The 57,671-nt window shown below is 34.8% G+C and carries 44 protein-coding genes and 1 pseudogene (1 of these 45 running past the window's edge); 17 read left to right on the top strand and 28 right to left on the bottom strand.

Features of this window, described 5'->3' with window-relative positions:
* Both YW9_RS0109660 and YW9_RS0109655 read left to right on the top strand, forming a co-directional pair.
* Window positions 1–157, top strand: partial view of a ribonucleotide-diphosphate reductase subunit beta gene (locus tag YW9_RS0109660; protein WP_018279967.1) — the 3' end only. Its footprint begins 803 nt before the window's first position; the window shows 157 of its 960 coding nt (coding positions 804–960); its start codon lies off the left edge, out of view; its stop codon occupies window positions 155–157.
* Between the two features lie 29 nt (window positions 158–186).
* Window positions 187–474 (top strand): hypothetical protein, encoded by a 288-nt coding sequence (locus YW9_RS0109655; RefSeq protein WP_018279966.1) that lies wholly within the window; start codon window positions 187–189, stop codon window positions 472–474.
* A gap of 57 nt (window positions 475–531) precedes the next feature.
* Here YW9_RS0109655 and YW9_RS0109650 read toward each other — a convergent pair whose 3' ends face one another.
* From YW9_RS0109650 to YW9_RS12790, 7 genes are all read right to left on the bottom strand, one after another.
* The gene (locus YW9_RS0109650; RefSeq protein WP_018279965.1) at window positions 532–1,410 is read right to left on the bottom strand and encodes a DMT family transporter; all 879 of its coding nucleotides are present in this window, start codon (window positions 1,408–1,410) and stop codon (window positions 532–534) included.
* Window positions 1,411–1,475: 65 nt separating this feature from the next.
* The gene (locus tag YW9_RS0109645; protein WP_018279964.1) at window positions 1,476–2,234 is read right to left on the bottom strand and encodes a response regulator transcription factor; all 759 of its coding nucleotides are present in this window, start codon (window positions 2,232–2,234) and stop codon (window positions 1,476–1,478) included.
* Window positions 2,235–2,319: 85 nt separating this feature from the next.
* Window positions 2,320–3,891 (bottom strand): sensor histidine kinase, encoded by a 1,572-nt coding sequence (locus YW9_RS0109640; protein ID WP_018279963.1) that lies wholly within the window; start codon window positions 3,889–3,891, stop codon window positions 2,320–2,322.
* 71 nt (window positions 3,892–3,962) lie between these two features.
* Window positions 3,963–4,556 carry a dephospho-CoA kinase gene (gene coaE / locus YW9_RS0109635; protein WP_018279962.1) on the bottom strand — a complete coding sequence of 198 codons (594 nt, stop codon included), beginning with the start codon at window positions 4,554–4,556 and terminating at the stop codon, window positions 3,963–3,965.
* Window positions 4,553–5,443, bottom strand: coding sequence for a YbbR-like domain-containing protein (locus YW9_RS0109630; RefSeq protein WP_041996855.1), 891 nt, complete (start codon window positions 5,441–5,443; stop codon window positions 4,553–4,555). Before YW9_RS0109630 ends, coaE begins: the two co-directional genes overlap by 4 nt.
* A gap of 260 nt (window positions 5,444–5,703) precedes the next feature.
* Window positions 5,704–7,863: a S9 family peptidase gene (locus YW9_RS0109625; protein ID WP_018279960.1), complete on the bottom strand. Its 2,160-nt coding sequence runs from the start codon at window positions 7,861–7,863 to the stop codon at window positions 5,704–5,706.
* Between the two features lie 104 nt (window positions 7,864–7,967).
* The gene (locus tag YW9_RS12790) at window positions 7,968–19,961 is read right to left on the bottom strand and encodes a T9SS type B sorting domain-containing protein (protein ID WP_018279959.1); all 11,994 of its coding nucleotides are present in this window, start codon (window positions 19,959–19,961) and stop codon (window positions 7,968–7,970) included.
* Between the two features lie 377 nt (window positions 19,962–20,338).
* Here YW9_RS12790 and pncB point away from each other — a divergent pair, with 377 nt between their 5' ends.
* Genes pncB through YW9_RS0109605 form a run of 3 tightly spaced genes read left to right on the top strand, consistent with a single transcriptional unit; the run spans window position 20,339 to window position 22,340 of the window.
* Window positions 20,339–21,526 carry a nicotinate phosphoribosyltransferase gene (gene pncB, locus YW9_RS0109615; protein ID WP_018279958.1) on the top strand — a complete coding sequence of 396 codons (1,188 nt, stop codon included), beginning with the start codon at window positions 20,339–20,341 and terminating at the stop codon, window positions 21,524–21,526.
* Window positions 21,527–21,530: 4 nt separating this feature from the next.
* Window positions 21,531–21,755: a hypothetical protein gene (locus YW9_RS0109610; protein ID WP_018279957.1), complete on the top strand. Its 225-nt coding sequence runs from the start codon at window positions 21,531–21,533 to the stop codon at window positions 21,753–21,755.
* A 48-nt stretch (window positions 21,756–21,803) separates the two neighbouring features.
* Window positions 21,804–22,340: a Smr/MutS family protein gene (locus YW9_RS0109605; protein WP_018279956.1), complete on the top strand. Its 537-nt coding sequence runs from the start codon at window positions 21,804–21,806 to the stop codon at window positions 22,338–22,340.
* A gap of 71 nt (window positions 22,341–22,411) precedes the next feature.
* Here the strand turns inward: YW9_RS0109605 and YW9_RS0109600 are convergent, their stop codons facing one another.
* Window positions 22,412–22,786: a DUF1573 domain-containing protein gene (locus YW9_RS0109600; protein WP_018279955.1), complete on the bottom strand. Its 375-nt coding sequence runs from the start codon at window positions 22,784–22,786 to the stop codon at window positions 22,412–22,414.
* A 224-nt stretch (window positions 22,787–23,010) separates the two neighbouring features.
* On the opposite strand from YW9_RS0109600, the gene YW9_RS0109595 reads away from it, so the two are divergent.
* The 6 genes from YW9_RS0109595 (at window position 23,011) to YW9_RS0109560 (ending at window position 30,350) form a co-directional block, all read left to right on the top strand.
* Window positions 23,011–25,644 (top strand): valine--tRNA ligase, encoded by a 2,634-nt coding sequence (locus YW9_RS0109595; protein ID WP_018279954.1) that lies wholly within the window; start codon window positions 23,011–23,013, stop codon window positions 25,642–25,644.
* 250 nt (window positions 25,645–25,894) lie between these two features.
* Window positions 25,895–26,476, top strand: coding sequence for a Crp/Fnr family transcriptional regulator (locus tag YW9_RS0109590; RefSeq protein ID WP_026193948.1), 582 nt, complete (start codon window positions 25,895–25,897; stop codon window positions 26,474–26,476).
* Window positions 26,477–26,540: 64 nt separating this feature from the next.
* The gene (locus YW9_RS0109585) at window positions 26,541–27,329 is read left to right on the top strand and encodes an SDR family NAD(P)-dependent oxidoreductase (RefSeq protein WP_018279952.1); all 789 of its coding nucleotides are present in this window, start codon (window positions 26,541–26,543) and stop codon (window positions 27,327–27,329) included.
* An 877-nt stretch (window positions 27,330–28,206) separates the two neighbouring features.
* The gene (locus tag YW9_RS0109570; protein ID WP_018279949.1) at window positions 28,207–28,932 is read left to right on the top strand and encodes a DUF6261 family protein; all 726 of its coding nucleotides are present in this window, start codon (window positions 28,207–28,209) and stop codon (window positions 28,930–28,932) included.
* Window positions 28,933–28,974: 42 nt separating this feature from the next.
* Window positions 28,975–29,655, top strand: coding sequence for a hypothetical protein (locus tag YW9_RS0109565; protein ID WP_018279948.1), 681 nt, complete (start codon window positions 28,975–28,977; stop codon window positions 29,653–29,655).
* 251 nt (window positions 29,656–29,906) lie between these two features.
* Window positions 29,907–30,350 (top strand): hypothetical protein, encoded by a 444-nt coding sequence (locus YW9_RS0109560; protein WP_018279947.1) that lies wholly within the window; start codon window positions 29,907–29,909, stop codon window positions 30,348–30,350.
* 6 nt (window positions 30,351–30,356) lie between these two features.
* On the opposite strand, the gene smpB is transcribed toward YW9_RS0109560, so the two are convergent.
* Window positions 30,357–30,812: an SsrA-binding protein SmpB gene (gene smpB, locus YW9_RS0109555; RefSeq protein WP_018279946.1), complete on the bottom strand. Its 456-nt coding sequence runs from the start codon at window positions 30,810–30,812 to the stop codon at window positions 30,357–30,359.
* A gap of 230 nt (window positions 30,813–31,042) precedes the next feature.
* Between smpB and YW9_RS0109550 the strand changes: the two genes are divergently transcribed.
* Together YW9_RS0109550 and YW9_RS0109545 are read left to right on the top strand one after the other, a co-directional pair.
* Entirely contained in the window at window positions 31,043–32,020 is a 978-nt protein-coding gene (locus YW9_RS0109550; RefSeq protein ID WP_018279945.1) for a pyruvate dehydrogenase complex E1 component subunit beta, read from the top strand.
* 385 nt (window positions 32,021–32,405) lie between these two features.
* A complete protein-coding gene (locus YW9_RS0109545; RefSeq protein ID WP_018279944.1) occupies window positions 32,406–33,023 on the top strand; it encodes a 4'-phosphopantetheinyl transferase family protein in 618 nt (205 codons plus the stop codon).
* Between the two features lie 67 nt (window positions 33,024–33,090).
* Here the strand turns inward: YW9_RS0109545 and gyrB are convergent, their stop codons facing one another.
* The 6 genes from gyrB to YW9_RS0109515 form a co-directional block, all read right to left on the bottom strand.
* Entirely contained in the window at window positions 33,091–35,043 is a 1,953-nt protein-coding gene (gyrB, locus tag YW9_RS0109540; protein WP_018279943.1) for a DNA topoisomerase (ATP-hydrolyzing) subunit B, read from the bottom strand.
* A 173-nt stretch (window positions 35,044–35,216) separates the two neighbouring features.
* Window positions 35,217–38,063 carry an aminomethyl-transferring glycine dehydrogenase gene (gene gcvP / locus YW9_RS0109535; protein WP_018279942.1) on the bottom strand — a complete coding sequence of 949 codons (2,847 nt, stop codon included), beginning with the start codon at window positions 38,061–38,063 and terminating at the stop codon, window positions 35,217–35,219.
* Between the two features lie 121 nt (window positions 38,064–38,184).
* Complete coding sequence (locus YW9_RS0109530) at window positions 38,185–38,571, bottom strand: pyrophosphohydrolase domain-containing protein (protein ID WP_018279941.1); 387 nt, start codon at window positions 38,569–38,571, stop codon at window positions 38,185–38,187.
* Window positions 38,572–38,650: 79 nt separating this feature from the next.
* Entirely contained in the window at window positions 38,651–39,109 is a 459-nt protein-coding gene (locus tag YW9_RS0109525) for a lipocalin-like domain-containing protein (protein WP_018279940.1), read from the bottom strand.
* Between the two features lie 128 nt (window positions 39,110–39,237).
* Window positions 39,238–40,146, bottom strand: coding sequence for a bifunctional metallophosphatase/5'-nucleotidase (locus tag YW9_RS0109520; RefSeq protein WP_018279939.1), 909 nt, complete (start codon window positions 40,144–40,146; stop codon window positions 39,238–39,240).
* A gap of 21 nt (window positions 40,147–40,167) precedes the next feature.
* Window positions 40,168–40,956, bottom strand: coding sequence for a 5'-nucleotidase C-terminal domain-containing protein (locus YW9_RS0109515; RefSeq protein ID WP_026193947.1), 789 nt, complete (start codon window positions 40,954–40,956; stop codon window positions 40,168–40,170).
* A 64-nt stretch (window positions 40,957–41,020) separates the two neighbouring features.
* On the opposite strand from YW9_RS0109515, the gene YW9_RS0109510 reads away from it, so the two are divergent.
* Window positions 41,021–41,536, top strand: coding sequence for a DUF6913 domain-containing protein (locus tag YW9_RS0109510; RefSeq protein ID WP_018279937.1), 516 nt, complete (start codon window positions 41,021–41,023; stop codon window positions 41,534–41,536).
* A gap of 20 nt (window positions 41,537–41,556) precedes the next feature.
* Entirely contained in the window at window positions 41,557–42,441 is an 885-nt protein-coding gene (gene dapA / locus YW9_RS0109505) for a 4-hydroxy-tetrahydrodipicolinate synthase (protein ID WP_018279936.1), read from the top strand.
* A gap of 26 nt (window positions 42,442–42,467) precedes the next feature.
* On the opposite strand, the gene YW9_RS0109500 is transcribed toward dapA, so the two are convergent.
* The 3 genes and pseudogenes from YW9_RS0109500 to YW9_RS0109485 form a co-directional block, all read right to left on the bottom strand.
* Window positions 42,468–43,685 (bottom strand): metallophosphoesterase, encoded by a 1,218-nt coding sequence (locus tag YW9_RS0109500; protein ID WP_018279935.1) that lies wholly within the window; start codon window positions 43,683–43,685, stop codon window positions 42,468–42,470.
* Between the two features lie 81 nt (window positions 43,686–43,766).
* Window positions 43,767–44,549, bottom strand: a pseudogene (locus tag YW9_RS12785) (glycoside hydrolase family 16 protein).
* A gap of 126 nt (window positions 44,550–44,675) precedes the next feature.
* On the bottom strand, window positions 44,676–45,398 hold the full coding sequence (locus tag YW9_RS0109485; RefSeq protein WP_018279932.1) for a copper homeostasis protein CutC: 723 nt from the start codon (window positions 45,396–45,398) through the stop codon (window positions 44,676–44,678).
* A gap of 147 nt (window positions 45,399–45,545) precedes the next feature.
* Between YW9_RS0109485 and cdd the strand changes: the two genes are divergently transcribed.
* The gene (gene cdd / locus YW9_RS0109480) at window positions 45,546–46,022 is read left to right on the top strand and encodes a cytidine deaminase (RefSeq protein WP_018279931.1); all 477 of its coding nucleotides are present in this window, start codon (window positions 45,546–45,548) and stop codon (window positions 46,020–46,022) included.
* Between the two features lie 50 nt (window positions 46,023–46,072).
* On the opposite strand, the gene YW9_RS0109475 is transcribed toward cdd, so the two are convergent.
* The 10 genes from YW9_RS0109475 to YW9_RS0109425 all read right to left on the bottom strand — a co-directional run bounded on the left by YW9_RS0109475 (window position 46,073) and on the right by YW9_RS0109425 (window position 56,892).
* Complete coding sequence (locus YW9_RS0109475) at window positions 46,073–48,478, bottom strand: 3-hydroxyacyl-CoA dehydrogenase/enoyl-CoA hydratase family protein (RefSeq protein WP_018279930.1); 2,406 nt, start codon at window positions 48,476–48,478, stop codon at window positions 46,073–46,075.
* Between the two features lie 187 nt (window positions 48,479–48,665).
* Window positions 48,666–49,325: a PAS domain-containing protein gene (locus YW9_RS0109470; protein ID WP_018279929.1), complete on the bottom strand. Its 660-nt coding sequence runs from the start codon at window positions 49,323–49,325 to the stop codon at window positions 48,666–48,668.
* 36 nt (window positions 49,326–49,361) lie between these two features.
* Window positions 49,362–50,048 carry a PAS domain-containing protein gene (locus YW9_RS0109465; RefSeq protein WP_018279928.1) on the bottom strand — a complete coding sequence of 229 codons (687 nt, stop codon included), beginning with the start codon at window positions 50,046–50,048 and terminating at the stop codon, window positions 49,362–49,364.
* Window positions 50,049–50,303: 255 nt separating this feature from the next.
* Window positions 50,304–50,822, bottom strand: a complete 519-nt coding sequence (locus tag YW9_RS0109460) for a GNAT family N-acetyltransferase (RefSeq protein ID WP_018279927.1) — start codon at window positions 50,820–50,822, stop codon at window positions 50,304–50,306.
* A 14-nt stretch (window positions 50,823–50,836) separates the two neighbouring features.
* Complete coding sequence (dapF, locus tag YW9_RS0109455) at window positions 50,837–51,628, bottom strand: diaminopimelate epimerase (protein ID WP_018279926.1); 792 nt, start codon at window positions 51,626–51,628, stop codon at window positions 50,837–50,839.
* 15 nt (window positions 51,629–51,643) lie between these two features.
* Window positions 51,644–52,462 carry a phosphatidate cytidylyltransferase gene (locus YW9_RS0109450; protein ID WP_026193946.1) on the bottom strand — a complete coding sequence of 273 codons (819 nt, stop codon included), beginning with the start codon at window positions 52,460–52,462 and terminating at the stop codon, window positions 51,644–51,646.
* A gap of 19 nt (window positions 52,463–52,481) precedes the next feature.
* Window positions 52,482–53,081 (bottom strand): LUD domain-containing protein, encoded by a 600-nt coding sequence (locus YW9_RS0109445; protein ID WP_018279924.1) that lies wholly within the window; start codon window positions 53,079–53,081, stop codon window positions 52,482–52,484.
* A 114-nt stretch (window positions 53,082–53,195) separates the two neighbouring features.
* Window positions 53,196–55,178 carry an ATP-dependent zinc metalloprotease FtsH gene (ftsH, locus tag YW9_RS0109440; RefSeq protein WP_018279923.1) on the bottom strand — a complete coding sequence of 661 codons (1,983 nt, stop codon included), beginning with the start codon at window positions 55,176–55,178 and terminating at the stop codon, window positions 53,196–53,198.
* Between the two features lie 4 nt (window positions 55,179–55,182).
* Complete coding sequence (gene rsfS, locus YW9_RS0109435) at window positions 55,183–55,560, bottom strand: ribosome silencing factor (protein ID WP_018279922.1); 378 nt, start codon at window positions 55,558–55,560, stop codon at window positions 55,183–55,185.
* Between the two features lie 321 nt (window positions 55,561–55,881).
* A complete protein-coding gene (locus YW9_RS0109425) occupies window positions 55,882–56,892 on the bottom strand; it encodes an META domain-containing protein (RefSeq protein ID WP_018279920.1) in 1,011 nt (336 codons plus the stop codon).
* 495 nt (window positions 56,893–57,387) lie between these two features.
* Here YW9_RS0109425 and YW9_RS12780 point away from each other — a divergent pair.
* A partial coding sequence (locus tag YW9_RS12780) for an Arm DNA-binding domain-containing protein (protein WP_040354086.1) occupies window positions 57,388–57,671 on the top strand: 284 nt, incomplete at its 3' end.

Here is a 57,671-nt window from a genome sequence, read left to right as displayed (position 1 = left end):
CTTAGGCAAACCCTTTGGTATAACAAATGAACAGGCAAAACCTATGTTATGGTTTGAAGAAGAAGTATTTAGCAATGAATTAGACGACTTCTTTGCCAAAAGACCAACCGCTTATACAAAACACGATAAAAGCATCAGCGAACACGATTTATTCTAAACAAATAAATTTAAAAAATTAATCTTTTTATGAAGTTTCATCAGAAAGAAATTCTCATCGGCTTTCTCGTTGGGCTTATTGCCAATGGGTTAGGGATTTTGTCGTACATTCTTATTTTTTCAAAATATGGCATTGAAACTACCCTGCAAGATGCTTATCAAAAAGGATATTTGGGTTCTCTGATTGGTCTGGGAGGCATTCTTGACTTACTCTCATTTTTCCTTTTCCTACGTTTAGGACGTGATGAAAGGGCAAAAGGAGTACTAATGGCTTCGTTTGTTTTGGCATTAGTCATATTAGTTTTACAATTCACATAGAATAGTATTTCTTTTAGATAAAAAAGCAGGATTATTTATGATAGTCCTGCTTTTATATTATTTATCTTTTTGTCCAAAAACAATGTCTATTAATACTCCTATGATAATCAGCACCACACCAACTATTAATGTTACTGTAAGTTCTTCTGCAAATAATCCAACACTAATTCCCACAGCAATAACAGGTTCAATCGCTCCCATAATTGCCGTTGGTGTAGACCCTATGTAACGGATAGCGTAAATCAAGGTTGTAAGAGATAACACTGTTGTAATCAATGAGAAAATTGTAAAATGAAAGAACATTGTTACCTCTGGAATAGGAATTTTAGATTCCAAAATTAATGATTTTACCAAAAAATAAACACTTGAAAAAAGCATTGAATAAAACGCAATCTTAATTCCTGAAGCAGAAAGGTGCGTTTCATTGACCACTACCATATACACTCCATAAACAAATGCTCCCATAAATGCTACAAACAAACCAAAATAGTCAATTGAAAAAGAAGAAATATTTTTAACACTTAGGATAAATATCCCCACAATAACTATTAATAAAGAAAGAATCGTTGGTAATGAAATTTTCCCTTTAAAGAAAGTTCCTAAAATAACCGCAACAATTACAGGATACATAAAAAAGATGGTAGAAGCTATTCCTGGACTCAAATAATCGTAAGCAGCAAATAAAAATTCAGATGAAAGAGCATACAAAAGTCCCAAAAAGGCAAATGTGCATAATTCTCTTAGAGTAATTTTTAAACTCTCCTTAGTATACAACAAATATCCTAAAATGAAAACACTTGCTATCAGAAAACGATAAAGCAATGCTCCGTCCAAAGAAAAATCACTTTTCTTAATGGGTATCATAAATAACGGAATCATTCCGTAGGTTGCTGCAGATATAAATGCAAGTATATATCCTTTTAATTTTAACTTCATAAATTAGAAAAGGCTACTCAGAAAAGTAGCCTTAAAAATTAATATTATAAAAAATGTAATTCCTTCTAAACAAAACTATCTTCCTCCCTATTGGTAGTCAATCGGAAACCTTCTCCGTGTATGTTAAGAATTTCAACTTTTTCATCTTTTTTAAGATACTTTCTTAATTTAGCAATGTAAACATCCATACTTCGTGAAGTAAAGTAATTGTCATCTTTCCATATTTTAGACAAAGCTAACTCTCTAGGCATCAAGTCATTTTCGTGCAAAGCCAACAAACGAAGTAATTCATTTTCTTTAGGAGAAAGTTTTACAGGTTCTTCATCTTTGTACTTCAAAAATCTCAATTTTGAATTCAAGAAAAACTCACCAATTTCAAACTCAAATTTTTTGCTATCAGCCACTGTTTCAATAGATTTTCTTTGTAACATTGACCTAATTTTCATCAAAAGAATTTCAGAGTCAAACGGCTTGTTCAGATAATCATCAGCTCCTACTTTATATCCTTTTAACACATCTTCACGCATTGTTCGTGCAGTTAGGAAAATGATTGGTATCTTTTCATTTTTCTCACGAATTTCTTTTGCTAACGTAAATCCGTCTTTATAAGGCATCATAACGTCAAGTATGCAAAGATCGAAGGGCTCTTTTCTGAATCTGTCAAAACCTTCCATTCCATTTTTGGCAAGAGCGACATCAAAACCACTCATTACCAAATAATCTCTCAGAACGGTTCCAAAGTTGGGGTCGTCTTCAACCAAAAGAATTTTTTTGTTAGTTGTTGTTGTTTTCATATCATACGAATTTTCACTTACACTCATCATTTTATTTATTTTTTTAAAGTTACGCTCTATTTTTCAAGAAGCCAGTAGTAAAGTTAGTAATATTTATAGTTTAGTATTTACATTTTTAAATAACAGAAAGCTGTATAAAGAAAGTACTTCCTTTCCCTTTTTCGCTTTCTACATATATTGTTCCGTTATGGTCTTCCACTATGCTTTTTACGTAGGCAAGTCCTAGTCCGTGTCCTTTAACGTTGTGTAAATCACCCGTATGTTCACGATAGAATTTATGAAAAACCTGTCGCACAGCCTGTTTGCTCATTCCTTGCCCTTGGTCTTTTACCCGAATGAGAATTTTGTTATTCTTGATATTTTCCGTATAGATATCAATTTCAGGAGCTTCAGGCGAATATTTTATTGCATTTTCAATTACATTTATCAGAACATTTGTGAAATGTGACTCATTTGCCGATATATCAGCGTTTTCTGCCATCAAATGTGTGCGAATTACCCCATTTCTTTCATTCAACATCATTTGCACGTGTCCGATAGCCATTTCTATCAATATATGGACATCTAAAGGTTCTTTTTCAATATTTAGTTCCCTTTTTTCAAGTCGAGAAATTTGTAAAATATTTTCCACTTGTGAATGCATTCTCTTATTTTCATCTTTTAACATATTAACATACGTTAAAATTTTATCAGGATTACTGATTGTCATCGGATTTTTGATTGCATCAAGAACTAAACTTGTAGTTGCAATTGGTGTTTTAAATTCGTGCGTGATATTATTGATGAAATCCGTTTTAATTTGAGATATCCGCCTGTGGGTAACCATTTGGTTTAGAGTAATTGTGAAAACACCTATAATAATAATCATAAAAACAACTGATAATGAAGCTATTCCGATTACTGATGAAAACACAAACCGCTCACGTTGCGGAAATATCAAAGCCAATTCATACATTAAATCCCCAGAACTATCCGTAAATAAAGGAGCTCGATATTCATTCATCTCATTAGGGTCAAAATACTTCGAACGAATATTCGTTAATATGTTCCGATTATATATTGCAAATTCAAAATCAATATCCAACCCCCGATTTTTCATTTCTCTATTGACAAGATAGCTAATCTGCTGATGAGAAACTCTGTCAATAATAGGTAATTTTTCAATAATATTCTTGAAAGATTCCTGTATCATTAACCGTTCTATTTCTGGCAAACGACTAAACTTTTCGTAAGTTTCTACGCTTGGAGTAACTTTATTGTCTATGTTCTTTCCAAAACTAATTCGTTGCTCTGATTGCCTACTAATATAATTTTTGATTGACAGCGAATCTGCTATTCCTGAACTGGTTGGCAAACTATAATCCTCTTCTAAAACACCATGTTTGTAAATGAACGTTTCCTTTGTATTTTTATTTTCTTGAACATACATAAACTCCCTGAGGGAAGATTCTTTCAAGACTAATGTAGTATCTTTCTCCTTTAAATCAACAATTTGAGCAACATATTTGCTTATCTCGGTCTGCTCCAAATCGTTAATCACAGAATTCAACACTTGCTGGACAGAATGCATAAAGGCTTCCTCCCTATCATCAATGGCAGACTTAATCCAATACCCCTGAATGATGATAATTCCTAACAAAGAAATACTCATCAAAACAATAACTATTGTACTTAGCTTACCTTTCATTGTACAAAACTAATACAAAAATTTTCTTAATTTTATTTTTTAACTAAATTTTAACTTAAATAAATTCCAAATTATTGTTTTCTCAATTTTTTAATTAATTTAGAATGTATTTCTTGTACTTTTAACGAAGAGATTTCAATATTTATATTATTTATAACTTCGTTCGACAGACTTATTCTTTTTTCATCTGTCCATTGATTTTTTATCCGTTCTCTTACAGATTTTTCGCTAACTCCATCTCTTTCAACTACTCTACGAATTCGTTCTTGCTCAGGAGCTATAACAGTAATGATATAATCACAACTTTGATAAGCCCCACTCTCAAATAAAATTGCACTCTCCTTGATTACATAAGGTGAATTTTGCTTAGTTTTCCACTCTGAAAAATGTTTTGCTACCTCAGGATGAACTATCTCATTGATTATAGATAATTTATCTTTGTTTTTAAAAACAATTTCTGCTATATATTTTCTGTTGTATTTACCATTGATATAAGCCAATTCTCCAAATGAAGACTTTATTCTATTTTTAATATTTTCATCACTTTCTATCAATTTCTGAGCTTCTTGATCTGATATATAAACAGAAATTCCTAATTTCTCAAACATTTTAGCAATTGTAGTTTTTCCACTACCAATTCCTCCAGTCAGCCCCACTACCATCATATCTTACGAATTAAAAAATCAACTTTGTTTTCATTCAAAAATGATAATTTCACACGTTTTAACTTTGTCCGAATCGTTAAGGGTAAATATTTGTTATTTTGAACATTGTTATAATCTGCTATTACAGTTATTTCATCTGAAGTTATTTTTTTAAGTATATTCAAATCACCTGAACATAAAATAGTTACCTCTGTAGGAAAAATTTTAATTTGGCTTCCTTCAGGTATATTAAGCAATTGTACAGGTATTTTGATGAGTTGCTCGCTCATCTTATCAACAATTGCTTTAACGATTATTTTATTCTTGTCAAATTTTACGCAATCTGTATTTTTCAAATGATAAGACTTTTCAAATGAAGATTTTACATTTTTTTGAAGAGGAAAAGATATTGAGATAGTTTTCAATGTATCTATAACAGGTTTTGCCCCCGAAACTATTACCGAATCTGGCTGAACAATCATTTCTGTAAGCTGGTATTCTCTCTGAAAATCAGCATTCAAATCAACTTCTACAGGTATTTTTTTTGTATATTTTTTTTGTAAATCGACGTAAATAGTATCTGAATATGTGTTTTGTATTTTTAGTTCCGATGAATATGAAGAATTTAACTTATTTGCGATATTTGTAGAAAGTTTATATTTTTTTCCTTCAATGTGTTCTAAATCATTAAAATCTACACTTAATTCTTGAATACCAGAATAGTACTTAAATAAAGCATATCCTTTTCCTTCTGCAAGAATTTTAATTTGGTGGGTTTGAGATGATTTCAAAAACATATTTTCAGGAACATTCGTAATCGAAATATCAACAGAAAATTCTCTTTGTAAATTTTTCGACAACCGAATGAGCACCCACAAAAGTACAGATAAAAGAATACAAATCAGCATCTTAAATGTTCTTCTATTTATTAGAAGTATTCGTATTTCATTTTTTGTTGAACGTATCACAGAATAAAAATTTTTTAATTCTTTCCCAAATCTAAAACTTATTTTATGAAATAAAAACTTTCTGTTAATATTTTTTACACCACAGAAAATATTTTTACAAATTTACTCAAAATATTTTCTTTATGAAATTTTATTTACATAAAAAAAGAAAAGTCTCATTTTTTACAAAATGAGACTTTTTAATATACATCTTACTACTTCTACTTAGTTATTCCTTCCAAATCCAGCATAAATGCGTATTCTTTGGCGGTTTCTTTCAGAGCTTCAAAACGACCAGAGGCTCCGCCGTGTCCTGCATCCATATTCGTGTCGAGGAACAGCAATTTATTATTGGTTTTCATCTGACGCAATTTAGCTACCCATTTAGCTGGTTCCCAGTACTGTACTTGCGAGTCGTGCAATCCCGTAGAAACATACATATTAGGGTAATTTTGTGCTTTTACTTGGTCATAAGGCGAATAAGAAAGCATATAATCATAATACTCTTTTTCATTCGGATTTCCCCACTCGTCATACTCTCCTGTCGTTAAAGGAATGGTATCATCAAGCATTGTAGTTATCACATCAACAAACGGAACTGCAGCAATCACACCGTTGTAAAGCTCCGGAGCCATATTAACGACAGCTCCCATCAATAAACCTCCTGCTGAACCTCCTTCGGCATACAAATGTTCGTTTGAAGTATATTTTTCAGCTATCAAATGTTTAGAACAATCAACAAAATCGGTAAATGTATTCTTTTTGTGTAGCATTTTGCCGTTTTCATACCATTTTCTGCCCAAATATTGCCCTCCACGAATGTGAGCAATCACATAAATGAAACCTCTATCAAGCAAACTCAATCGAGAAGAGGAGAAATACGGACTTACCGTATGCCCATATGAACCATAAGCGTACAACAACAACGGATTTTTACCATCTTTTTTCATTCCCTTGCGATAAACCATCGACATTGGAATTTTTGTTCCATCTTGTGCCGTTGCCCAAATTCGTTCTTCTACGTAATTATTTTTGTCAAATTTTCCACCCAAAACTTGTTGCTCCTTTAGCACCGTTTTTGCTTTGGTAACCATATTAAAGTCAATTACCGAAGCAGGTGTCGCCATCGACTGATATCCGTAGCGCAATACATCTGTATCAAAATCAACATTTTGTGTAGTGTATGCCGTGTAAGTTTCACTTTCGAAAGGCAAATAATACGACTGCCCACCACTCCAAGGACGAATTTCAATTCTATTTAAACCATTGAACGTTTCTTCCACCACTAAGAAATTCTTGAAAATTTCGATTCCTTCCAAAAACACGTCCTCACGATGCGGAATAAGTTCTTTCCAATTCTCGGAAGAAGTCGCATTTTCAGCGGTTTTCATCAACTTGAAGTTCGTTGCATTGTCTTTATTGGTAACGATGTAGAAAGCATCGCCGTAGTGTGAAATATCGTACTCCAAACCTCGTGTACGTTTCTGAAATACTTTAAAATCGCCCTTTGGATTGTCCGCTTTTAGGATTTGATATTCCGATGTAAGCGTACTTCCTGAACCGATAACGATGTATTTTCTTGATTTTTCACGATATACATACGTGTAGAAAGTATCGTCTTTTTCGTGGAAAATAAGTACATCTTTTTTGGTATCTGTACCCAATTCGTGACGATAAATTTTATCAGAACGAAGGGTTTGTGGGTCCTTTTGGGTATAAAATAGCGTTTTGTTATCACTTGCCCAAGCTGCTGAACCTGTGGTGTTTTCAATTTTTTGAGAAAGAATTTCACCTGTTTCTAAGTTTTTGATTTGCAACACGTATTGGCGACGAGAAACAGTGTCCACACCAAAAACAGCCCATTTATTATCATCACTTACAGAAATTCCCGCAAGTTGGAAATAGGCGTGTCCTTTTGCCATCTCGTTACAATCGAACATAATTTCTTCGGGAGCGTCCAAAGTTCCTTTTTTACGCGCATAAATAGGGTAATCTTTTCCCGTTTCGTAGCGAGTAATGTACCAATATCCGTTTCGGAAATACGGTACGGACGAATCATCTTCTTTAATTCGGGATTTCATTTCCTCGAAAAGCGAGTTTTGAAAATCCTTAGTGTGAGCCGTCATTTTTTGGTAATACTCATTTTCGGCGTTCAGATAGTCGATAACTTCTTGGTTTTCACGTTGATTCAACCAAAAATAATCATCGGTACGTACATCACCAAATTTTTCCAATTTGTGAGGAACTTTCTTCGCCACAGGTGGCTGAATATCTGGATATTCTGTCTTTTTCATCGTTTCAGTATTATTTTTACAAGAAGTTGCAAAAATAACAGAAACGGCAGCAATAGTAAACCTTTTTAATGTTATTTTTTTAGGCATAATTATAAAATTTTAGTTTGACCTCCCAAAGGTATGAAAAAAATGGAAAGTTCAAGAAAAACTTCTCTAACTTTCCATTTTTTATTCTGCTGATTTGCTACTGTTTATCGGTATAACGTAAAGTTTCCATTGAATTTACGTGAATCAATATTGCTATTCAAATCAATGATATACCAATAATCACCACTTGGAAGGGCTCTGTTTTCATAGGTTCCGTCCCAACCTTCGCCTTGAGAAAGAGTTTTAATTTTTCTTCCATATCTGTCGTAAATATAAACTCTCATATAAGGATAATCCTCAGCATATTTAGGTTTCCAAGTGTCATTTACACCATCTCCATCAGGAGTGAAGAAATTCGGAATCTCAATATCAAAATATTCTTCTTTTATAACCTTTGTACTTGAACAACCAGCTGAATCATATACAATTACATTGATAACTTTATATCTTTTTCCGTTGATGACTTCCTCTGGGTCGGTAAATCTTAGTTGATATACACCATTTTCTCCTTGATTTTGACCATTAAACACATACGTATATGGCTGAACTCCATCTTTCCCTTTAACTTCGATGGTGTTTATCTTAGTATTAGGAACCACCTGGACTTCACCTAATTGCAATGTTTTTTCAATAAGTATAGGTTCTGTTAGAGCGTATACGCATTCCACAGGAAGTCTGGTTTCTACATCAACATCATTGTAGAAAATAGTTAGCGTTTGTGTACCTGTTAAGTTTTCAAACACATTTTCATCAATATAACCAATATTGTCGGTATGTCTGGAGAATGCCCTCTTAGGACCTGCTCCCAACTGATAACTCAACTTATCAAAATTGACATTAGTTCTGAATTTCACTTCAATCCAAGTTTTATAAACATTGGACTCACAAGTTCCCTCTTGAGTTGCTTTTGAAGTAAGGTCTGGAACCTCTTTTACCTCAAATTTGTAAGTTGGCGACAACGTACAACCTCTGGCATCTGTGATTCTTATTTCGTACTCACCAACTCCCAACATTGCTGGTACTCGGAAGTTAGGGTCTGCTGCAGTAACATTCTGTGTATGTATGCTCACAACAGCATCAGTTCTTAGAAGTTCTGCTACATAAGGAGCTGTTCCTCCCTGAATTTCCACGTTAATCCAAGCTGTTTTTTCTGCATAACAAACAGTTAATTCCGCACCTGTTCTTGTCAAGGTCATTGGAGTTGCATCAACAATAGTTAATGTTCCTACCGTAACATCGCAATCCCAAGCATCAGTTACAATTACTGTGTATGTATCTGGTGGTAAGTTCGTAAATACTGTTGATGATTGCGTAATTGATGTTTTTGTACCTTGCAGAACATAGTTGTAAGTTCCTGCTCCTGAACCTCCTAACACGTTACTTATTGTAATAATCGCATCATTTGCCCCCGGACAAGTTATTTCCTGAGTAATGGTAGCCGTAGCCGTAACAGGAATGGGATGCACAAGTGTTATTGTTGTTATATCCGGTTGAACGCAACCTGAGGCATCTGTAACCGAAACATTGTAAACTAATGAACCAGAAACTGGATCAGATTTCAAACCAATAAACAAGAATTGCCCGCCATTGTCAGTAACGTTTCTTCCTGTTTTGGTTTGATTTACTGAACCATCAACAGACGTTAAAGTTACTTGGTATGGAGCTTTTCCTCCATTAACAGTCACCATAACTTCTCCTCTATTGTTCAAGCAAGTAACCCCATAGGTTTCAGTTGCTGTAGCAGAAATAGGATATTCGCTTTGTGTAATTTCAAACGAAGCAATAGCTGTACAACCATTTTTAATAGAAGTTGCTGTTACTTGGTACTTACCAGCTAATAATCCAGTAATGGTTTCTGTTTTTCGACCATTAACTGTTCCATTTTTAGTTGAACCTGCCGATGGAGCTATCGGATTTATCACATAAGTGAACCCGTCTGTTGCTTGATCACCATCTGTAAGTCTTGTATCGGTAAATGTTAGTGTGATTTCACCATCTGAACCATTATGGCATTTCACATTTACCGGATTTGTTGCAGTAAGTATGAATGTCTCTGGAGAATGAACATCGTATGATGTTTTTACCTCACAATCCGTATCCCTATTAAGTGCTACAATAGTATAGTTTCCTACAGGCAAACTGAATGTTTCTGTCAATGAATTTGAGGTTTTCGTTGTATGGAGAGTCTCACTACCATCTTGATTTCGTTTTACTATATTATAAACAATCGCCTCATTATTATATGGTGTTCCTGTTGTCAACTCTACTGTAATATCTTGCAAGTTTGTACTACAATCTATCAATTTGTCGGTTGTAATTGATACTCTATTCAATATCAACGCAGGTTGAATGGTTATATTTGAGGAAACTTCCGAACATCCGTTTGCATCGTATACTTTTACGTTATATGACTTTTGAGTAGTCAAATGCTGTGATAATCCATAAGTGTAAATCGTTTTACCTGTTGTTACCACCTGTGTACTCAAAGCTGTTGCTACTCCCACTTCATAAAATTCTATACGGCTATAGGCTTGTGTTCCTCCATTAACTTTACCCAAATCAAAACTTAGAATAGGATACGTTGGTAAATTCGTGTTAGCTACACATTGATATTTATCAGCTTTCAGAGCATCAGGTGCTATGGTCACTGCACTTGGCGAAATGATTGTTGCTGTCGTTGTTATAGTACAATTTTTAGCAGATGTAGCTTCTATAGTGTAAACAATTCCTGTGTCACTACTTGGTAGATTATCAAATGTTGCATAATCATTTCCTGAAGTAGTCGCTACAATTGGTGTTGCTATCGCAGGATTGCTTGTAGCTATAATTTTGAATGTGAATGGTGCTTCCGTGTTTGGTTTGGCTTGTACTCGCAGTGAGCCATTTCCAGCAAAACAAATTGGATTAGTAACATTAACTACTTCTATTTGAGGCTGAACTGGTTCATCAACTTTGATTTCTTTCGTGATATAACATTTCTTATTCGCTGAATCATATAGTCGTACTCTGTACTTACCTGCACCATTGTTTATTGGTATTACTTTTGTCCCTACTGAAGCCAATCCTGCTGTAACTATCGGAACTACATACTCATTTCCTTGGTCATCTATATCATATACTTTATCTAATTTGTATTCGTAGTTACCAGAACCTCCTTTTATGTCAGAAAGAATTATTTTAACTTCATCTGTACCACAAGCCATTGGTGACGAACTTAACTTATATTCCATTGGCAAAGGTATATTTATCGTACCCGTAACTTCACAACCATTTCCATCTTTCAATTCAATGGTATAAGTATTTCCTGCAGCCAAACGAATTGGTAAAGAGAATGAGGTAATTCCTGAAGCTATGGAAATATCTGTCCAAGTTGATATTACTGATGTTCCCATAAGTACTCGATAACTATGTTGCCCTACTCCTACTTGTGAAAGATTCAATCGTACTGCAAAAGTTGTGGTGTTCGCACAAGGGTCTTCAACTTCGATTGAATTTATAGCAGGTTCCGCGTCCTTTCCAACTGTGATTGGAGGCGTAGCTTTAATACATCCTGAAGCATCTCTTACGAATACAATCCATTGTCCTGCATCAACTTTTTTAGATGAAGTATCGGTTGATGCATCTAATTGAGTTGTTAAAGCTGTAGAACCAATTATCGGAGCTGGAGTTGCCAGATTATGATAATAGTATTTGTATGGAGCTTGACCATCACGTACCTCTACTGAAATTTGCCCATTGCCTCCTTTACAATTATCATTGCTCGTTGTTGGATTTTCAACAACTAATTCTGTTAATGATTTCTCGATAACAAACGGCTCTGATGCCTTTTTACAACCCGTTCCATTCTCAGTAAATACTACATAGTATTTATTGGCTGGTAAGTCCTCAATTTCTATATTCATAGGCGTTGCCACTGGTACAGAACCTCTGAAAGTTGTTGGTCTGTTATCTGAATATGTATAAACTTCATATTCAATACTTGTAGTTGAGGCATCCCAATCTGACAATGTAAAGCGTACTTTCCCGTCATTAGCACTATTACAAGTAGTTGATGTAGTTGTAAGAGCAGAAATCTTCAGATTTGATTGAGCTGGAGGAACTTCACCAGCCTCTTCTATAATATAACATTTTGTTGTATTGTCATACACTATAAATCTGTATTTTGCCCCTGGTATCAAATCACGTAATGTAGCAGTTGCTCCATCTACAAGATTTCCTGAGTGATCGGTTACTTTCACTTTGGATCCTCTATACCAAGTTGTTCCACCTACAACCCAAGTATCTCCAGTAGCAGGAGGCGTTCCTGTAGGAGGTGTCAATCCAAGTGTGTACACAGCAAACCAGTGAGAACCATCTGCAATAGATTGTCCTCCCGCATTGTATGCAGATACTGTAATTGACCCTGTGGCACAACCTGCCACAATTCCTGTTACAGAAGCTATAATCCTGTCAGATGTTGCTGCAACACTAAATGTTCCTTCTGTTTTACATCCGTTAGCATCTGTAATTACGTATGTATAATCGTGTGGAATTAATCCCGCTTTTCTAACGACTGACCCTATTGTCAAATTAGTTTCTGTATGAACTGGAGCTGCGTGAACTACATCTTTATATCTCATTTCAATACTGAATGGTGCTGTTCCTCCGCTGACAAGCTCTATTTCAACAGACCCTAAATCCATTCCTTGTCCTGCGTTACAATGAACTTCTTTTGTTTTATAAGAAACTTTTAATGCTGGATTTTCAGTAATAGTTACAGAAGCTGGTTCAGAGAAACATCCTCCTGCATCTTTAATAGTAAGGGTATAATTTCCTGCTTTCAACCCTGTTATACTTCCAACTGAATGGGTCGTTGTGGTAGTTCCATCAAACAATAACAATTCGTAAGGACTTTGTCCTCCTTCAATATTACTTGCTGACACGTCTATTCTTCCTGAAGCAACTCCTCCACAAGTTATATTTGTAGAAGGAATTGTTCCTTTGAATTTTGGCTTAACTATCTTAACTTCTCGTTTCAAACTGGTTGCCATACAATAGTTACCTGCCTCATACTCATATCTCACTCTGAAATAATAAGTTCCTTCCTCAGTAGTTGAAAAAACAGCAGAATCGCCCGTTGTAACAATGTTAACCCCTGTAGTATTTCCACTATTGAAAGTGGTTCCGTCGTTACTCCATAAGAATTCTTTTACCTTAGTTGGATCGCCACCAGTAGCTTTCAAGCTATAAACAGCTTTACTTGTTTGATGACAAGTTAAATGCTCTGTTGGTCCTTCCACATTCAATCGTAATGGTTCATAAATTACGGCTGAAATTTGTTGTTTACAATTCAATCCATCTATCACTGTAAATATGTGAGTTCCTACGGATAGATTTTCAAACACATAGTAAGCTCCGTTCGCAAAAGGACTCGCATAGAAATCTACACCATTTTGGCTAAATCTGTAATTTCCATTACCATTTGTTACACTTATCTGAATTCTTCCTGTGTCTCCTCCAGCGGAACAAGGTTCGAGATTTTCAACCTCCAATGTTAAAGGCAATTTATCAGCTATTTCCAATGTTGAAGTTGCAATACAGCCATTTGCGTCGGTTACTTCCACTTCATACGTTCCTGCTGGTAATGTATTAAATGTTGCCTCATTATTTATCGCTGGTTGAGTAGTTGTCCCTATTTTGAAAGTTTGATAAGGTTTTGTACCTCCAGTTGCTGTCACCCTTACTTCAGCATTAGCATTATCACAACTAACTCCTCTGAGTAACGTTGTTGCAACTGAAATCGTTTCAGGAGCATTGATTACATAATTAACCTCTGCAACACAACTATGGTCATTATCCTTTCTTATATAAACAATACCATTCGTTGTTGCTGGTAAATTATCAATAACAGCAGAACCTTCCGATGTAGAAATTGGTGTAACGATTAAAGCCGTCCAATTCACGTTATCTGTTGAATATGAGATATTCGCTCCATTTAAGTTTTCTATCTTCAGATTGACTTTTCCTAAGTTACCACATTTTGCATCTTCAGCAGTTCCCGTAACTTTGAAAGCTTTATTTTCTTCAACTGAAACTGATTGACTTTCAAGTCGGACATTACAAAGTTTAGTATCTTGCCAGATTACAATATCATCAACTGCCAAATCACTACCTACTTGAGCTGAGGCTGCTTCTTTGTTACGAATTTCGAAAACCAATTCACTTGTTGTGATAAGAGCCGCATTGAAAATCACTGATTTTGACTCCCAATTTCCTGTTGCTAAAATTTGTCCTAAGCCAATTCTCTGAATTTCAGCTCCTCCTATGGCATTTAAGATTACTAAATCAATATTTGGATTTTTACCTCCTGAATAAGTAGGAGACAACAAATTATGTAATTTCAAACTTACTTTAAGGTCAGTACCCTGAATTACGTCTTTGATTTCTTTTCTATAGATAATTCCTAAATTACCTTGATTAGAGTTTGCATTTACAGCCAAATAACGACCATTTGCCACTGCAGAAGCATCTGTTGGTGTGGGGCTTACCCATTCAGTTTTTCCTTGTACACGACTTGTGATTACATACTGATTACTCTCAAGAGCCTCATTAGGTTTACAAGTCATATAAGTTACTGAATTATCGCACGTATCTTCTCCCACTCCAAAATCTTCTTTAAATAGATAGTTAGGTGTAGTAGCTAATGAGCTTCCTGGTCTGTAATGAACAAAAACTGAATAATTTCCAACAGGAAGTGTGAAAACATTTGTTTTCTTTCTCTCATTAACACCATTCCCTACCACTTCATATTCATAATCACCTGCAGGTGTAGCCGTTATAGTAAACGTTCCTTGTCCGCTACAAGTGTATTCTACATTGCTTACTGAAATTGTTGGTGGCATCAAAGGAGTAATATTTACGTCGATTTCAAGCGGACAACCATTACTATCTTTTACATAAACCTTACCAGAAGCACTCAAATACAACACGTTTGATGTTCCGTAATCAACTCCATTAGAACTATATACATATCCCGTTCCTGAACCTCCAGTTACGTTATTAACGTGTACTTTGTATTTTCTTGGAGTATTTACATTGTCACAAGATTCATCCTCAACTACTCCTGCAAAGGCTTTCAGAGTATTCTCATTTTCACGTATTTCAATTGGATTAATGTACTTACATATCTTTATTCCACTCTTTTTGATACTTATCTCCAATTCATATTTTCCTGCCGTTAATCCATCATAGAAACCTGTTGCATTTGGCGTATATGTTTCTGCTCTATTTCCTGCTGCATCTAACTTATAAAGTTCAGTAATGATGTTTTGCAACCTTGAATTAAAGTTAACTGAAATCTGTCCAGAATTGGCAGCAAATCCACAAATAATATCTTTAGTATCAATTGTATAACCATCAATTCCTTCTGGATAAATATCTACTTTTGGAGTTTCAGCATACGCTCCATTAGCATCTTTCGTAACAAAAATATATTCACCTGGTTGTGTGATGGTTATCTCTTTTTCAATAAAGCTTTGACCATCTGGGATAGTAGCTATGTTGAACTCAGATGCAGGAATAGAAGCATAATCTGGGTATTTTTGAACTCCATTGATTTTCCATATTGCAAATTCGTACGGAGATTTTCCTCCCTGAACTTCAAACAAAACATTTAGTTTATTACAATCTGTCCAAGCTTTCGGGGTTGCTGTTGCGGTCAACTCAGTTTGCTTTTCTATTTTTGCTGTCAGAATTGTTGAACAGTTTGCCAAATTTGGAGAAGTAACTTCAACCGTGTAAGTACCTGGTTCTGAAATCCCTGTAATTCTGTAATCGTGAGAACCTGTGGCTTTGTTAATTCCGTTGATTATCTGTCCTGTAGCATTTTTCAGCGTATACTGGTACGTTATTCCTTCAGTCATCATTCTGATAGTGAAATTACCTGGCTGATAATTAGTTATGTGCCCTACTGGCTGAACAATTTCTCCTGCCAAAGTATTCACAAACACATCAAAATAGTAATAAGCTTCACAACCATTATTTGAAGTAACTTTCAAACGATACTTTCCTTGCGTGTTAGCTGTAAACGTATTTCCTACGCCATTTGCATCAATACGCCAATCTCCTCCATAATCAGGACATTTACTATTGGTACTGGTTCCGTTGTAACGTTGCCATTCCAATTTTGTATTAACGAAATTTACTTTGATGATTCTTGATGGCTCATTACACAATATAAAGTGGCTTGTCCATCTTCCATCAGCTCCACAAATTGCTCCTCCGTTAGCTTGGGCTTTAATCAAATCTATATCCGAAGCATCGTGTTCTTTAAATTTGATAATTTCTTTGCTAACCAACGTAGTACCATCACAATTTTTAATTTTCTCAACGGTATAAACCCCTGGACTTGTTGCCAAATGTGTGTGTGTGGTTGATGTTGGTATTAACACTCCATCAAGATACCATTTATATGAATCAAAGCCTTCTGTAGCAGTTAATTCCAATGAAGAACCTGCACAGAAAAGTTCAGAACGCTCGTTATTTTCTGTAGAAATGGCAATTGTATTTGTAGCTGTTTTGATTTGTTTAGGAATCAAGCAATCTTGACTACCCCCTTCATATTCAAACACATAATTCGTAGATAAGAAATTCATACAGGCTTTTCCTATTTCCGAATAATCACCATTAACAGCTAACGGAATGTAAATTTTACGCTCCTCACTATTACCTCTTAGTGTTTCTTTAGGTAGAACAAAAGTAAATGTTCTATCACTCTTAGTATATGTAGGCACATAACTACCCACCGAAGCGTCTGTCACAACAGGTTCTCCTATCGTAATATAAGGATTATCTGAAAATTTAATCGTCAGTGTAGATGTTGTAATATTCTCTTGACCAATGTTTTTGTATTCTATTCTATATTGAAATTGCTGATTAAGAGCTAAATCTTGAGTCAGAACATTCCCTGCTCCATCAATATATGAAGCGTTTACATTCAGGTTCAATGCATTTGACTTCACAACTACATTAAATGTACAAGTACTTGTATTTCCAGAAGCATCTGTAAATACATAAGTTACTGTATGTGTTCCAATATCAAAACGATCACCACTTTGGTGAGTTTGTGTATGTGTCCATGTACAATTATCTGTTGCTGTGATAGTTTCCCAATTAACAATAGCGGAACAAGTTCCAACAGCGGCATTTACTTCAATTGGAGTTACAGGACAACCCGTAATTACTGGTGCTGTCTTATCTGGTTCTATAGTAATGGTATTTTCTAAAACACCTTCCAATTTTGTTCCAGGACATATGCCTTCCAGTGATTTTATTTTGTATTTAGCTCTGAATGTGGTTGTTGATGAAACAAACTGTTTGATTTGTTTTCCTGTACCAATACTTGGAAGAATTTCATTACCATCATCATCTAATCTAAACCATTCAATATCAAATAACTGCTCGGAGCCTCCGAAAATAAGCGTCACTTCTCCTCCCAAGCACGGGTCAAGGTTATCCAAAGTATATCGCATTCTTGGATTTGCATAATTACTTGCTTTTACGGTTACGTTATTGTACCATTTTCCACAAGTATGCTCTGTTTCAACTACATAATCTCCATCTGAAACATTAGAAAAAACGTGCGATGTAGCTCCTGAGCCTTTTTCGTAAGTTTTTGAAATAATTTTTCCAGTTGCATCTTTCAATCTAAACGTAAGTGGATATCGAATATCTTCTGGATTTTTTACAGTTATTGCTACTAGTCCATTACCATTAGTTCTATCACAATATGTTGACGAAACATCAGTTTGTAATGGCTTCGTTTCATTTATAGTAAATTCGTGATAATTTGTAATAAATCGAACCATACCTCGTTGCCAAGGTTGAGCATTACCTCTGATAGCATCTATAAAATCTGGCATTTTAGTAAAGCCATCTACTCCGTGTTGATCAAGAGGCACCCCTGCATTATCCTTGTCTCTTACATCATAGTCACCAGCATTGTTCCACCTTAATACCTCTGCTTTTGCGTAAATCATATTTGTCACGAATAATCGATATTCCCCTGAAGGCAAATTATTAAACGTTCCTGTTTTTGTTTTAAAACCTGGTTGTCCCCCTACTGAACTCCAAGTCCCATTAGGATTTTTTCTCTGTATTCCAACTGACAAATAAGGCATTGCTCCTTTATGAATCATTGCCAAATCAAAAGAAACATTACCGAATCTACATTCTTGATCTACTTCGATAAAGTCTCCATCATACTTTACAGGATATCTGAAGTTTATACGTCTTGTCCTACTATCACCACAAGCATCACTAAATGTAACGTTGTACTCACCAGCGGGAAAATCTCCTATAATAACATAATTCTTAGGATTTATAGCAGGATTTGTAGGATCGCTAATTACCTCTTCTATCGGAAAATTTATAGTTCGTGTATACGTTCCCTCTCCATCCAAAGGTAAAGAAGTAGCGAATGTTTTTGAATTACTACCATCAACTGGCATAATTGTCATTTTGGCAGGATATACAAACTTATTACTTGAAAGATAAATGCGAAGTGAAACTGTATTCTCATATACCCCCCTATTCATTTCAAATCCATCAAAAATATAATCCAGATAGTGTTTGTTTGGATCCTTTCCTACATAACTCATTCTCGAAATTTCGTGACAAGAATTTGGTGGAGTCCCAATAGAAGAATTATTTTTATACGTTACTTTATAAAAACCATTTCCAGAATTTATTTCTATATTAGTTCTGTCTTTTATTTTAATATTTCCAGAAGCTTCTGTAATTCTTGTCCAGTGAGTTGGATCATCAATGTTAGGAGTTCCTGGGACTGTTGCTTTATAAACCTCGTAATAATATCCTACCTTGCCAGCATTTACTTGTTCTTCTGTTAGCCATTCTCCCAGATTTTGGTACCATTCATATTTGGCATAAACAGCCGGAGTATCAGAATCTGCCTCGTTTTCAAACTGACGCCACATCCAGTTAACACCTGCGTTGACTTTCAATTGATTACCACAAGCAACCTGTGATTGGTTATTCAACCACACAGGTACTTGATTACGAACAACTGGCGGACTTTTAGGGTGCTGAAAATAGGGATTCATACTCTGAGCATCCAATACAAATTTTTCTCTGATCGTGTTTAATGCCCCCTGTATAATTAGTTCTACCTTATCTCCAATACTAAAATTCCAACCACTATAAAAAGACGCCCCTTCACTGATTTTCCCATCAGCAAAAGTATGAGATATGTCCTCTTCATAGCCGGTAGTCAAATTTCGGATGACAGCCCTACCCGCCTGTCTTAAAAAACTAATATCCTGACTATTATATGTCTTTCCATCTTTTCTTCGTACTTGTATCCAGAATTGATACTTACACTGATCATTTATACGGATACGGGAACTTGCTCCCTCTTTATATATCTCAAATCTTGATTCTGTATCGATTGGCGAGGGAATTCTGATTGGTTCCTTACGTACTTCTCCACAATCAGGCATATTATTTGCCAAATCCTCAACAACTATCACTACATTTCCCGTTATTATTGGAGCTGTTTCATTCCCTTGAAAAACAACAGATACATTTGATGTAGATTTCGCTATTTGTTGTGAAGGTACTGGTGGATTCAAAGGTGACCCATCGGGTTTTACGATACTAACCTTAAAAGGACCTATTCCTCCTGTCGGACGTATGTTAAATCGAACACGAGCATCATTCCCAGCTGAACTTGGTGCTGTAATTTGTGGGGGAGTAATATCGATATTACGGTACGTTGAAGTAACCTGAACCACCTTGGAAGTTGAACGAGCAGAATTACCTTGATTTATTAAGGTAACTGTATAGGTTCCTGCCTTTAAATTTGTGAATGTATAGCTTCCGTCAGCATCTAAAAGGGGAACGCTTGGTAGTCCAATTTGGTTAGGCTCTATCAACTCCACTGCATACGTACCCTTACAACCATCAGGAAGCTTAACAGTCAATGCTGCATCTGAAAGACACAACCCAGACTTTGTTGTTGTAGTAAAATTCTCAAAACATTGTTGTCCTTTAACTACCAATGTGGTAATCAAAAATGTGAAAACAAATAAAACCTTTTTCATCCTTTGATTCTTTTAATAGAATTAGTATAGTAATCTTTAATCCACAAAAGTATTTAATTATTTGTTATTCACAAAATATAACATTTTTATCTTAAGAAAGAAATTATAAAAACATAATATTAAAGCTACCTCTAAAACAAAAAATAAAACTACTAAAAATCAAAACTTTAACTAAAAATATCTTTTCCAAATCAATATATTTTTAAAGGTTTTTTATTATTTTATTCATAAAATGTTTTAACTAAAATATCTATTTTATTTAACAAATCACTTCTTATTTTTAACATCATCAGATAATGAAGCACTTACAATCTTTTTGCTTTTATAAATTCTTTTCATACCTTTGCTCTATGTTTAACATTTTTATTTAAAACACAATGTCACAAGAAAATCATCGAGTTTTTAACTCAATTTTAGATAATGACTTTTATAAATTTACAATGCAATGTGCTGTTCTGAAGTTATTTCCTAATACGAAGGGGCGTTATAAGTTTATCAATCGAGGAAAACACGAATTTCCTGAAGGATTTGCTCAGGTGATGCAACAGGCTGTAAATGATATGGCTCACTTGAAATTAACTAAAGATGAGAAAGAATTTCTAAAAGTTAATTGTCCATATTTAAATCCCGCTTACATTGATTTTCTGGAAGGATATCGTTATGACCCAACCGAAGTAAAAATCAAGCAAGATGGAACGAATATTGAAGTTGAAGTTGAAGGATTTTGGTATCGTACCATTCTGTGGGAAGTACCTCTACTTGCAATGATTAGCGAACTTTTTTACAAGCTAACCAAAGCTAAACAGTGGACAGATGAACAAATTATGGAAAATACTATCGAAAAAGTGAGACTCTATGAGGAATTTGGTGTAGTTTTTGCCGAATTTGGTACTCGCCGTAGGCATTCTTACCACGTACACGACATTGTAATGCGAACACTCACAAAATCAAAGAAATATAATTTTTCAGGTTCGAGCAACGTACATATGGCAATGAAATATCAGGTAAAACCTATTGGAACACACGCTCACGAGTGGTTTATGTTCCACGCTGCCGAGTATGGATACAAAATGTCAAACGCGATGTCTCTCGAACACTGGGTTGATGTGTACAGAGGAGATTTAGGAGTCGCTCTTTCAGACACTTACACCACAGATGTTTTTTTCAAACAATTTGATAAAAAGTTCAGCAAATTATTCGATGGCGTTCGTCACGATAGTGGTGACCCTATTGTTTTTGCAGAAAAAACCATAAATCATTATAAAAAATTAGGAATCAATCCGCTATCAAAATATATTATCTTCTCTGATGGGCTAAATACCGAAAAAGTCAAACTAATTACAGAGGCTTGTAAAGGTAAAATCGGTATTTCATTTGGTATCGGAACTAATTTAACCAACGATGTAGGATTACGCCCTATGAATATTGTTATGAAGCTTACGGAAGTACTAACCAGTGATAATGAATGGGTTCCAACTGTAAAACTATCTGACGAACCTAATAAACACACTGGCGAACCACGAATGATTGAACTTGCGAAAGAAATTCTGAGAATTAAAAACTAACGATATGAAACCTGCTTACATTTACATAATTCTTGGAATTTTAGTGGCTTCACTTCGTTTTTGGTTTGAACAATACGACCAATTTTTATTAATCGGCGGAATGGTGCTACTGATGATTGGTATTTATTCTATCTCAAAATCATTGCCTTCCAAAAGAGAAGAAGATTTTCAAGAAAGAATTTTCCCTAAACAGAAAGAAGATGATGATACAGAAGAAAAAAAGAAATAATCAGACAAAACGCATCTTACCTAAAATATTTTTTCATAATTCACAAAAATGGAAATTGGTGATTTAGTAGAAGTTATAGATGATACCATTCAAGGCAAAATTGTTAAAATCAATGAGAGTAAAATAATTATTTTAACTCGTGATGGATTTGAACTTTCATTTGGTAGGTCGGAAATTGTAAAAGTTAAAAAAGAAAATAGCATAAAGATTAACTTTTTTGAAGCAGATGATGATTCGCTATTGAAAAACATTGAAAAGAAGAGAAAAATCATTCCAAAAAAAGAGAAAAAAATCCCTCCAATGGAAGTAGATTTGCACATACATCAATTAGTGCCTTCAACCAAAAATATGACCAATCACGAAATGCTCACACTTCAGATTGAAACTGCGCGAAGGCAATTGGAATTTGCCATTGAAAAACGAATACAGCGAATAGTTTTCATTCACGGCGTTGGCGAAGGTGTTTTACGCACTGAATTAGAATATCTTTTAGGAAGGTATAATGTAAAGTTTTACGATGCTGAGTATAGCAAATATGGCGTTGGAGCTACAGAAGTCTACATTTTTCAAGACAACAAAAAATAATTAAATAAAAAAAGAAATAAGCCACCTTTTACGATGGCTTATTTCTTGTTAAATATAAAATAGTTATGGATTTATTGCTGCACTTCTCCCCTAATTCTCAATGCCTTAACAGGATTTTGTTTTGCATTTGAGGTAACAGTTACCGTTTTGCTGATAGGTCCAACACGTTTTGTATCGTATTTTACCTCAATTTTTCCTTTTGCTCCTGGAGCAACTGGCTCTTTCGTCCAAGAAGGCACTGTACAACCACAACTTGAAGCTACGTTTGTAATTACCAATGGAGCTTTTCCTGTGTTTGTAAATTCAAAAACACGAACCCCATCACTTCCTACTTTTATTTTCCCGTAGTCAATTTCTTCAGTTTTGAAAGTGATTTCAGCAGTTTCTTGTGCGTAAGAAACTAATCCGAAAGTAGCCACAAATAAAAATGTTAAAAACTTTTTCATGGTATAAAAATTAAATAAATTAGTTTATATCTTTCATAACATCAACAATTATGCCAACCTTAGTATTTAATCGTTAATGTTTTCTAAATTCCATAATAAACCTTTCTCAAAAGATATATCTGGAAATAAAATGCGGGTGCAAAATTAATTTTTTTCTTCAAAATAAACAAATATCTTATATTTGCACGATAATTAATTTCAGTAGACAAAAATCAAGCCAAAGTATGGAAATCCCTTCAAAATATTTACCCAATTCGGTAGAAGCCAAATGGTACGAATACTGGATGAAACACAATTTCTTCCACTCAACTCCCGATGAAAGAACGCCTTACACCATTGTAATTCCCCCGCCAAACGTTACGGGAATTTTGCATATGGGGCATATGCTCAATAACACAATTCAAGATGTACTTATCCGCCGTGCAAGGCTAAAAGGCTTCAATGCTTGTTGGGTGCCGGGTACCGACCACGCTTCTATTGCCACCGAAGCCAAAGTAGTGGCAAAACTCAAAGAACAAGGCATCGACAAAGCCAACCTCACGCGTGAGGAATTCCTCAAACACGCTTGGGATTGGACGCATCAGTATGGTGGTGTTATCCTCGAACAACTCAAAAAACTCGGATGTTCGTGCGATTGGGACAGAACCAAATTCACCCTCGATGATGACCTTTATGCTTCAGTGATAAAGGTGTTTGTCGATTTATACAATAAAGGATACATCTATCGCGGATACCGAATGGTCAATTGGGACCCCGAAGCCAAAACCACACTTTCGGATGAAGAGGTTATTTATAAAGAACAGAACGGAAAACTTTTCTACCTGAAATACAAAATAGAAGGTTCAGAGGAATTTTTGATGGTAGCTACCACGCGTCCCGAAACAATTTTCGGCGATATTGCCGTTTGTATCAACCCCAACGATGAACGTTACAAACATCTGAAAGGCAAAAGAGTAATCGTGCCGATTGTTAATCGTGTTGTGCCGATTATCGAAGACGAATACGTGGATATTGAGTTTGGAACAGGAGCCTTGAAAATCACTCCGGCTCACGACAAAAACGACTACGAAATCGGTGAACGCCATAAACTCGAAATCATCGACGCCTTTACCGACGATGCCAAACTGAATCATCACGGATTGCATTACGAAGGAAAAGACCGATTTGTGGTTCGCAAAGAGATAGTTAAAGAACTCGAAGCAAAAGATTTATTGCTGAAAACGGAAGATTACCTTAATAAAGTCGGTACATCGGAGCGTACAGGGGCTGTTATCGAACAACGCCCACTCGACCAATGGTTTTTGAAGATGGAAGATTTGGTAAAACCTGCCATCAGCGGAGTTTTGGAAAGCGAAGAAATCAATTTCTTCCCCAAAAGATATGAAAATACCTATCGTCATTGGATGGAAAACATCCGCGATTGGAACATTTCGCGTCAGCTTTGGTGGGGACAACAAATTCCGGCGTATTATTATGGTAGTGGAAAAGAAGATTTCGTAGTTGCCGAAACCAAAGAAAAAGCATTGGAATTGGCAAAAGCAAAATCTAATAACTATTCCCTAACCACTAATGACTTAAAACAGGACGAAGACGCTCTCGATACGTGGTTCTCTTCGTGGTTGTGGCCAATGAGCGTTTTTGGTGGAATTTTAGACCCTGAAAACGAAGAATACAATTATTATTACCCCACGAGCGACTTGGTTACAGCTCCTGACATCATTTTCTTCTGGGTGGCGAGAATGATTATGGCAGGGTACGAATTCAAAGGGAAAAAACCTTTTACCAATGTCTATTTCACTGGATTGGTTCGTGACAAGCAGGGACGAAAAATGTCTAAATCATTGGGCAATTCGCCCGATGCGTTGAAATTGATTGATGACTTTGGTGCAGACGGCGTTCGTGTGGGGCTTTTATTATCATCCGCAGCAGGAAATGACTTACTTTTCGATGAGGCTCTTTGTCAGCAAGGTAGCGGATTTGCCAACAAGATTTGGAATGCCTTCCGACTCGTGAAAGGTTGGGAAATTTCGGAAGCTAATCAGCCTGAAAACAACCGAATTGCCATCGAATGGTACCAAAATAAATTCCAAAAGGTACTTGCCGAAACCGAAGACGATTTTGCAAAATACAGAATCTCCGATGCCTTGATGAAAATCTACAAATTGGTGTGGGACGACTTCTGTTCGTGGCTCTTGGAGATGGTAAAACCTGCTTACGGACAGCCAATTGACCAAAAAACGTTTGCAGAAATTATTGCCATTTTTGAAGATAACCTCAAATTGTTACATCCGTTTATGCCTTTCATCACGGAGGAAATCTGGCAACATATCACCGAACGAAAACCTCAGGAGGCTCTGGTTGTGGCAAAATATCCTGAAATAACTTCGTTTGATGAGCAGATTTTAGCCGAATTTGAGAACGCTGCCGAAGTAATTTCGGGCATCAGAACCGTGCGAAAAGAGAAAAACATTCCGTTTAAGGAGGAAATGCCACTTTCGGTACTCAACAACGAACAAACGGCAACGACTTTCGATGTGATTATCGCCAAATTGGGGAATTTGTCCGAACTGAAATATGTTAGCCAAAAGGTAGAGGGAGCGATTTCGTTCCGAGTGAAGTCCAACGAGTATTTTATTCCGATGCAGGGCAACATCAATGTAGAGGAAGAAATCAAAAAACTCGAAGAGGAACTCAAATATACGCAAGGCTTTTTGGCTTCGGTGGAGAAAAAACTCTCCAACGAGAAGTTTGTCAGCTCCGCTCCCGAAAAAGTAGTGGAAATGGAACGCAAAAAACAAGCCGACGCACTGGCGAAGATTGAAACCATTCAAGAAAGCCTTAAAAACCTAAGAGGGTAAGGGAAGACCATTTTATAAAGAATAAAGAACGATGTAGGGGCGTATCGAATACGCCCTTTTTCAGATACGATAAGCAGTAGGGACAAAATATATTTTGTCCGTTGCGAGAAAACATATGTTTAAGAGTGTATTTGATATATCACAACATTATCATCCCACAGAAGGGCGAAAGATTTTCGCCCTTTTCCAACAAAAACAAAGGTTCGAAATAAAATATATTTTACCTTTTACACGAAAACACATTTTTTATATGGAGACAGCACATTTAGAAATAATTTCTTTTGTATCGCAAATCATCCCAATTGATGAAACAGCAAAAAGACACATTATAGAAGCATTCGAACCTATTGAAACACCAAAAAATACGCTACTTGAAAGAGAAGGTAAACCGACTCAATTTCTCTATTTTATAAATAAAGGGTTTGTTCGTGTTTATCATATAGATAATGGTGAGGACAGAACTACTCAAATTAATTGTCCCTCAAGATTCATTACTTCTTTTCAAAGCTTTATAACTCATACTCCCGCGTATGATAATGTTCAAACTATAACTGATTGTGAATTGTTACGCATCTCAAAATCAAAGCTTGATGATTTAAACAAAAAAATCAGTCACTGGAATATCTTTCGGGAAAAGTTATACCAAACATCACTAATGTTCAATGAAGAACGAAATAGAGATATGATTTTGCTAAATGCAGAAGGACGTTATAAAAAATTGATGAAAACACAACCTGAAATTCTTAAAAATGTTCCTCTACAATTTATAGCTTCATATATCGGTATAAAACCTGAGAGTTTGAGTAGAATCCGACGCCAACTTATTTCCTAACAAATGTTAAGTGAAATTAGTTTCAAAAATTCTTTCTTTGCATCGTATTAAATAAGATGTAAAAATGAAAAAATTTCACTATCAAACAGCACTTATTACAGGTGCTTCTTCCGGAATTGGAAAAGCTTTCGCTTATGAATTAGCCAAGAAAGGTGTAAACTTGGTTTTAACTGCACGCTCTGAAAATCTTCTTGCTGAAATCACAGTCGATTTATGTAAGAAATATGGTATAAAAGCCCATTACATCATAGCAGACCTTAGTGAAGCGAATACTCCTGAACAAATTTTTAATGAATTGAAGCAAAAAAATATATTCATTGACTTACTTATCAATAATGCAGGTATCGGAAAATGGACAAATTTCTTAGACCAAACTATGACTTCTTACAACGAAATGATTATATTGAATATTAATTCATTAGTTGCATTAACTCATCTTTTACTTCCGAAAATGCTGGCGAATAAACAAGGGGGAATTATAAATATTGCATCAACAGGAGCTTTACAACCCTGCCCGTATATTGCAGTTTATTGCGCAACAAAGGCTTTTGTACTTTCCTTTTCGGAAGCTCTTCACGGAGAATATTTTGAGAAAGGTATCACCGTAACAAGCATTTGCCCAGGAAATACTCAAACCAATTTTGCAAAAACAGCCAACGCTAACACAAAAGGAATGAGTTATGACACTCCTGAAAAGGTAGCCAAAGAAAGTTTAAATGCGTTATTGAAAAGGAAAAATAATAAGATTATAGGATTTAACAACTTTATGCAATCATTTATCCCTCGATTATTGCCAAGAAAGACTGTTATTACTATTGTAAAGAAGATGATGAACAAAAGAGTAAATCCATAGTATTCTAACTAATCAGAAATTATTGTTTTTCGGTAAGTTTCAAATTTTATGTTTCTTATAATTTTATTCTACACTCGTTCAGGATAATCCCGAAATGTCAAAACGTCAGAAAATAACTATCAGGAAAACCCCAATAGTATAAAACAAGTATTACAAGTAATCGGGATAACCCCGAAGTGTCAAAACGTCAGTAAATAGATATCGGGAAAACCCTGATAATAAAAAACAAGTATTTTCAATAATCGGGATGACCCCGAAATATTAAAATAGTTGTTTTAAGTAAAAAATAAAATAATTTATATCATCCTTCGACTGTGCTCAGTATGACAAATGACGTATTTTTGTCACTTCTGTGAGGCTGAGCGTAGTCGATGCCTAAATTCTTACATAAAACATCCCCCTTCCCCCCTTCAAAGGGGGAATTCAGTAGAAAACAATCGTTATAAGTAAATAGTAAAACATTTTATATCATCTTTCGACTTCGTTTAAGAAAACAAGCAACATATTTTTATCAATCCTGTCAGGCTGAGCGGAGTCGAAGCCTAAATTTTCACGTAAAACATCCCCCTTACCCCCTTCGAAGGGGGAATTCAGCAGAAAATTAAATTTCTTTACTCCTACCATAACTAAAATTAAGGAGATATTACCTAAAAATTTCTATACAATACTTTTCCGCCCTATAAATCTCCCTTTAAAGGAGGTAAGGGGGGATGTCCTCTTGAAATGCCTCCCAACTTTTTGACAAAGTCGAAGTCCTTTTTATCTTTTTCTTTCTTCAAAATATAACAAACAAATAGTTAAATGTTAAAAAATTATATTATTTCATTTTTATTTTTACCTTTGTAGAGAATTGAACTCTTAAAATAAACCATTTACTATGAAAAAATTAGATGCACGTGTTCGCACCACTGAAATCGATGATGTTTCTGACCTACTTTTGGTGTTGTATCGCAAAGAAACTGCCTTGCAGGAAGAGGCTTTTTTGAAATCCACTTTTGCTGAAATCGAAACGCTTTCCCACGAAATTACCGAAGCCATCAAACGCGATGTGTCGCTCTCCAAACAGGAAGAAGCCGACTTACGTAGGGATAATTTGGTGCGGTCACTCAATGCGGCATTGCTCGGTTATTGTGCGTTGCCTATCCCTCAGTTGAAAGAAAACGGCGAGAAATTGTTCGCTGTCTTCTCCAAATATGGGGTGAAAATCACGAAAGAGGCGTACGCTGTCGAATCATCGCTTATTGAATCGTTGTTAAAGGATTTGTCTGCCCCCGAGTTGGAGTCGGCAATTGCGTCGCTTCAGGGGATAAAGGAAATCATTTCGCAACTTCGCAATGAACAAACTGCCTTTACTGAGCTTCGTGCCGAGTATGAAAAAAGTATTTCCGAGCAGAAAAACACTCCTTCTGCCTCATCGCTGAAAAAACCGCTGCTCGAAGCCATCAATGGGAAACTCATTCCGTATCTCATCGCAATGAAAATCGCTAACCCTACGCAATATAGTTCCCTTGCCAACGCTGTGGAACAAGTGATTGACACGACCAACACCACCATAAAACGAAGAAACAATCAGGGAAAAGGAGATAGTGAAACTAAAAAGTAACAATATAAAATAATTTTAAAATCAAATTAATTTCTACCACTTATGAAACATTTTTTTACTACACTAACAGCTATTTTATTACTAAGTTCTTGTGCTCCATCGGCTATGTTAATAAACAAAGATGTTTTACCAAATCACATTACGAATTTAGGAAGTCACGAAACGATTTCAATTATTGGTTTTGTTGAGCAAGGAAACAAAATAAGTCCCAATGATTCGTTATCTAAGATTTCTACAAAATTGTTAGATTCAATCATTACTTCGGCAGATAATCCGAGAATTGAAAAATCTTTCTTAGTTGAAGATAATCAAAAAGATACTTTACAAGCTGATATTCTCAAAGTTTTCAATCAAATTACCAAAAGTAAAAAGATTGAAAATGTAAAAACAACTCCACTGATGAATTCTGTTGTAAAGGAAAATAACAAAAGATATGGTTTATGTGTGATAAATTCAGGTTTTGACCGCAGAAAAGGCAATTATGGAGGACAAATAGCCAAAGGAATTGGTATGGGAATTCTAACATTAGGAATGTATACACAAACCCCCATAAAGGCGAATACGTCTTTATTTGCAATGATTTATGATGCTGAAGAGGGGAAAGTCGTGTTTTTTAACAGAACACCTCCCGTTGAAAAGTCTCCAACAAATAGGGAAAACTTAGGTGCGCTTTATAACAAGTTATTTGATGGTTATTTTTACACAACCAAAAAGAAGAAATAATTTCATCAATAACAAACTCCTAAAAAGGTCTAACGGATAGTTTTTCGTTATTTTAGGTATGTAAAATCAGTGAAAACAAATGTATTGGACTAAAATGGATAAAAAGGACGAAAGTATTTTCGTCCTTTTTCGCTTTTGTAAAGAATATTCTTTAATTTTGTTACGGAAAATATGTTTCTGTTGAAATTCAGATTTTGTTAAAAACAAAAATCCTATCTTTGTAGATAAATCAAAAGAACAAAAAACACATTATGAAAAAATTTTTCTTAATTATTGTTGTATTATTCTCATTAAAAGGCTTTTCGCAGGTATACAGCGGAGTTCCGTTAGATGATTTTACAGTCCGTTTGGGTTACAACCACAACGCAAAATCCAAAAATACAGGCTTTTTAGGATTGGGATATGTTAAAGGCGATTCTTTTTTAGCAAGTACAACCCTTTACGGAGGAGTACACTACCTGAAATATGAAGAAAAAGCGAGATTTATTCCCGAAATTGGGGTTGATTTTCATTTGGTTCTTCTATCAGCTGGAGCTTCTCTCAATTCCCAAGCCTTTCAACCAAAAATAGGTCTTAGCCTTCTTTCTATTGCCAACATTACTGCTGGATACAGCATTCCAATCAACAAAGAAAAAATGTTTAAAGGATTCACATTAGGCGTTCATCTTCAAATTCCTGTGCTGAAAAGGAAGTGAGTGTAGTTACCTCATTTTTTTGATTCTGTCCAAGTTTCGTTTGTTGTCTCGCTCTTTAATGGTTTCGCGTTTGTCGTACAATTTTTTACCTCGTACCAAGGCTATTTCAACCTTTGCTAAACCTTTTTCGTTGATGAAAAGTCGTAATGGAACTATTGTCAAACCTGTGGTTTTTACCTCCTTATGAAGTTTTTTGAGTTCTCGTTTTTGAAGTAAGAGTTTTCGTTCGCTTTTGGGTTTGTGATTGTAATACGTTCCGTAAGCATATTCTTCGATAGTCATATTGATTACAAAAAGTTCGCTTTTTTCATTAAACTCGCAAAAACTTTCTGCAATGGAGGCTTTACCCAATCGTATGGATTTTATTTCCGTTCCAACAAGCACAATTCCAGCGAGATACTTATCCAATATCTCATATTCAAACTTAGCTCTTTTATTAAGTATATTGATATTCTTCTGCATAACACAGCAAAAGTAGTAAAAAGAGTGAATAATGAAAAATCAAAAATTAAAAAATTGAATTTTGGGAAAAATCAGCATTCAATACAGAGCAACAAATGATTGTTTTTCAACAATATAAAATATAATTTACAAATATATTTGGATTATATTTCTCAAAAAAATATGAAATTCAATAATTATATGTATTTTTGTGATTTAATTTATTACGATATCAAAATATATTCATAGAAATGAGAACGATACAATTCAGAGAAGCTATCTGCGAGGCTATGAGCGAAGAAATGCGTCGCGATGAATCGATTTATTTGATGGGTGAAGAAGTTGCTGAATACAACGGAGCCTACAAAGCCTCCAAAGGAATGTTAGATGAATTTGGTCCTAAACGCGTGATTGACACTCCTATTGCTGAATTAGGTTTTGCTGGGATTTCGGTTGGTGCTGCAATGAATGGAAGTCGCCCAATTGTGGAGTTTATGACTTTCAACTTCTCTTTGGTTGGGATTGACCAAATTATCAATAATGCTGCAAAAATTCGTCAAATGTCAGGTGGGCAAATCAATATTCCGATTGTTTTCCGTGGACCTACAGCTTCGGCTGGGCAATTGGCTGCAACGCATTCACAAGCTTTCGAAAATTGGTTTGCAAACTGTCCAGGATTAAAAGTTGTTGTTCCTTCTAATCCATACGATGCAAAAGGCTTACTAAAGTCTGCCATCCGTGATAATGACCCTGTTATCTTTATGGAATCGGAGCAAATGTACGGAGATAAAGGCGAAGTTCCTGAAGGAGAATATACTTTACCTTTAGGAGTTGCTGATGTGAAACGCGAAGGAAAAGATGTTACTATCGTTTCTTTCGGTAAAATCATCAAAGAAGCTTTCATCGCCGCCGAAACTTTAGCCAAAGAAGGAATTGAGTGCGAAATTATCGACCTTCGTACAGTTCGTCCAATGGATAGCAAAACTATCTTTGAATCTGTTAAAAAGACGAATCGCTTGGTAGTTTTGGAAGAGGCTTGGCCTTTCGGAAGTGTTTCATCAGAAATTACTTACCAAGTTCAAGAAAATATCTTTGATTATTTAGACGCTCCAATACAACGAATTACCACAGCCGATGTTCCTGCTCCTTATTCACCTGCATTGTTGGAAGAGTGGTTACCTAATGCCAACGACGTGATTAAAGCTGTAAAAAAAGTAATGTATAAATAGTTAAGACTTGCTGAATAAACTTGAAAATCTTTGTAGGAAATAGTTCTTTTCTACAAAGATTTTTTTATTATACATCTAAAAGGAAAATTATTCTTCCAGAAATCATAAAAATTTCTATCAATTGTGTTAATTTTTTAAACAAAATCTAACTCTTTACACTTTCTCAACAACTCTTAAAATTAACCATTTTTAACCAAACTAGCAAGTCAATATTACTAAAAACAAGCAATCCTAAGGCTTTTACCACATATATTTTAACAATACTTTTTTGTTAATTTTTATCTTTTCAATATGATTTCACAAAGTATAAACACCCATACACTATTGCTTTCAACGAAAATTTTGAGTAAATTTGCGTCCGTTTAAACAAAGAGATGATTTAATTATGCCGTTATTTGAGACTATTAATGTAGATGAGAAAACTCGTCTTTATGTTTGGAAAGTGACAGAGTCGCTTAGTGATTTAGCCAAACGAGCCAATTTGACAGGAATTCATCAAACAAAATATGATTCCATCAAGTTCGAAACAGGGAAGAAAAATTTCTTAGCTGTTCGTGAGATTTTAAGCTCTTTAGGATACACTTCAGATGATTTGTTTTATGATGAAAAGGGAAAACCTTACTTGAAAGATGGAAAAAAGATTTCCATTAGCCATTCGTTTGATATGGTCGCTGTCATTATCGGGGAGCGTCAAGTTGGGGTAGACATCGAAAAAAAGAGAGAGAAAATTATCAATGTTGCAAACAAATTCACACAATGGAATTATCGCAATGCGTCGTTTTCTTCTCACAATGTTCTTCAGAAACTAACGATGATTTGGTCGGCTAAAGAAGCTGGTTATAAAATGCACGGGAAACCTGGAATTACAGCAAATCACATTCTAGTAAAAGACTTTTTTCCAAACGACACTGAAACAAAGATTAAAATTAACGATTCTATTTACGATGTTTCTTTTTTGAACATTCAGGAAGAGTTTGTTTTAGCGTATTGTTCAGCTTCTTAAAAAAATAAAAAAGAGAGTTTATAAGAAAACTCTCTTTTTTATTTTATCTATTATACACTCAAATACGTTAAGCATCTATCTTCGCATATTTTGCATTTTTCTCAATAAATTCACGACGTGGCGGAACCTCATCACCCATTAACATTGAAAAGATACGATCTGCCTCACTTGCATTTTCAATAGTTACTTGGCGAAGCGTTCTATGCTCGGGATTCATTGTTGTTTCCCAAAGTTGGTCTGCATTCATTTCTCCCAAACCTTTGTATCTCTGGATATTTGTACCTCCTCCAAATTCCTCTGTTAATCGATCACGCTCTTTATCATTCCAAGCATATTCTTTCTTGTTACCTTTCTTCACTAAATAAAGTGGTGGCGTTGCAATAAAAACATACCCGCTTTCAATTAGTTCTCGCATATATCGGAAAAAGAAAGTCAAAATCAGAGTTGTAATATGCGAACCATCTACATCGGCATCACACATAATCACAACTTTATGGTATCGTAATTTTTCAAGATTCAATGCTTTAATTTCAGGATCATAATATACACCTAAAGCACTATAAATGTTACTTATTTCTTCATTATCAAGGACTTTTACAAAGTTTGTTTTTTCAACATTTAAAATTTTACCTTTCAGAGGCAAAATCGCTTGATAATTTTTATCTCGACCACTTTTAGCTGTTCCTCCCGCAGAATCTCCCTCCACAAGAAATAACTCACATTTTTCAGGGTCTTGTTCTGAACAATCTGATAATTTCCCAGGAAGTCCACCACTACTCATTACGGTTTTTCGTTGCACCATTTCACGTGCCTTTCTTGCTGCCTGACGTGCCTGTGCTGCCAAAATAACCTTTTCTACAATGGCTTTGGCATCGTTTGGATTTTCCTCCAAATAGGCTTCAAGCATATCAGATACTGCTTGTGAAACCGCAGCTGTAACCTCACGATTACCAAGTTTGGTTTTTGTCTGTCCTTCAAACTGAGGCTCAGCAACTTTAACAGAAATGATTGCTGTTAATCCTTCACGGAAATCATCTCCTACAATCTCAATTGGGTTCTTTTTATCTTTACTGGCTTTCTCCAATATTCCTGACTTATCAGCGTAAGACTTTAGTGTACGCGTAAGCCCCATACGAAAACCCTGCAAATGCGTTCCCCCTTCTGAAGTATTGATATTATTCACATACGAATACAGATTTTCATTGAATGAATCGTTGTAAATCATTGCCACTTCCACAGGAATTCCTGCTTTTTCTCCTTCCATCGCAATTACGCGACCGATAATAGCTGGGCGACTCGCATCCAAATATTTAACAAACTCTGTTAATCCATTTTCTGAATAAAACTTCTCAGAAATATAGTTTCCTTTTTCGTCTTTATTTCGTAAATCAGTAAGATTAATTGTTATTCCTTTATTCAAAAATGCCAATTCACGAATACGAGCAGCAAGTGTATCGTATTTATACTCTGTTGTTTGCTGAAAAATCTCAGTATCAGGCAAAAAAGTTACTGTTGTTCCTCGTTTATCAGTATCTCCTACTTGTTTTACAGGATATAACGCTTTTCCGCGAGAATATTCTTGTTGATACACTTTTCCTTCACGAGAAACAGTTGCAGTTAGATGAACTGACAAAGCATTCACACACGAAACCCCTACTCCGTGCAATCCCCCTGATACTTTATAAGACCCTTTGTCAAACTTCCCTCCTGCTCCAATTTTAGTCATTACAACTTCCAAAGCCGAAACACCTTCCTTTTTGTGAATATCTACAGGTATTCCACGTCCATTATCTTCAACTGTAATTGAATTATCTTCATTGATGGTTACCGAAATTGTATCGCAATATCCTGCTAAAGCCTCATCGATAGAGTTATCCAACACCTCATACACCAAATGGTGCAAACCTCGTGTTCCTACGTCTCCAATGTACATCGACGGACGCATCCGTACGTGCTCCATTCCCTCTAATGATTGAATATTATCAGCTGAATACTGGCTTTTGTTTATTTCTTCACTCATAGTTTTTCCCTTATGCTGTTCTAAAAAATAATAGTCTACAAAGGTACTACTTTTTATCAAAACTACAAAATAGGAAAAGTCAAAATAACTGACCTAAAAATAAAATCTCCCAGGATGAAAAAGATTTTTTCTTTCCCAAACTGAGAGATTTTTATCAAATTTACAATATGATTTTACATATAACTTTCAATAGGAGCACAAGAACAAATTAGGTTTCGGTCGCCGTGTGCATCATTCACTCTGCGAACGGTTGGCCAGAATTTGTTTTCAGCAATAGATTCCAATGGGAAAGCTGCTTTTTGTCGGCTATATGGCAAATTCCATGTATCGGCTGTAATCATTGAAAGCGTGTGTGGAGCTTCCTTCAACACGTTAGTCTGGTCAGTTGGAGAAGCTTCTTCAATTTCTCTGCGGATAGAAATCATCGCATCAATGAATAAATCCAATTGAGCTTTGCTCTCGCTTTCAGTAGGTTCAACCATCAACGTTCCTGCCACTGGGAAAGAAAGCGTTGGTGCGTGGAAACCATAGTCCATTAAGCGTTTAGCAATATCAATAGCCTCAATGCCATTTTGTTTGAACGGACGACAATCCAAAATCATTTCGTGGGCAGCTCTACCTTGTTCTCCCGTATAAAGAATTTCATAATGTTTTTTCAAATTCTCTTTCAAGTAATTTGCATTTAAAATAGCAAATTTCGTAGCATTTGTTAAGCCCTCTCCACCAAGCATTTTGATGTATGCGTAAGAAATTAAGCAAACGTAAGCACTTCCGAAAGGAGCCGAAGAAACTGCCGTGATAGCCTCACTTCCTCCTGTGGCAACTACCGGATTAGTAGGCAAGAACGGAGCCAAATGTTTAGCTACACAAATAGGTCCTACACCTGGTCCACCACCTCCGTGCGGAATTGCGAAAGTTTTGTGCAAGTTCAAATGACAAACGTCTGCCCCAATGGTTCCTGGATTGGTAAGCCCCACTTGAGCATTCATATTTGCCCCGTCCATATACACTTGTCCGCCGTTTTTGTGAATAATATCAATAATTTCAACAATAGATGACTCAAACACCCCGTGTGTTGATGGGTAAGTAATCATCACCGCAGCCAAATTATCTTTGTGTTTTTCAGCCTTTTCTTTCAAATCGGCAACATCGATATTTCCTTTTTCGTCCGTTTTGGTAACCACTACTTGCATTCCTGCCATTACTGCCGAAGCTGGATTTGTTCCGTGGGCTGATGAAGGAATTAAACAAATATTTCGATGTCCTTCTCCGTTAGAAATATGGTATTGGCGAATAACCATCAAACCTGCATACTCACCATTAGCTCCCGAATTAGGCTGAAGCGATGTCGCTGCAAATCCAGTAATAACAGAAAGTGATTTTTCAAGCTCGGTAAGCATTTCGTGATAGCCTTCCGCTTGATTTTTAGGCACAAATGGGTGAATGTTTGCCCACTGAGCCATACTTAAAGGAAGCATTTCCGTAGCTGCATTGAGCTTCATTGTACAAGACCCCAACGAAATCATCGAATGATTTAAAGAAAGGTCTTTTCTTTCTAACTTCTTGATATAACGCATCATATCTGTTTCACTATGATACGAATTGAACACAGGAGCAGTTAAAAATTCACTTTGACGACGCAACGCCTCTGAAATAACACTCTTTTCTTCTAAAAAAGTTAGCTCCACTTTTTGTTTGCCTTCTGCTTCTGCGAAAACTGCTAAAATAGCATTAAGTTCCTCTACTCCCACAGTTTCATTAAGTGAGATGTTTACAGTTTCTGCGTCAGGATAGTAGAAATTAATTTCATTAGCTTCGGCTATAGCTTTGATTTTTTCAGCTTTTGCTTTTACTGAAAGTGTATCGAAGAAGTTTTTAGTATTCACTTGGAAGCCCAATTTTTCCAAATTGTTTTTCAAAGTTACAGTAGCATTGTGAAGTTTACCAGCGATGAACTCCAAACCTTTTGGTCCGTGATAAACCGCATACATTCCTGCCATTACCGCCAACAACACTTGAGCCGTACAAATATTAGAAGTTGCTTTATCGCGTTTGATATGTTGCTCACGTGTTTGGAGAGCCATTCGCAAAGCTGGATTTCCGTCTGCATCAATAGTAATACCAATGATACGCCCTGGAATGGAACGTTTGTATTCGTCACGTGTTGCAAAATAAGCTGCGTGAGGACCTCCGTAACCCAACGGGATACCAAAACGTTGCGAAGTTCCTACCACCACATCTGCACCAAATTTTGCAGGAGCTTCAAGCAGAACCAAACTCAACAAATCAGCTGCAACAACTACTTTTATATCCAAACTATGAGCTTTAGCTACAAAATCAGCATAATTGTACACCTCTCCATTAGTTCCTGAAGGATATTGAACAATCGCACCGAAATAACTCTCGTCCAAAGTTATCGTTTCGTGATCGCCCACTACTAACTCAATACCAAAAGGAACAGCTCGGGTTTGTAATACAGAAAGCGTTTGTGGAAAAATCGTTTCAGAAACGAAGAATTTATTAACGTTATTCTTTTTCTGTTCGCGAGTACGTAAATCAAGCAACATAGCCATTGCCTCAGCAGCAGCTGTCCCTTCATCTAACAAAGACGCATTAGCAATTTCCATTCCCGTAAGGTCAAGAACAACAGTTTGATAATTAAGTAACGCTTCCAACCTACCTTGTGCAATTTCAGCCTGATACGGTGTGTAGGCAGTGTACCAACCTGGATTTTCAAAAATATTTCGCTTGATTACCGAAGGAGTAATAGCCTCATTGTAACCCAACCCAATATAGGATTTAAAAACTTTATTTTTTTCCGCCAATTCCCCTACGTGTTGTAAAAATTGATATTCGCTGATACCTTTTGGCAGATTTAAAGGCGATTGCAAACGAATATGTCTGGGAATGGTTTGGTCAATCAATTGGTCTAAACTATCAGCACCAATTGCATTGAGCATCTGTGGAACGTCATTATGAGCTATCCCAATATGACGTAATTCAAATTTTTCTGTATTCATAATTGTATGTAAATCAATTTTGATTATTAAACGTACAAATTTATAATTTTTTTTATGAAACAACAAAGTAATAATCAACAAAAACCAAACGTTTCAATCCTCATTATCCAAATTTTATTGTTTAGTTTTCCAAAATCTTTGCAATGTTGGGTTTGAAGTAGTTTGCTCCTTTCATTACCTTTCCATCTTCGCGATAAATAGGGTTTCCATTTTCATCAAGTTTACTCATATTACTGCGATGAATTTCGCTAAAAACTTCTTCTATTTTGTGCTGAAGTCCGTGCTCAATGATTGTTCCACAAAGAATGTAAAGCATATCTCCCAAAGCATCTGCTACTTCCACAATGTCTTTATTTCGTGCGGCTTCCAAATATTCTTCATTTTCTTCTGCCATCAACTTAAATCGCAAGTTAATAATTTCATCTTTCAAATTAACTGTAGGCTCTTGCTTTATTCCCAATCCAAAAGCCTTGTGAAAATCTGCTACAGATTTTAATTTATTTTGCATTTCAAATACTTTTTATATTGTTTAAAAATTAAAAACACCTGCAAAAAGGCAAGTGTTTTTTGTATATTCTCTAATAATTTTATCGTTTTTTGTATGTACTTACTATTTTTCTGTTTAGTATATTGTATGTCAAAGTCAACTTTCCTTCCTTGAAAGTAAAAGGAATTTCAGCAACAAGACCTTCTTCACTTTTCCCAGAAATTATATCATCTGAAATTGTATAAGTCCAATTTATTGGCTTTTCGACACAAATACCTCCAGCTAACAACCCTATGTATGTTGTGAATGTAGTTTCCTGAAAAATAGCATAACTTTTCTTTTCACAATCGCTAAGAACACGCTCTTTATCATTAATTTGCATCGAAACTATCTCCCAAGTACCCACAAAAGGATTTTTTTTAGGAGCTTCTTTCTCTTCATCTTCTTTAACATTGGAAGAAGAATCCGTTGGCGGCTTAATCTCTTTTTCATCATCTTTCCCGCAAGAAATCACTAATGAACTAAAAATAAGCACAATAAATGTTACAATTTTTCTCATAATAATTTGCTTCTACAAAAATTTGATTACAAAAGAACAAAATATTTCCGAATAAGCAAAAGTAATTTTGACCAGTTCAAAAAATAAGAAAACCATATAAAATTTTGTTCTTGTTAATCAGATTTTTCTTAAACTTCTATACTCACTGAACTATTTTGGATATTTTTACCTTCTTCAAAATAAAAATCAATTCTTCCTAAATTAATTCCAAAACACCCAACCTGATTAACTAAAGTTATGTTTCCTTTTTTGTTTGTAACTAAGGTGGGTTTTGGCAAGAAAGTATGCGTGTGACCTCCTATAATTAAATCTATTTCAGATGTTTGCTCAGCAATTTTCAGGTCACATATTCTATCATCATTATCGTATTTGTATCCTAAATGCGACAAACAAATTACCAAATCACACTTTTCTTCTTTTCGCAATTTATACTCCATATCTTGAGCAATTTCAAGTGGATCCAAGTAATTGGTTTCCTTATAATTATCCTTATTTACTAAATTCTCCAACTTAATTCCCAAACCGAAGACACCTATGCGAATTCCATCAACGATATAAACTTTGTAAGGCTTTGTATGTCCGTCCATTATCGTGTTTCTGAAATCATAGTTTGCTGTCAGAAAATCAAACTTTGCGTGAGGAAGTTGAGCAAATAATCCATCTATTCCGTTATCAAAATCGTGATTTCCGATTGTTGCTGCATCATATTTCAGCATCGACATTAATTTGAACTCTAATTCACCTCCATAGAAATTGAAATACGGAGTTCCTTGAAAAATATCACCCGCATCGAATAAAAGCGTATTAGGATTCTCTCTCCGTATTTTTTCTACCAAATAGGCACGTCTGGCAACTCCTCCTTTATTAGGATTTCTTGGGTCATTTTCCGAAATGGGGTCTATATGGCTATGAGTATCATTGGTGTGAAGAATGGTTATTTTTTTTGTGTTTTGAGGCTTCATTGAAAGCGATAAACCTCCCAATCCTACAAATAATGATGTTGCTCCTATCCCTTGTATAAATCGTCTTCTTTCCATAATCTTATTCGTAAATTTAGTTTACTTATCTTCAATAAGAATAAATCTGTCATCTCTTTTTGCTTGTATCGCATCTACTTTTTTGAAATAGTCAACAAGTATATTTCGTATCAGATAATCTGTTTCATAAACACTTACTGAATTTTGAAAAAATATCATTTTGTCACCTCCGTGCATCAAATAATCAGAAGTAGCCACAACATACGTTGCATTAGTATCAATCGTTCTGCCATTGATTGTAAAAAGCTCTATATCACCTTTTTTTGTAATGTGGAGCTTAACGTGGCTTGAAAGAGGATGAGGTGTTTTGGTCTTAATCAGATATTGAGCCATTTCATTAATTTTTTCTCCTTTCATTTCCAAAACTACCAATTTATTCTCAAAAGGCATCAAGTTATAAGCACTTCCTAACGTCACGTTTCCTTGTGGCAAGTCAGAACGAATTCCTCCCCAATTGAGTAAAACAAAATCAATATTTTTTCCTGTTCTTTCAGAATAAATAGGATTAATTATCTCGAACGAAGCATCTGCTATTAAGTTCCCTATTGGAGCATTTAACTGACTGGCCTCTTTAACCAAAGCTTCAGGGTTATATGTTAAAATCGCTTCTATTTCTTTGTAAACGTGTTTCTTATAAGGTAGTATAAATTTCTCTATTTCATCATTTTTACCTTTATGGTCATTCCCTATTTCTATATTTTCACCTTGAATTGAAATCAAATTGTTTTTTACAGGCTTACAGGAAATAAAACAACTAATCGTTACAAATACAACAAAAGAATATTTCATTCTTAAATATAACTTTTTCATAAATGGTTCTTATTTATAAATTTTTATCTCTATCTTTGCGAACAGAGCGTAAAAGTAATAAATTTTGGAATTTCTAAAAAATTATTTTCTAAAAAAACAAATTCAGAAGAATTTAAAAGCCTTAGAAAGATATTCTGCAAGGTTTGGGAACTCCGTTTCAAAAATAGGCTGTATCATTGATATGGACATAGTTAAGGATGTTGAGCCACTTTTAGAATTAGTGAAATACTACAATTTACGTCCTGAAAACTACATTTTTTTAGGATATAAACAAAAATCGGAAGAAACCCACACAAACGGACTCCCCTTTTTAATAGATAAAGAAATTAATTGGCAAGGAAAAGTTCGTAACTATCACGCTGACAGGCTTTCAGAACAGGAGTACGACATCTTGATAAATTATTTTAAAAACCCAAAATTGCCTCTACTATTGCTTTCTTCGTCCATAAAAGCCAAACTACGAATTGGTTTTGAGGGCATTGGTGATGAATATAACGATATAATTATCAATTGTAAGTTGGAAGAGAAGGCTGTTTTTGCCACCGAAGTTAAAAAAGTTCTGTCAACAATGTTAAAATAAATTCAAAAAACATACCATATATGGAACAATTAAGAGGAACAGGAGTTGCACTAATTACTCCATTCACATCTGATAATAAAGTAGATACAGAAGCTCTAACAAAACTCGTAAATTATGTAATTGATGGCGGAGTAGAATATCTTGTAGTTTTGGGAACCACAAGTGAAGTCCCTACGTTAACCAAAGACGAAAAGAAATTAGTTTGTGAAACCATTATCGAAGCTAACAAACAACGTTTACCTTTAGTTATTGGAATCGGAGGAAACAACACACAAGCAGTCATTGATGAAATAAATGATTTTGACTTATCGGAGTTTACGGCTATTTTATCCGTTACACCATATTACAATAAGCCTTCACAGAATGGATTATATGCACATTTCTCCGAAATTGCAAAAAATTCTCCATTGCCTATTATTTTGTATAATGTACCAGGACGTACAGGAGTTTCAATGAGTGCTGATACGATAAATCGTTTAGCAAAAAACTTTGAAAACATAATTGCAGTAAAAGAGGCTTCTGGCGATTTGTCACTGAATATGGCGGTAATAAAGGATAAACCCGAGGATTTTCTCTTTATTTCAGGAGATGATTTTTCAACACTTCCTTCAGTATTTATGGGTGGTTCAGGAGTAATTTCTGTAATAGGAATTGCTTTCCCAAAAGAATTTTCTGAAATGGTGAGACTCGGACTAAAAGGAGAAGTAGAAAAAGCCAGAGCTATTCACTATCAACTGATGAAACAAACAAATTTAGCTTTTAAAGAAGGTAATCCTGTGGGAATCAAAGCTATTTTAGCAGAAAAAGGCTTATGTAAACCTTATGTTCGTTTGCCTTTGGTGGAGGCATCGAATAGCTTAAAGGCTGAAATTAAAGCAGATATACAAATTATCAGTAAATTATAAAAAAGTGGAGAATTCTCTCCACTTTTTTAATTTCTTTTCTTTCTCAATTCAATTACGGTAATTTCTGGCCAAATTCCGATTCTTCCAGGAAATGCGTGATAACCAAATCCACGATTAACATTCAGTTTTTTTCCTGCCTCCTCATACATTCCTGCCCAATATTTGTAAGTCCATTTTGAAGGACTCCATTTCACAAGTCCCTCTATTTCAATACCTACTTGCATTCCGTGCGTATGTCCGCTGAGTGTTAGTTGGATATTTTTATTTTCAGGTAACACTTCGTACTCCCAATGCGTTGGGTCGTGACTTAAAAGAATCTTAAAATCCTCATCTGAAACGTTTTGCATTGCTTTTTCCAAATCGCCATACTTTGAAAATCGTCCGTGTCCCCAGTTTTCAACTCCCAAAATGGCAATCCTTTCTCCATTTTTTTCAATATAACGATGGTCGTTCAAAATCAAATCGAATCCCATTTCACGTTGTATTTCTTTTAAATCTTCAAGGTTTTTTGCCTTTGCTTCGGGAGTTTCCCAAGAGGAATAATCTCCATAATCGTGATTTCCTAAAACGGAAAAGACACCATCTTTAGCCTTTAATTGCTTCAAAATATCTTTCCAAGGAAGCAACTCACTAGCCAAATTATTTACAATATCACCCGTAATCATAATGGCATCGCTCCGCTGTTGGTTAATCAAATCTATTCCGTATTGTATTTTCGATTTGTTATCAAGACTTCCTGCGTGAATGTCAGATATTTGAGTTATCCGATACCCATCAAAAGCCTCTGGCAAATCGTCAAAATAAAGTGTGTATTTCCAAACTTTGTAGTTGTACTTCCCTTTTGTGACACCATAAATCACAGACACAAATGGAATGGAAGCAATACCTAAAGCCAACAAACTGACAAATTTCCTTCTTGATGGAATTGATTTATCAGCTGCTGATTTATACCGAAATATCGCAACACCAATCCGTTGTATATCTTCCAAAAATAAAATAAAAGACAACACAACAAGTATGATAAACCAAGTAATTAACGCCCCCATTGAGTACTGCTGAAAGATAGTCCATACGGCTTTGGTACGAAAGAGCCACTGCAAAACTACATTTACAATAACCAAAACAGAAATCGCTCCAAAAACATACCTACCCTTTTGAGAAATTTTCAGCGTTTTCAGAGCTTGATTAGCATAACGTGCAAGTAAAAGATAAACAACTATAAATAAAATGAGTATTATGTACATATTTTCAAATAAAATTCTTCTTCATTTTCGTAAGAAGTACAAAAATCATTCCTAAAATTTTCAATTTTCACCTTATACAAATTATTTTTGATAATATCTAACCCAATCAACATACATACGGATTGGTTTTTCAAAATCAGGAACATCTCCAACCCAAGAGCCTCCTAACTGCATATCAATCAATAAATAAAAAGGTTTTCCGAAAGGAAATTATTCTGGATTTCCTTCAATACGAGGATATGAAAACGTAAATTGCTCATTGACGTAAAAACGCAATTCGTTAGGCTGAATTTCTACTGCATAGGTATTATAATCGTCTGGATTAATGGGAAAAGTAGTATAATGCTTAGGATTTTCCTTATTATTTTGTGTGTATTGCGTGTGTATGGTTTGATATACAAAATTATCAAAATTCAATCGTTCCAAAATATCAATTTCACCACCGTAAGGCCATTTTCCTACCTTTGGAAGCATCCAAATTGCTGACCAAGAGCCTTGTGTAGCCTCAAGTTTACAACGAATTTCCACCTTTCCGTATTCAAAATATTTCCCGTTTTTGGTAAAAACACCTCCTGTTACAAATTTAGAAGAATCATCTGGAGCGATGTCATTTTTCTTCCCAATAAGTATCAGTTTTCCATTTTTGATTTCAAAAAGTGATTCGTCCAAACTCATTGTGTTATTCCAATCAGATTTACCACGCGGAATTTTTGACCAAACGCCTGTAGAAAAAATATCATCTCTTTCAAAATCATCTTCCCAAACCAATCGCCACTTCTTTTCTTTTTTGCTACCAATTTCAGAAGAAGTTTTACAGCCCACCATCAGGAATACAGAACAAAGGAATATCAAAATTTTTCTCATTTTCAAATAATTTTAGTTGAAGAATTTCCTTTCAAATAAATAACTGAAAATAAAATATTTAAAAGTAAACAATATAAGATTTTACTTGTAATTGTGTAAAACTTTCAGAAAAATAAACACAGAAGTTTACTTCAAGGCGTTCATAATAGTTTTTATCTGTTCGATTCCTGAAATTGGACGCACCGATTCATCTAAAAAACTTGCCGTATTGAAAGAAAAAGGCATTTCGTTAGCTGACTTCTCAAAAACGGTGCCTGAAAAATGTACTTCGTTAAATCCTGCTTCTTTAATCTTTAAAATTGTTTGTGGATTAATTCCTCCTCCTGGCATAATGGTAATCTTTCCTTCAGCCTGCTGATTAAGTTTTTTAAGTACGTCTAACCCTTCCACAGCTGATTTTTTTCCTCCTGAAGTTAAAATACGTTTTACTCCCAAAGTTTTTAATAGATTTAAGGCTTCTTCTGGATTAGGAACGCAGTCAAAAGCTCGGTGATAGATGAAATCAATATCTCCCGCCGCCTCAATCAATTGTTGTGTACGCTCTTTATCTATGGTGTTGTCGGTATTTAAAACCCCTGTAACCACACCTTTACAGCCTAATTCTCTACAAAAACTAATATCACGGAACATCACATCAAATTCCTCATCTGTGTAAGTAAAATTTCCACTTCTTGGACGTATCAAAACACAATTTTCGATAGAAAGTTCGTCCATAACTTTTTTAATAAGCCCATAACTTGGAGTAACTCCTCCTACTCCTAATTCACTACACAATTCAATGCGATTTGCTCCTGCCAATTGAGCGTTCCTTGCTGATTCAAAGGAACTTGCACATATTTCAAAAACCATAATTGATGTTATTTTATTAAACTAATTGATAAAAAAAGATTTATTTCACTACCTTTTTTCAATTTTGGACACAAAAATACAATTAATAAATGATTATTTTCTTATATTTGTTGCTCTAAGAGTAAAACTTAATATTCTTTTAACAAAATGGAACGTGAACTAACAATAAAGTATAGCATTTTTGATAATATTGATGAGCTACCCTACGAAATACAAAAATTAATGGAAGAAGCTATCAAAGCGAGGGAAAATGCCTACGCCACGTATTCAGGTTTTAAAGTGGGGGCTGCTGTTCTTCTGGAAAATGGAGAAATTTGCATTGGGTCAAATCAAGAAAATGCGGCTTATCCGTCAGGTTTATGTGCTGAACGTGTGGCAGTTTACCAAGCCTCAGCCCGATTCCCTAAACAAGTTATTAAAGCTATCGCACTCACGGGAACAGCCCAAGAGCCTACCGAGTATCCTGTTTCTCCTTGCGGTGCTTGTCGGCAATCAATTTCAGAATATGAAATTCGCCAGAAAAAGAATATTAACGTCTATTTTATGGGGGCTTCAGGAAAAATCATCAAAACAGAATCCATCAAAGACCTTCTACCTTTTTTATTTGATGGAAGTCTTTTATAAATTAAAAAACGAGATAATACTCAATATATCTCGTTTTTTTACCTTCACTTTTAATTTCTTAAAGGTTTTCCATTTTGCAACATATATTGGATACGTTCCAAAGTTTTGCGTTCTGTACAAAGTGACAAGAAAGCTTCTCGTTCTAACTCCAAAAGATATTGCTCCGAAACCAATGTGGGTTCGGAAAGATCTCCTCCCGACATCACATAAGCCAATTTGTTAGCAATTTTTTTATCATATTCCGAAATATAATTTGCTACATTCATTGAGTTTGTGCCAACTAAAAAGGCTCCAAGTGACTGTTTACCAAGTACCTTAATATCAGTTCTTTCTATAGGCTTGGTGTAACCTGCCTCGGCAAGAAGCAAAGCGTGTTTTTTGGCTTCAGCAATTTGTCGCATTTTATTCACTACAACGATATCCTTACCCTTTTGGAAGATATCCAAATCAAAGGCTTCATACGCCGAAGTCGAAACTTTCGCCATACCGATAGTTAAAAAATATTCTTGCAAACGATTAAGTTCCACATCATTTTTTCTCAAGGAATCTGAAGCTCTGAGTGTTAATTCTTTTGTACCTCCTCCACCAGGGATAACTCCAACTCCAAACTCTACCAAACCGATGTACGTTTCAGCAGCTGCAACAACTTTATCAGCGTGTAAACATAATTCGCAACCGCCACCTAATGTCATTCCGTGTGGAGCTGCAATTGTTGGTATGGAAGAATATCGCATACGCATCATCGTATCCTGAAAATACTTGATTGTCATATACAATTCATCGTATTCTTGCTCTACAGCCATCATAAATATCATTGCGATATTTGCCCCCACAGAAAAGTTAGACACTTGATTACCAACAACTAATCCCTGAAAATCTTTTTCCGCTAAGTCTATCGCTTTATTGATTCCTTGAAGAACACCACCTCCAATAGTATTCATTTTTGAATGAAACTCCAAATTCAAAATGCCATCACCCATATCTAAAATACTGGCTTCGGCGTTTTTCCAGATAGTTTTTGTAGGACGGATATTATCCAGAATAATGAATCCTTCTTGCCCTGATTTTTTCAAGTATTTTTTATTCGAAATATCATAATAATATGTAAATCCGTATTTTATCATATAGAAAGACTCATTTCCTGAAGCAATCATTTCTGTAATCCACAAGGCTGGTTCGTATCCTTCAGATTGCATTAAAGCAATTCCTTGTTTGACCCCAATTGCGTCCCAAATTTCAAAAGGACCATTTAGCCAACCAAAACCTGCTTTCATTGCATCATCAATACGATATAACTCATCTGAAATTTCAGGAATACGATGCTGAATGTAGGCAAAAAGTGCCGCAAATGTTTTACGATAGAATTCTCCTGCCTTATCAGTTCCTTTTATCAAAATTGGGAAACGTTCAAGTACATTTTCAACAGATTTTGTGAGTTCCAATGTAGCAAATGACGCTTTTTTTGAAGACTCATACTGCATTGTATTCAAATTCAGCTCTAAAATTTCATTTTTTCCATCTTTAGAAGCTACTTTTTTGTAAAAACCTTGTTTTGTTTTCTCTCCCAGATAATTATTTTCAATCATTTTCTGAATAAAATCAGGAAGAACAAATAAACTTCGGGCTTCGTCATTCGGGCAATTCTGAGCTAATCCGTTGGCAACGTGTACCAATGTATCCAAGCCTACCAAGTCTGCCGTTCGGAAAGTTGCTGATTTAGGACGCCCAATCACTACTCCTGTTAATTTATCTACTTCTGAAACTTTTAATCCTAAAACTTTTATTGTATGAAATATATTCATTATGCCAAACACACCAATGCGGTTACCGATGAATGCTGGTGTATCCTTAGCTAAAACAGCTGTCTTCCCTAAAAATTTTTCTCCGTAAGATAGTAAGAAATCAACCACTTCAGGTTTACAATCCGCACTTGGAACTACTTCAAAAAGTTGAAGATAACGAGGTGGATTAAAAAAATGTGTTATGGCAAAATGTTTTCTGAAATCTTCGCTTCTTCCTTCGCTCATAAAAGAAATAGGAATTCCTGAAGTATTAGAAGTTATCAGCGTACCTTCTTTTCGATATTTTTCAATGGTGTCGAAAACGGATTTTTTAACATCTAATCGTTCTACAACTACCTCAATTATCCAATCGGCTTCTTTGATTTTTGTAATATCATCTTCCAAATTGCCTGTTTTTATGCGTTTGGCAAAATTTGTATGATAAATTGGAGATGGTTTTGACTTTAATATTTTTGTCAAATTATCATTCACAATCCTATTTCTTACCTCTTTATCAGTAAGCGAAAGTCCTTTTTTTAGTTTATTTTCATTTAGTTCTTTAGTAAGAATATCCAACAATAGCACTTCCACGCCTACATTAGCAAAATGACAAGCGATGCTACTGCCCATAATACCTGATCCAATGACAGCAACTTTTTTGATTCTTCGTTTCATAATTTACACATTTTATATTCAAGTAAAATTTTCAAATCAGAACACTAAATATTTTAAATGAAAATATTTGTCTTTCCTCACCAAAGGTAGGAAATAATTTAAAAGTTAGAAAATATTATTACAAAAAAACAGATGCGCCAAATTAAAGTTGATGCATCTGTTAAAAATGTATTAATTAAAATGAATGCTATGAGAACAATTTCTCAAAAAAGCTCTTACGCTTCAAATTCATCTGGTCATTTACGTGGTAAATATCATCTGAAATAACACTTGTATTGTCATTCATCATTGTTGGTGTAGTATCCATAAAAGATGGTTTTTCCTGTGTTTCGGACATAATGCTAATCACAAAGTCCATATAGTCTTTTCCTTGTTTTACTAAGTAATTCTTAAAAAATCGACTACTTAATTCTATTCCTCCAATTTTTTCAAGTCTGAGTAGTGTTTCATAAAAAGGAGCAATATGGTTATCTATAGCACTTTGGGGGACAGACTTTCTTCTTCCTATATAATGAGTAATATTTCCCATTATATCCCTTCTTATTTCGAAATCTGTAACCACCCAATAATATTCTCCAGACTTTGTCATATTTTTCACAATTCCAACAAAATTATTACCTTTCTTAAGGTTGTCCCATAACATTTTGAACACAACTTTAGGCATATCTGGGTGGCGAATTATGCTATGAGGCTGACCGATAAGTTCTGCGGGGCTATATCCAGAAACCTCACAAAACACATCATTTACATTGGTAATAGTACCAAAACTATCTGTTTCACTAATAATGGTCTTAGTTTTATCCCAATCTACCTCTTTATCTATTGGTATTGGTCTGTTTATCATCATTTTTTGTTTTTTAGTTAGAAAATATTGTCAGTAATTTTATTGAAATAATCTTTCAAAAAAACTTTTTCGTTTATCTTCAGGCTCGTTGTTGCTTAGTATGTGTATGTCATTGGAAATTTCTCTGTTTGGTTCAAAAGACGCGGCGGGAACATCTTCAAAAGAGAGACTAACCTTATTCTTTGTCACAATATCGACAATAAAACCAATGTAATCCTTTCCTTCTTTATCCATATAATTTTTTAAAAAACGACCACTCAAATCCATTCCTCCTATCTTCTCTAATTTTAATAGAGTTTCGTATAAGGGAGCTATGTGATTGTCGATTATATCTTTTGAGACGGACTTCTGTCTGGCAATATAATTAGTTACGTTGCCTAAAATGTCTTTCTGAGCTATGAAATCTGCTATTACCCAATAGTATTCTCCAGACTTTGATAAATTTTTAATAATCCCAACAAAATTATTCTCATTTTTTAGATTATCCCACAACATTTTGAAGATAAGTTTGGGCATATCTGGGTGACGAACGATGCTATGTGGCTGACCAATCATCTCAACAATAGAATAACCACTCACATCGCAAAATGCATCGTTAACCTCCACAATTCTTCCATAAATATCAGTTTCGCTAACGATGATTTTCGACTTATCCCAAATAACTTCCATATCAATTGGAAGTGGTTTTTCTACGGTTAGTTCAATATCTTGATAGTCTGTAATCATAACTCATACTCGTCACCGACAAAATTAAGGAAAAAGATAGGATAAAACCTTTTTTAATATCTTATTTTTTTGCTAAAATTTGATGAGTGATTTAACATAATTTAAAGAAATTATTTTCAGATAATCGATTTTTATTCAACTTTATTCATATTATTTAATCACTACAAATAACATCACACGCATCATAAAAAAACTTTGCCAAACACTTCCATTAGCAAAGTTTTCCACAAAAACGATATTTTAAAAAAATATTCTCTATAGTTTTCTCTGATATATTATCACATCTTTAAATTTTCCTTGAGAAAAAATCCAATCCTTTTTGATTCCATAAGAAGTAAAACCGAGCTTTTCAAAAAGTTTTATACTGACCATATTGTCCTCTGGGATATAAGCTATCAATTGGTATAAATCAAGGTATTTTTCGCAATGGTTCATTAAATTTTGTAATGCTTTTTGACCAATTCCCTGCCCTTGATATTTTTCAAGAACAGTAATACCCACACAAGCTCTTTTATTTTTAGGGTCAAAACCATACAAATCTATACAACCAAACAATTGATTATCGAAAGAAGAAATCACATATCTGAATTGTTTTGCTTCATAAATATCTTGCTTTGCATTTTGTATATATTCTTGTAACAAAAACTTTGAAAAAGGAATCTGAGTTTGGCTCACTTCCCATAAACTTTCTTGATTTTCAAGTTCATACAAAAAATTAACATCTTCAGGTTCTAACGCACGAAGTTTTATTGATTTTTCTTTCAAAAAATTCATTTTCAATATTTTTACTATACTTTTACCTCAAAATTACCCTCAAAAACAAAAGTTGCAGCACCACACAAATAAACATTTTCATATCCTTTTTCTTTTCTTTTAAAAAGAACTTTCAAATCCCCACCCAAAGTTTGTAGACATACTTCATTACTAGTGGTTTTCCCGATATGATGCATAGAAATCGCCACAGCAGTCGCCCCCGTTCCGCAAGAATAGGTTTCAGCTTCTACACCTCGTTCATAAGTACGTATATTGAATGTATTTTTATTTTGTTGGTTCACAAAATTAACATTACTTCCTCCTTTATCTTTGTAAAGTTCTCCATATCTGATTTTTGCCCCTTCTGCATTAACATTAATTTTATCCATATTATCAACCACTTGCACGTGATGTGGAGAACCTGTATCTAAAAAAATATAATCTTTTTCAACTTGGATGACTTCTACATTTTTCATTTGTAGCTGTACTTCTCCTTCTTTATTGATTTGTGCTGAATGCTCACCATCCGTGGCAATAAAAAAAGTCCTATCGGAAATTATCCCAAGCTGTTTTGCAAAAGCCACAACACATCTTCCTCCATTACCACACATTGAGCTTTCATTTCCATCAGAATTATAGTAAACCATTCTAAAATCATAGTTTTCAGCACTTTCCAAAAGGATTAAGCCATCTGCCCCAATGCCAAATCTACGATGACACAGAAAAGCAATCAATTTTTGGTCATTTTTAGGAAAATTTCCTTTCCGATTATCTATCATCACAAAATCGTTTCCTGTGCCTTGATACTTAGAAAAATTTACAGTCATTCTTTGGGTTATTTATCAATTAAAATAATCTAAAATTTGTAATACTAAAAAGGCGAAAGGTGATGCAAAAACAAGACTATCAAGCCTATCGAGTAATCCTCCGTGTCCAGGTAAAATAGTTCCACTATCCTTCACATTGGCTACACGCTTGAAGCTTGATTCTACAAGGTCGCCTATAGTTCCAGTAATGACTAAAACGACTGCCAAAACAATCCACTCCCACGTTCCTTTACTACTATAAACAGCTATAATATAAGACGTTATTACTGCTCCTACAAGTCCACCGACAAAACCCTCTATTGTCTTTTTAGGAGAAATACGCTCAAAAAGTTTGTGTTTACCAAAAGATTTCCCCATTAAATATGCAAAACTATCACTTGCCCAAATAATACATAGAATTCCAATCATTGTAACTTGAGCATCAAACTGCGAATATGCTAATTCCTTCTTGTATATCAACGGGATAAAAACGCAACCACCACCGATGTACAACAGACTGATTAACAACTTATATCCATTATCCCGAAGCCGCAATGGTGTTTTTCCGTAAAAGAGCAACAAAGTTAAATATACATTAGCCAAAATAGTAAATAACAAAAATATGTAAACAGAAAAAACACTGACTTTCAGATGAATGAACAGCCACCAAATGAATAAAAAGATTATAAAAACAGATAAACCCTTGAGCCTGACAAGCTTCTTAAATTCGAAAATACAAATTATTCCAAAGGATAAAAATAAAAAATCGAATGCACTAACGTCCAGCATTATAGCTGAAAGCAAAAGGAAAATATAAATAAATCCTGTTATCGCTCGTTTAAATAATTCGTTCACAAATTATTATTTTTTGAATTTATAAATCTTCTAACAGAATGAGATACGTTTTTTTGTAAGTTCCTCCGTAATTCATAATATCATTCTGATTTCTATCTTCTTTAAAACTACGAAGCGTTACCAAGCCTGTAGGTTTTCGTTTGGTATATTTAAAGTTAATTCCTCGCATACCTTCTGTAATATCTTTTACCATTTGGCTTGTTTTGGCAAAAACTATAAAAATTTCTGGAAGTTCCTCTGTTTTCTTCTGTTTCAACTGGTTTGACGATAACATAATCCCTCCCAATGTAGTAATTAAATACTCACAATCAGTTAAATAAACATTAGAATCTTGTATATTCGATGTAAAAAGAGAATCATATTCCTCAAACATACTTTTTAAACTTCCGTTAGAATAACTTATTTTTACATCTACTCCTATCTCTTTCAGAATATTACGAAAAACCCCTTGCACCTCAAAATCAGAAGTACAATAAATGAATTTCCCTCCGTTTTCATTAAATTTGATAGCAAATTGCTCATCAGCAGGTATATCATCATCAAAAATGGAATTAACTTGGGAAACTTCTTTTTTTGATTCGCTATTTCGTGTACTAAATATTTTCTTAAAAAAATTCATTAATTTTACTACATTTTAGTAGTTATACGCAATTGATGGGTAAAAGTACAAAAAAAACTTGATTGTTTTTCAAAATACAATCAAGTTTTTACAAACTTTATTTTTAATTATTTCCTAATATTCACCCTCAGTTTTTTCTTCTTGAGATTTATTTTGCTCATTATCAGAATTTTGTTCAACTACCTGTTTAAAATTTCGGATTCCAAAAATAGCTTCCAAATCTTCCTTAAATATCACTTCCCTTTCTAAAAGAAGGTTTGCTAAAGCAATTAATTTATCTTTGTTATCAGTTAATATTTTAATCGCTCTTTCATACTGATTTTCAATTATTTTAGAAATTTCCTCATCAATTAAATGAGCTGTTTTTTCACTATATGGCTTTGCAAAACTATACTCAGACTGCCCTGACGAATCATAATAAGTTAAATTTCCTACCTTATCGTTCAATCCGTAAATTGTAACCATCGCACGAGCTTGTTTTGTTACCTTTTCTAAATCGCTTAAAGCTCCTGTTGAAATTTTATCAAACATTACCTTTTCAGCAGCACGTCCTCCTAGAGCAGCACACATTTCATCAAGAATTTGCTCAGTACGAACAATTTGTCTTTCTTCAGGCAAATACCAAGCTGCCCCTAAAGACTGACCTCTTGGAACTATAGTCACCTTCACTAACGGAGCAGCGTGTTCCAATAACCAACTTACTGTAGCGTGTCCAGCTTCGTGAAAAGCAATCGCTTCACGCTCTTCTGGTGTTATTATTTTGGTCTTTTTCTCAAGCCCTCCTATAATTCTATCAACAGCATCTAAAAAGTCTTGCTTATTCACGGCTGTTTTTCCCTTACGTGCTGCAATCAAAGCTGCCTCATTGCAAACGTTAGCAATATCTGCTCCTGAAAAACCAGGAGTTTGCTTCGCCAAAAATTCTATATCCAATGTTTCAGTAGTTTTTATCGGACGTAAATGAACTTGGAAAATTTCCTTGCGTTCATTCAAATTAGGAAGCTCAACGTAAATTTGTCGGTCAAAACGCCCAGCTCTCATCAAAGCCTTATCAAGAATATCGGCACGATTTGTAGCAGCTAAAACAATCACATTGGTATGCGTTCCGAAACCATCCATTTCAGTAAGTAACTGATTCAGAGTATTTTCCCTTTCATCATTTGCCCCTGTAAAATTATTCTTACCTCTGGCTCGACCTATAGCATCTATCTCATCAATAAAAATAATTGCTGGTGATTTTTCTTTTGCTTGTTTGAACAAATCACGTACTCGAGAGGCTCCAACCCCCACAAACATCTCTACAAAATCAGAACCTGAAAGAGAGAAAAAAGGCACTTGAGCTTCACCTGCAACAGCCTTAGCCAACAATGTTTTTCCTGTTCCCGGAGGACCTACAAGCAATGCTCCTTTTGGAATTTTTCCTCCTAAAGAAGTATACTTATCTGGATTTTTAAGAAAATCAACTATTTCCTGAACTTCTTCTTTAGCACCTTCTAAACCTGCGACATCTTGGAAACTAACACGAACTTCTTTCTTCTCATCAAAAAGACGTGCTTTTGACTTTCCAATGCTAAAAATTTGTCCGCCTCCAGCTCCTCCGCCTCCAGCCATTCTTCTCATAAGGAAAATCCAAAGACCTATCACTAACACAAAAGGGAGAATAGAAAGTAACAAATCGGACAGCAAATTTTTTTGTGTTTTGTTCTCACGAGTTGTTGTCAAATTATTTTCTTGTACAATCTGGTCGAAGCGATTTTCAAAATTACTCAAATCTCCCAATTCAAAATGATACTGAGGAACATCGTTTTGGATATTAGTGCTTTGAAGCACACCTTTGCCTGGTTTTACATCTTTGTGTTCTTCCTTGTTTAAAGCGTCTTGTGTTAGATACACATTTGCTTCTTTTCGATTGACAATCACAGTTTTGCTGATATCCCCATTACGCAAGAATTCCTCAAATTTTGACTGAGGTATTTCCTTTGGCTGATTCCACAAACTTCCTTCTGAAAAAAGATTAAATCCTAATATGACAGCTATTAGTATGGCGTAAATCCAATAAGCTGAAAATCGAGGTCTATTCGTTTTATTTTCTGACATATGTCTAATAGTTAGTTTCTATATTTATGAATTTAGCATCTCCCCACAATCCCTCAATATCGTAGTGTTCGCGAATATGTTTTTGAAAAATATGAACCACAACATCTACGTAATCAATCAATACCCATTCTGCATTGCTTTCACCTTCCACGTGCCAAGGCTTTATATGTCCTTCTCCCTGACTTACAACTCTTTGTACAGCCCCTGAAATGGCATTTACTTGCGTATTAGACGAACCATTACATAAAATAAAGTAATCACACACTGTGTTTTCAATATCTCGTAAATCCATAATGGTTATGTCAGTTCCTTTTACTTTTTCGATACCTTTGATAATATCACTAATCAACTGATTTGATGTAATTTCTTTCTTAAATGTCATTAATCTCTGTTTGAAAAATTTTTTTATATTACAATTTTCTGAACTCTCTATTTATAAAACCGCAAATGTACAGCTTTAAACTGATATGTGCTAATAAACCAGCGAAAAAACGCAAAAACCATTCCAAAATAGTATTAACAAAATATTCCACTAAAACTCCAGACAAAGTTTTCCTAAAAAGTATTTATTACCGACAATTTGTCAGAAAAATACAGCTTTTCAATATTTTTAGTAAAAACTTTCATTCTTTGGTAGGTAAAGAATTTAACTCTATCAAATTGTTTCAAAAGCCAAAACATACAACACAAAAAAAGAGGATTTTTAATCCCCCTTTATAAAAGCAAGTACTTCATTTCCTTGAGCATCATACAGCGTCAGATTTAATTCCTCAAGCTTATAGGAAGTTACCTTTTCCATAGCTTGGTTGTACTGATTGGCAATTTCCATTTCAGGACATAATTTGGCGGTTACCCCTATTCCTGCGAAGACAATTTTCTCATCAGTAAGCTGCTCAATCTGACCGAAATAATTATTACAACTATCATTTCCGCTGATGCTCATTTCAGTAAGATTGATTTCCAACATCGGAATGCCTTCTTTTTTCTCAATCGACTTTCCTCCAATGCGAACAGCTCCCCAAATATCGTGCAAACGCTCATTTACCTTCTTTTTAGGACTGAAAATCAGTATCTCTTTATTTGAAGCATCTGACAAAATCAATTTTCCGTCGTTTATTTTGAAAGTACGCACTTCGGACAATGCTGTGAAATACGCCATTTCGATATTGTCTTCCATACACATTTTTTTGGTTGCCCCCACTTTGCCAAACTGAATTTTATTCTGATGAAGTTCTGTAATCGTTCCGAAATAATTGTTACATCCGCCAACTCCGTTTATTTTTTTCTCTTGCAAATGAAGTTCCAAATTGGGCTTTAATGATTGTGTAACTTGGTTTCCGTTAAGTTTTTCCAACGTCCAATTTCCGTTAAGTTCAAAAGACATCTCTTTCTGTTTTTCAATTTCTTTTATCATTGTGTATTTTATCGAAAAAGCATCGGCAGGGACATTTTTGCTATCCAATTGTGTTTCTTTGACTTGTATCTTCTTAAAAAATCCTTCCTCAAAAACAAAATTCTCTATCGGGGCGTAAAAATATTCCCATTGAGCTTTATCAAGGTCTTCATTTTTAGAAACTTGCAGACATTGGGCTTTTCCTGCTCCTGCATCACAATCTACTTTTACAGAATTCACCCAATAAATTTGTTCTTTTGAAGTAGAACACGCCGAAAAGGCACCTCCAATTGCCAAAAAAAGAATATATTTTAATTTCATATCTTAATAATTTAAAAATTTGCTAAGCATTACTACAAAAAGCATTCCATTTTCGCACAAAATCTGGATCTTTTATTTCTACTTAGGAAGTAAATTCGAGGCTTTTTTCTACCTTTAAACATAAAAAAGACACATTACATTGTGTATTTGTGTGTTTTAGGTTCTGTTATTCTTTCGTGATAAAAATAGTAAATTGAGTTCATTATTTATTTTCATACATTGTTCTTTTCCTTAGATGAAAAGAACTAAGCGACAAAGGTAAGCAAAAAGCTGTAATATACACATACTAAATGGTTTAGTTTGTTATCAGGAAAGTGTTGGAAAGCAAGGAATAAGGTAATTTGACGGGTAAAAACAAAGTTAGGTTTCTAAATCGTTACCTAATGGTGGTTTTAAATATTTTAAGTAAAATACTATATTTCAGTGTTTTGCACTTGTTTTCATAGCGTATGGTAACTCAATAGAAATTAATTTTGTAATTTAAAAAGTTGAGTTATGCAAGTAAAAAAATCAACCTTCAAAGTGCTTTTCTATCTGAAAAAAAATGCTCCTAAGAAAAACGGAAAAGTNGCCATTATGGGTAGAATTACCATTGATGGTAAAATTGCCCAATTTAGTACTAAGCTCGAAATTTTTCCCAATAAATGGGATTTGAAATTCGGNAAAGTTTTAGGTAAGAGTGAAGAAGCTCTTTCATTAAATCGCAAATTGGAAGAGTTAAGAATACGTTTGGTCAATCAGTACGACCATCTGATGAAAACGGATGGATTTGCTACTGC

This window comes from Capnocytophaga cynodegmi DSM 19736, from assembly GCF_000379185.1.
Lineage (GTDB): Bacteria > Bacteroidota > Bacteroidia > Flavobacteriales > Flavobacteriaceae > Capnocytophaga > Capnocytophaga cynodegmi.
This window is presented reverse-complemented; position numbering and strand designations above follow the sequence as displayed.

Coding starts and splice junctions, on each gene's coding strand:
- YW9_RS0109655 (WP_018279966.1), top strand. CDS start 187: ATGAAGTTTCATCAGAAAGAAATTCTCATCGGCTTTCTCGTTGGGCTT.
- YW9_RS0109650 (WP_018279965.1), bottom strand. CDS start 1,410: ATGAAGTTAAAATTAAAAGGATATATACTTGCATTTATATCTGCAGCA.
- YW9_RS0109645 (WP_018279964.1), bottom strand. CDS start 2,234: ATGATGAGTGTAAGTGAAAATTCGTATGATATGAAAACAACAACAACT.
- YW9_RS0109640 (WP_018279963.1), bottom strand. CDS start 3,891: ATGAAAGGTAAGCTAAGTACAATAGTTATTGTTTTGATGAGTATTTCT.
- coaE (WP_018279962.1), bottom strand. CDS start 4,556: ATGATGGTAGTGGGGCTGACTGGAGGAATTGGTAGTGGAAAAACTACA.
- YW9_RS0109630 (WP_041996855.1), bottom strand. CDS start 5,443: ATGCTGATTTGTATTCTTTTATCTGTACTTTTGTGGGTGCTCATTCGG.
- YW9_RS0109625 (WP_018279960.1), bottom strand. CDS start 7,863: ATGCCTAAAAAAATAACATTAAAAAGGTTTACTATTGCTGCCGTTTCT.
- YW9_RS12790 (WP_018279959.1), bottom strand. CDS start 19,961: ATGAAAAAGGTTTTATTTGTTTTCACATTTTTGATTACCACATTGGTA.
- pncB (WP_018279958.1), top strand. CDS start 20,339: ATGTCACAAGAAAATCATCGAGTTTTTAACTCAATTTTAGATAATGAC.
- YW9_RS0109610 (WP_018279957.1), top strand. CDS start 21,531: ATGAAACCTGCTTACATTTACATAATTCTTGGAATTTTAGTGGCTTCA.
- YW9_RS0109605 (WP_018279956.1), top strand. CDS start 21,804: ATGGAAATTGGTGATTTAGTAGAAGTTATAGATGATACCATTCAAGGC.
- YW9_RS0109600 (WP_018279955.1), bottom strand. CDS start 22,786: ATGAAAAAGTTTTTAACATTTTTATTTGTGGCTACTTTCGGATTAGTT.
- YW9_RS0109595 (WP_018279954.1), top strand. CDS start 23,011: ATGGAAATCCCTTCAAAATATTTACCCAATTCGGTAGAAGCCAAATGG.
- YW9_RS0109590 (WP_026193948.1), top strand. CDS start 25,895: ATGGAGACAGCACATTTAGAAATAATTTCTTTTGTATCGCAAATCATC.
- YW9_RS0109585 (WP_018279952.1), top strand. CDS start 26,541: ATGAAAAAATTTCACTATCAAACAGCACTTATTACAGGTGCTTCTTCC.
- YW9_RS0109570 (WP_018279949.1), top strand. CDS start 28,207: ATGAAAAAATTAGATGCACGTGTTCGCACCACTGAAATCGATGATGTT.
- YW9_RS0109565 (WP_018279948.1), top strand. CDS start 28,975: ATGAAACATTTTTTTACTACACTAACAGCTATTTTATTACTAAGTTCT.
- YW9_RS0109560 (WP_018279947.1), top strand. CDS start 29,907: ATGAAAAAATTTTTCTTAATTATTGTTGTATTATTCTCATTAAAAGGC.
- smpB (WP_018279946.1), bottom strand. CDS start 30,812: ATGCAGAAGAATATCAATATACTTAATAAAAGAGCTAAGTTTGAATAT.
- YW9_RS0109550 (WP_018279945.1), top strand. CDS start 31,043: ATGAGAACGATACAATTCAGAGAAGCTATCTGCGAGGCTATGAGCGAA.
- YW9_RS0109545 (WP_018279944.1), top strand. CDS start 32,406: ATGCCGTTATTTGAGACTATTAATGTAGATGAGAAAACTCGTCTTTAT.
- gyrB (WP_018279943.1), bottom strand. CDS start 35,043: ATGAGTGAAGAAATAAACAAAAGCCAGTATTCAGCTGATAATATTCAA.
- gcvP (WP_018279942.1), bottom strand. CDS start 38,063: ATGAATACAGAAAAATTTGAATTACGTCATATTGGGATAGCTCATAAT.
- YW9_RS0109530 (WP_018279941.1), bottom strand. CDS start 38,571: ATGCAAAATAAATTAAAATCTGTAGCAGATTTTCACAAGGCTTTTGGA.
- YW9_RS0109525 (WP_018279940.1), bottom strand. CDS start 39,109: ATGAGAAAAATTGTAACATTTATTGTGCTTATTTTTAGTTCATTAGTG.
- YW9_RS0109520 (WP_018279939.1), bottom strand. CDS start 40,146: ATGGAAAGAAGACGATTTATACAAGGGATAGGAGCAACATCATTATTT.
- YW9_RS0109515 (WP_026193947.1), bottom strand. CDS start 40,956: ATGAAAAAGTTATATTTAAGAATGAAATATTCTTTTGTTGTATTTGTA.
- dapA (WP_018279936.1), top strand. CDS start 41,557: ATGGAACAATTAAGAGGAACAGGAGTTGCACTAATTACTCCATTCACA.
- YW9_RS0109500 (WP_018279935.1), bottom strand. CDS start 43,685: ATGTACATAATACTCATTTTATTTATAGTTGTTTATCTTTTACTTGCA.
- YW9_RS0109485 (WP_018279932.1), bottom strand. CDS start 45,398: ATGGTTTTTGAAATATGTGCAAGTTCCTTTGAATCAGCAAGGAACGCT.
- cdd (WP_018279931.1), top strand. CDS start 45,546: ATGGAACGTGAACTAACAATAAAGTATAGCATTTTTGATAATATTGAT.
- YW9_RS0109475 (WP_018279930.1), bottom strand. CDS start 48,478: ATGAAACGAAGAATCAAAAAAGTTGCTGTCATTGGATCAGGTATTATG.
- YW9_RS0109470 (WP_018279929.1), bottom strand. CDS start 49,325: ATGATGATAAACAGACCAATACCAATAGATAAAGAGGTAGATTGGGAT.
- YW9_RS0109465 (WP_018279928.1), bottom strand. CDS start 50,048: ATGATTACAGACTATCAAGATATTGAACTAACCGTAGAAAAACCACTT.
- YW9_RS0109460 (WP_018279927.1), bottom strand. CDS start 50,822: ATGAATTTTTTGAAAGAAAAATCAATAAAACTTCGTGCGTTAGAACCT.
- dapF (WP_018279926.1), bottom strand. CDS start 51,628: ATGACTGTAAATTTTTCTAAGTATCAAGGCACAGGAAACGATTTTGTG.
- YW9_RS0109445 (WP_018279924.1), bottom strand. CDS start 53,081: ATGAATTTTTTTAAGAAAATATTTAGTACACGAAATAGCGAATCAAAA.
- ftsH (WP_018279923.1), bottom strand. CDS start 55,178: ATGTCAGAAAATAAAACGAATAGACCTCGATTTTCAGCTTATTGGATT.
- rsfS (WP_018279922.1), bottom strand. CDS start 55,560: ATGACATTTAAGAAAGAAATTACATCAAATCAGTTGATTAGTGATATT.
- YW9_RS0109425 (WP_018279920.1), bottom strand. CDS start 56,892: ATGAAATTAAAATATATTCTTTTTTTGGCAATTGGAGGTGCCTTTTCG.